Raw genomic sequence first — 57671 nt, 5'->3', positions numbered from 1 at the left:
CCCCCCGCAACAGCGGCCTCAAAGCGCAGCACCTTACCGCCGCTTTCAGCTTTTTCGGCCAGCTTTTGTCCGTGATGCGCCAACAGGGCTTTATTCGCCGTGACCACATCTTTGCCTGCGTGCAAGGCGGCCTCTGTTGCCTCTTTGGCCGGCCCTTCATGGCCGCCCATCAATTCAATAAATATATCAATGTCAGAGCGCTTGGCCAAAGCAACTGGATCCGCCTCCCATGCATAGGGCGATAGATCAATTCCTCGGTCTTTCTGCGCGCTGCGTGCAGATACTGCCGTAATAACTATCTCGCGCCCCGTGCGCTGGCGCAACAAGGCGGTTTTTTCTGTGACTATTTTTACAACACCGACACCCACGGTGCCCAATCCGGCAATTCCCAGTCGTAATGGAGCGCTCATCTACAATCCGATTTTCTACATAAAAACGATTCCTGATCTAGCGGTTTCACCGCAGCGCTGCAATCACTCTGTGCTTTATTCGGCAAAAGACTGACAGAATTTCATCTGGTGCTTTTATCTGAACAAGTGTTCATATATTGTTATGTTATGGCTCGAACCTCTGGATCTCATGCGTTAAAAACTGGCCCAAAAGTCCGACAAGCCGCTTTAAAGCTGTTTGCGCTTTACGGATATGCGGCTGTCTCTATGCGCCAGATTGCGGCAGAGGTGGGCGTGCAAGTGGGCGCGCTGTATAATTATACACCGGATAAACAATCCTTACTCTATGATTTAATGCACGCGCATCTCACCGATTTATTGCAGGCTTGGCGGTCGCAAAAAACGGATATCGCCCCCGAGACACTGGTGTTGCAATTCGTGACTTGCCATTTGAATTATCATCTGGACAAATCAGAGGCTGTTTTTATCGCCTATATGGAGTTGCGCAATCTCTCGGAGCTTAATTTTGTTAAAATTGAAACCCTGCGCAAGAGCTATGAATTGGAGCTGGAATCCATCATCACTGCAGGACAAAGGACGCGTGTTTTTTCGGTTGAAGATCCAAAAATTACAAGTTTTGCTATTTTGGGCATGCTGAAAGAGGTGAGCACTTGGTTTGACGGCGAGGGCCGCTTAACAAAGGATGAAATTATTGCGCTTTATTGTGATCTTGTGCTTCGCATGTTGGGCGTACCCGCCAGCAAATCCTAATCTGCTTTTCATGACTTAAACCAGTGATCGCGTCGAAAGGCGTGGCCTGCTGCCGAGCGGTGTTTGATTTTTTCAGGCTTGCCTAAGTAAACTGACCGCGCCCCGTGGACAGATCCGCGTGTTTAAGAGTTAATATGCCGCAAAAACCGGATTTACAGACAAGCTGGTTGTTTAGAAATTGGAAAATGGCTTTTTTGAACTGAGCGCTGGAATTCTTAATTTTTCTTAAAAATAAAAGCGTTTGAAATTGGGCAAGCTGCGGAGCTGGGAAATATTCGACTCTGCAAGGTCGGAAATAGACGGAACAATGGGTTGGAAAGCCCTAAGTTTTAGAAAAAACCAGGAGAAATAAGATGCAGGTCGGATTTATTGGATTGGGAAATGTTGGAGGCAAATTATCAGGCAGTTTGCTGCGTAATGGCGTGTCTTTACAGGTTCATGATTTGGACGAGGCTTTGGTGGAAGCGTTCGTGGTAAAGGGCGCTAAGAACGGAGTAAGCCCAGCTGAAATGATGCAAAGCTGTGATATAGTGATCACTTGTTTGCCAAATCCAGCCGCTTCTGCCGCGGTGGTTCAAGCGATGCTTGCGCATGTAAAGCCCGGTAAAATCTGGTTGGAAATGTCAACCACAGATGAAGCGGAAGTCAAACGTCTTGGTGCCTTGGTGCAGGCCAAGGGCGGGCAAGCCGTGGATTGTCCTGTTTCAGGCGGGTGTCATCGCGCAGATACGGGCAATATAAGCATTTTCGCCGGCTGTGACCGGCAGAGTTTTGAAGCGGTTTTGCCATTTCTTGCAAAAATGGGGCGGCGCATTTTGCATACCGGAGATCTGGGGTCTGCCAGTATTCTTAAAGTGATCACAAATTATATGGCCACGGCCAATCTGGTGTCTTGCGCGGAAGCCTTAACCGTCGCCAAAGGGGCGGGCATGGATCTTAAAGTGGCCTTTGAAGCTTTGAAAATATCTTCGGGCACGTCATTTGTACATGAAACAGAAAGCCAGCTGATCTTAAATGGCAGCCGTGATGTATCGTTCACGATGGATCTGGTTGCAAAAGATATTGGCTTGTTTCAAGAGGTTGCAGATCGGGCTTCGATACCGCTCGAGTTGAGTCCATTGTTAATCTCTATCTTTCAGGATGGGATTAAACGCTTTGGAGCGCGTGAGTTATCCCCGAATATTATCAAGCGCTTAGAAGAGGCGACAGGGTTAGATGTACGGGCAGATGGTTTTCCGGCCGAATTGATTGATGACGAGCCGGAACAGCCCGGCTATGAGGTGCGCGTTTAGTTTAAAGAGCTTTCGCGTTTTAACCATTAAAATTGTTCTTAGGGTTGTTGGAAATGTGATATGCGAGGGGAGTAACGAGCTTTTATTTTCATATTTATGGTTTAGGGAGATTGCAGGATGAAAACGGAAATTAGCTTTCGCGAAAGCGTTGAAAGAATGTTTGACCGGGCAGTTCTCTTGATTGATTTGCCGGACGGGTTGGAAGAAAAAATCCGGATTTGTAATGCCACTTATACAGTGCGGTTTGGCGTGCGTTTGCGCGGTGAAATAAAATCTTTCACGGGATATCGCTCGGTACATTCTGAACATATGGAACCTGTAAAAGGGGGCATTCGGTATTCGTTAGGGGTGAACCAAGACGAAGTGGAAGCTTTGGCGGCGCTGATGACCTTTAAATGCGCTTTGGTCGATACGCCGTTTGGCGGCTCTAAAGGTGGGCTTTGCATTGACCCAACGCTCTATGAAGAGCATGAACTTGAGTTGATTACCCGCAGGTTTGCCTATGAGCTGATAAAGCGTGATTTGATCCATCCCAGCCAAAACGTACCCGCGCCGGATATGGGCACGGGGCAACGTGAAATGGCATGGATTGCAGATCAATATGCCCGCATGAACACAACCGATATCAATGCCAAAGCCTGCGTCACTGGCAAGCCGATGAACGCGGGTGGAATCGCGGGGCGGGTTGAGGCCACGGGGCGCGGTGTTCAATATGCGTTGCAAGAATTTTTTCGCGAGCAATTAGACCTTCAGCGCGCAGGGTTAAGCGGGTATTTAGAAGGAAAGCGCGTGATCGTTCAGGGGCTTGGCAATGTCGGGTTTCATGCCGCAAAGTTTTTATCCCAGGAAGATGGCGCCAAAATTATCGCCGTGATCGAACGCGATGGTGCGCTCATAAACGAAACCGGGCTGAATGTTGAAGGTGTTGCAGATTGGAGAAATACAACAGGGGGTCTTAAAGATTACCCGGATGCTGTCTTTGTGCCAGAGGGCACAAAGCTGCTTGAGCATGATTGCGATATATTGATCCCGGCGGCTTTGGAAGGTGTGATCAATTTAGATAATGCAGCGCGCATCAAAGCGCCGTTGATCATCGAAGCAGCAAATGGGCCCGTCACGGCGGGCGCTGATGAAATATTGCGCGAAAAAGGCTGCGTGATCATTCCGGATATGTATGCAAATGCGGGGGGCGTAACCGTCTCTTATTTTGAATGGGTAAAGAATCTCAGCCATATCAGATTTGGCCGGATGCAGCGCCGTCAGGAAGAGGCACGCAGCCTCATGTTATTGGCCGAATTGGAGCGCCTCTCAACCCAAATGGGCGCTGATTGGAGTATGAGTGCAGATTTTAAAAAACGCTTTGTTCAAGGCGCGGGTGAGTTAGAGCTGGTGCGCTCGGGTTTGGATGACACGATGCGCGCTGCGATGCAGGCAATGCGGGCGCTTTGGCATAGCGATGAAAACGTCACCGATCTGCGCATCGCAGCTTATTTGGTAGCCATTCGTAAAGTCGCAGAGAGTTATCAAACAAAAGGGCTTTAAAGCCGGATCGTGCTTTCCTGAATTTCGCGGAGGCGTAAAAAGCCGGTTTCTTTTTGCTCAGTACTAGACTTCGCCTTAGGAAGCTCCGATATTCAGCCCATGAGCCTGCCAGTTGGATTTTTGGATGAGTTGCGAAGCCGCGTCAGCATAAGTGCTGTTGTGGGCAAGAAGGTCACATGGGATCTGCGTAAATCCAATCAGGGCCGCGGTGATATGTGGGCGCCATGCCCATTTCATCAAGAAAAAACGGCCTCGTTCCACGTGGAAGACACCAAAGGTTATTTTTATTGCTTTGGCTGTCAGGCCAAGGGCGATATTATTACATTCGTAAAAGATACAGAAAATGTGAGCTTCATAGAGGCGGTAGAGATTTTGGCCGCAGAGGCTGGTCTGAGCATGCCGGCTCGCGATCCGCAGGCAAAAGAGAAAGCGGATCAAAAAGGTGCGCTTGTCGATGTCATGGAGCAAGCGGTTCGCTTTTTTCGCTTAAGCCTGAAAACAAACGCCGCTGCTGATGCGCGGCGCTATTTGTCTGGGCGTGGGCTATCTGAAGAGGCGCAAGCGCGCTTTGGCATTGGCTTTGCGCCAGAAGATCGTACTGCGCTTATAAATCATTTTAAAGATGCCGGTGTTGCCCCTGAAAAGCTTATTGAAACTGGCCTTTGTATCCAGCCCGAAGAGGGCAGAGCCCCGTATGACCGGTTTCGTGGACGGATCATGTTTCCTATTCATGATGCCCGTGGGCAGTGCATTGCTTTTGGCGGGCGCGCGCTTGATCCGGCTGCCAAGGCCAAATACCTCAATTCTCCTGAAACTGTTTTGTTCGATAAAGGGCGCACGCTTTACAATATGGGCCCTGCCAGAAAGGCCGTTGGACCGGATCAGCCATTGATTGTAGCCGAAGGGTATATGGATGTAATCGCATTGGTTGAAGCGGGCTTTGAGGCCGCAGTTGCGCCGCTGGGCACAGCCATCACTGAAACCCAGCTTTCGCTGTTATGGCGCATGACCCCCGAGCCTATTGTGGCACTTGATGGCGATAAAGCGGGCTTGAGAGCAGCCTATCGATTGATCGATTTGGCGTTGCCGGCGTTGGAAGCCGGCCGTGCTTTGCGGTTTGCCTTGATGCCCGAAGGCCAAGACCCAGACGATCTCATTCGCCAATCTGGGGCTGGCGCCTTGCGCAAATTGCTACAAAAAGCGATGCCAATGGTTGAGCTGCTCTGGCAGCGCGAAATGGCTGCTGGACCGTTTGATAGCCCGGAGCGCAAAGCCGGCTTGGATAAAGCGTTGGCAACTAAAACTAAGTTGATCAAGGATCACGGCCTGCGGTTGCATTATGAAACGGCGCTGAAAGATTTGCGCTGGGCCTTGTTTCGAAACCATGGCAAGCGGGGCGGCAAGCGTGGTCAAGCGGCAAGCCTGCCGGGAAAACCTCAGCAAAGCACCAAGGCCTCAGCGCTCGCCTCAGGTAATGACAGGGTTGCCCAATATATCCATGAGGCGGTGATCGTTGCGGCCCTGCTGGTCTGCCCAGCTGTGTTGAAGGATGTGCGCAGCTTACTCGAAGGTGTTGATTTTGATGATCAAAATTTAGATGCAATGCTCCGCATCATGGTGCAAAGCAAAAATCAAACGCGCTCTGAGTTAGAGGCGCAGATTGCCGCTGCGCTAGGGCCTCAGGTGATCGAAAAACTGTTTTCTGCTGGACATGTGCGCATGGCCGCCGGTTTGCTGAATTCGGATCAAACACAGAATGCGCGCGCTACAATTTTGGAGGCTTTGGGGAAACTTTCCAGCCAGAAAGGTCTGGCCGCAGAATTAAAAGAGCTGCAAGAGGCCGGAGAGGAGGCCTTGGATGAAACCGCTGTTTGGCGTCTGAAGGAAGCTGCTAGGGCGGGGCATAATGCTTTAAAAACAGTCCAAGAAGATAAGGTTCAATATCAGATGGCGCGGAACGGTGCCCGAATCAACCGCAGCGAAAAAGACCGATTCGATGAAATTTTGGGGGGGATTTCGTTTCATAAGCCAAAAAACTGACTAAATAGAGAGATATCGGTAAATAAAGTGCTGTAAACGGGGTAGCCGAATCATCTGATTCCGTTATCTCTTGTCAGAAACGAATCACCCGCGTTAAATTAGGAGTGCTGAATGGCCGCTAAAGACACCGACGATCGCAAGACAGATGATCAGGACGCCGAGATCTCCCTTGATATGAGTCAAGCCGCGGTCAAGAAAATGATTGGTGAAGCGCGTGAACGTGGTTATATAACATATGATCAACTTAATCAGGTATTGCCACCTGATCAGGTTTCTTCCGAACAAATTGAAGATGTGATGTCGATGCTGTCTGAAATGGGCATCAATATCATTGAAGATGAAGAGATCGAAGAAGAAGAAAAAGGAGCCACGGATCTGGTCGCGGTGACAGGCGGTAAAGATGTGGCGCTATCCTCGGGAGAAACCGAAAAGCTTGATCGCACCGATGATCCCGTGCGCATGTATCTTCGTGAAATGGGCTCGGTTGAGCTGCTCAGCCGCGAAGGTGAAATTGCGATTGCCAAACGGATCGAGGCAGGGCGCAACACGATGATCCTTGGGCTATGCGAAAGCCCTTTGACGTTTCAGGCGATCACAATTTGGCGCGATGAATTGCTGAGCGAAGAGATTCTGCTGCGCGAAGTGATCGATTTGGAAACCACCTTCGGCAATCAAATGGAAGAAGATGGTGAAGGCGAAAATGTTCTGGCAACCGGCAATGTCGCGGTTGGGCAGCAAAAGGAGGCCCAATCCGAAGAGTTGGATGCAGATGGCAATCCAATACTGAGCGATGACGATGATGATGACGATGAAGACGATCAGTCCAACCTGTCTTTGGCAGCGATGGAAGCGGCGTTGAAACTTCAGGTGCTTGAAACGCTTGATCGTATTGCATCCGACTATATAAAATTATCCGATATGCAGGATTCGCGGATTTCTGCAACTTTGAATGAAGATAGCAGCTTTACTGAGACAGAAGAGGCAACATATCAGGCATTGCGCGCTGAAATTGTCGAGCTGGTCAACGGGCTTCATTTGCACAATAACCGGATTGAGGCACTGATTGATCAGCTGTATGGGATCAACCGGCGCATCATGCAGATTGATAGTTCCATGGTTAAATTGGCGGATCAAGCGCGGATCAACCGCCGCGAGTTCATCGATGAATATCGGGGCCATGAACTCGATCCCAATTGGATAGAACGCATGGCTGAGAAACCCGGCCGGGGATGGCAAATGTTCATCGAACGCTCCACCGATAAAGTGGAAGGGTTGCGCAATGATATGGCGCAGGTTGGTCAATATATCGGTTTGGATATAAGCGAATTCAGACGCATAGTGGCGCAGGTTCAAAAAGGCGAGAAAGAAGCCCGCCAAGCCAAGAAAGAAATGGTTGAAGCAAACCTGCGTTTGGTGATTTCAATTGCTAAAAAATACACGAACCGCGGCTTGCAATTTCTTGATTTAATTCAAGAAGGTAATATCGGCCTGATGAAGGCTGTGGATAAGTTTGAATATCGGCGTGGGTATAAGTTTTCAACCTATGCGACATGGTGGATTCGCCAAGCGATCACCCGTTCGATCGCTGATCAGGCGCGAACCATTCGTATTCCTGTTCATATGATTGAAACCATAAACAAGCTGGTGCGCACCGGCCGGCAGATGCTGCATGAGATTGGGCGCGAACCAACGCCCGAGGAATTGGCTGCTAAACTCCAAATGCCGTTGGAAAAAGTGCGCAAAGTGATGAAAATCGCCAAAGAGCCGATTTCACTGGAAACCCCGATCGGCGATGAAGAAGATTCGCAACTGGGTGATTTTATCCCAGATTCTAACGCAGTCTTGCCATTGGACAGCGCAATTCAAGAGAATCTGAAGGAAACCACCACGCGCGTGCTGTCATCACTCACGCCGCGGGAAGAGCGGGTTTTGCGCATGCGCTTCGGGATTGGCATGAATACGGATCACACGCTTGAAGAAGTGGGGCAGCAATTCAGCGTGACGCGCGAGCGGATCCGGCAGATCGAAGCCAAGGCTTTGCGCAAATTAAAGCACCCGTCACGCTCGCGCAAATTGCGTAGTTTCTTGGATCAATAAACACGCTACTTGGCCGGTTTACAGTCAAGATGCATTCAATGCATCTGGTGAAGTTAGGGCGGTTTGATAAGCGCAAGCCAAATGTGAGAAACCAGTTGAGCGGGTATGATGCAAAAGACTTTCATTGTACAAACAGATGGTCCGCGGCTGTATGAGCTTACCGATCGGATCGCTCGGTGGGTGCAAGGTAACGGTCTGGTAAATTTATTCGTTCAGCACAGTTCGGCAAGTTTGTTGATTCAAGAAAACGCTGACCAGGATGTGCGCTCTGATTTAATGGCGTTTTTTGATCGTTTGGTGCCGCCGGCAACCCATCCTTCCATGTCATATTTGACTCATCTTTATGAAGGTGCGGATGATATGCCGGCGCATATAAAAGCCGCGCTTTTACCGACATTTCTAACTATTCCACTGCATGAGGGCCAATTGGCATTGGGGACGTGGCAGGGGATTTACCTGGTCGAACATCGCGTGGCGCCGCATCAGCGTCGGATCATTGCCTCTGTCTTGCGCGATCAGCTGCCCGCGCCCATGTAAATGCGCTGCGCCCTGTTAACCATTTTTTGAACGCGTCTTCTGTTTCTGTACAGGTATAGTGGCGCTATAGGTGTCTGGGCAGGCCTTATGAATTTGATCAAAATCTATCTGTAGTGATCAAAAAAGCAGACTACACAAAGCGTTGCGGTTGCCCTATAGTGCTCGTGTAAAACAGTCTTTGGCCCGCAAATTCGGGCCAGTCTTATGCCAAAGGATATGCCAATGCGTTGCCCGTTCTGTGGGAATATTGATACTCAAGTGAAAGATTCCCGCCCCGCTGAAGACCATGTTGCAATTCGACGCCGTCGGTTTTGTGCAGCTTGCGTGGGGCGCTTTACCACTTATGAGCGGGTGCAATTGCGCGATCTTGTGGTGATAAAGTCGAATGGACGACGCGAAGATTTTGATCGCGACAAGCTCGAGCGCTCCATTCGTATTGCGCTGCAAAAACGGCCAATTGAAAACGAGCGGATGGAGCAAATGATTTCGGGGATCGTACGGCGTCTGGAAAGCCTTGGCGAAACCGATATTAATTCAAAGAAAATCGGTGAGATCGTTATGGAGGCGCTGGCGCGCATCGATACGGTGGCCTATGTGCGCTTTGCGAGCGTTTATAAAAACTTTCAGGCTGCCGATGATTTCGATAAATTTGTCAGTGAATTGAGGCCCAATATACCCACTGAAGAATAGGCCAGGTCAGTGCAAGATCACCAGTTCATGACGCATGCGCTGGCTTTAGGGCGGCGCAATCAAGGCCAATGCTGGCCCAATCCGGCAGTGGGCTGCGTGATCGTAAAAAAGGGACGCGTTGTTGGCCGCGGTTGGACCGCGATAGGGGGGCGTCCGCATGCAGAAGCACAGGCGTTGAAACGCGCGGGCGCGTTGGCAGCGGGCGCCACTGCCTTTGTCACGTTAGAGCCCTGTGCGCATCAAGGGCAGACCAGTCCTTGTTGTGATGCGCTGATTGCGGCCAAAGTTGCGCGGGTTGTGATTGGTGCGGCAGATCCAGATCCCCGGGTTGCGGGGCGCGGGGTGGCAGCATTAAAAGCTGCTGGCATTGAGGTTGTTGAAGGAGTAGAGGCAGAGGCTGCTGCCTGGGATCACGCGGGCTTTTTTAATCGGATTCTGCGTGGCAGGCCGCATATAGCGTTGAAAATGGCGGCCAGCTTTGATGGCAAATCGGCGATGGAAAATGGCGAAAGCCAATGGATTACCGGGCCTTTGGCGCGGCGATGGGTGCATGGGATGCGGGCGCGCTATGATGCCGTTTTGGTTGGGGGGGGGACGGTGCGCCGTGACAATCCCAATCTGACCGTTCGGGATATCGGCATTGAGCGGCAGCCGGTACGTGTGGTGGTTAGCAATGGCGCTGATCTTCCCGAGACCCATCACTTGGCGCAAACGGCGAAAAGCGTGCCTGTCTGGATCTGCCATGGCCCTCAGGCCGATAAAGCGCGCTTACGGGCATGGCAAAAGCTTGGGGCGGTGTTGATCGAATGTGCGGCGGATAAAAACAATCTTGACCTTAAAGATGTTGCGCAGCGTTTGGCGCAAAAGGGCCTGACACGGGTCTTTTGCGAAGGCGGAGGGGCACTGGCAGCGGCTCTGCTGAAAGAAGACCTTGTCGATGAGCTGATGGGAGTCACTGCGGGGCTTGTGCTGGGCGCGCGCGCCGAGCCGGTGATCGGGGATTTGCCCATCAATCACTTGAAAGAGGCAAAGCGCTTCGTTGCGCATAAGGCGCAGGCCATTGGCCCCGATCTGTTGCAAATTTGGCGGCGCTGCTAGGTTTGTTTCGTACAAATTCTGGCTTAACGCCAAAACGGATCGGGCTTGGCAAACCAACCCTGCAGTTTGGCGAGCGCTCTGTTCGCCTGGCTTGGGCGATGCGCACTGGGGTCCAGCAATCGATCTACCACCACTTCAACGGGGCAAGCCCTGCGCGTGACTGGATCAAAGTAGCGCGGGTATATTATCAGGCATCCGTATAAAAATTCCTGCAAGGTTAGGCCGAGTTTGCGCCGTGCGATTTTAGGCCCTAGATCATTGGTGAATCCCCAGCCTGCATAAAATGGTTGCCCATATGTTGTAACGGAAATACCGCGTAGCAGCGCTTCAAACCCCATCAGTGATGTGCCAGTGTGCACCTCATCACAGCTCTCAAGGGCCTGCGCTGCGCCACAATTTTCGAGGCAATCATCGGCATAGCGCAGAACAGTTTTTTTAGGTAAGGCGCAAAGCCTTAAATTGCTTTCCACATCCGGGTGCGGCTTATAAAGAATAAAGGCGTTTAGATTGGCGCGCCTAACGCGCTTTAAAAGCGATAGATTGTCACCCTTTGGGCCACCGCCGCACAGCACAGAGGCATCATCGGCAACTTGTCCCGGCACCAGGATGCAGCTTTTTTCTTGCTGCAGGTTATAGGCTCTATGAAGATTGTATTTTGTCAGATTATGGTCAATCAACCGCCTTTGCAGCGTTTTGATGCGCCGCGTCTGATCCGCGCGAAGCGGCGGCATTTTTAACAATATGCGCTCAAGCCGACTTTCTTGGGAAGGGTCGTAATAAATGCCAAGATCGTCACAAATTAGGGAAAGCGGCGGCACCAAATTAGCCCCCAAACCCTGCGAGCGCAGGAACCCGTCTTCGATGCGCGTGACAGATGTGCCGGCCGATGGTTGTGCGCTGGCCCAAACCATCCTTTTGCGCGAGTTCCCTTTTAGGCCTTCGCTGGGTGTGTTTTGAAATTTCACGGATTTGTATCGGCCAAAAAAAGCCCGAAAATGCCGCCGTTTCCACCGGCTAATGCCCGAAGCAGACCAGCCTTGATGATCTTCGCGCCACGTGCGGGTTTTGGCTTCCAAATTGTCTAATATGGTTTCTAAACTGCATAAGCGGTCCCGATAGGCATCATACCAAATTGGATATTTAATCATTGCCGCCAAAAACAATTGGCTAGAGCTAAGCTTTCGGCTTCGCCAAGGCATAGGCTTGTGATCCACTGTTAAGCCCCAGCCTGCATAAAAAGGTTGCCCAAATATATGGGGGCGGTGCCCCGCTAAAATCGCCTCAAAACCTAGCTGTGACGAAAAGCTATACACTGCTTTGGCGCGTTCCAAGAGATGCCAGGGCGAAGTTGCGCGATTGAAAAGCGTGATCTGTGGGCTATCGCAATGCCGCGCTGAAAAATAACCTTCGCGCAGATTGAACCGCGTTTCTGGGTGGGTTCTGATAATGATTTTATGATCGGGGAAATGGGCTTTTGCGTGGGCAAGCATTGCGTCGAAGTCTATTTGCCCGCCGCCAGACGCGCGTACAGCACCATCGCCGCGGGTTTGATCGATCAGCAAAATGAACCCGGGTTCGGGAAGCGGCATGCGCGGATCAAAGGCTGAATATTTGGAAAGGTGCTGGTCTTGAAGCCGAGATATTGCGTCTTCTGCGCGCTGCAACTCGTGTGGATCGTTTAGCGGTTCATGCTGCAGAATCTGTTCCAGATCGCTGGGTTGCGCCGGGTCGTAATGGAAGCCCCCTTTGTCGAGCATTATGCCGATCGGGGGCTCCTTACCTAACCGAGCGGGAAAAAGAGATCGTAAAAATGCATCTTCGCAATAAAGAAGTGGTGCGTTGAAAAGCTTAGCTATCTTTTGGCCACGCCGCGCGGCTGCCGATTTTCCCCAGATCAGAACTTCAGCTTGCGCAAATGGAAGGCCCAGCGTCAGCTGATATCCTGATAGTGCCAGAATACGTGCTACGCAGCGCTTGTGTAAAAGGCCTAAACTATACCAAAAAACAGGCTTTTGGTGCAGTGATTGAACCACGCGGCGTTTTTTATGAGCGAGAGGCGCTTGCATCGCTTAGCGTTTTAACGAGAGCGTATTCGCGGATTGGTTGATCGTGTTTACAGCGTCTAAAGATCCGGTAACGGCGGCAATAAGCTTGTTCCATTGGGTAAAGGCGGCCTCGGTAACGTAAACGGTATCTTGATCACGGATGGTGAAATCGCGGGCGATAAAGATGCCTGTTGGCTTTGTTAAATCCAAAATATAAACAATTTTAACCTCGCCAGTTAGATCCGAGCGGCCCAAGACATGATTGGCGGTTTTGGCGGCCTCATTGCGAAACACGAAAATGCCCTGTGGGTCAGAGGTAACGGGCGATAAGCCCCCCACCAAGGCCAAGGCTTCGATTGCCGAGATCGTTTGCGTGGGAAACCCGATGCGCGCTTGTGTGCCCGTGGATCCTAAAGAGGTGAAGGCGCGTGTGTCGGTCTCGACAAGAACTCTATCTCCTGCACGCAGCGAAATATCGGTGTTCGGGTGGTTATAAAGGTCTTGAAACCAGACCTTTTCCAAAAGACTTCCGCGTAAGATGGTGATTTGCGCCACCTCGGGTTCGATGGTCACGCCGCCTGCTCGGGCCAGCATGGCACCCAGCGTTCGCGTTGGGCGTTCTATAGGATAGATGCCCTGTTGCACCACGGCGCCAATCACCGATACGGTCGCGCCATCTCCCGAGCTGCGGCGCACTTGCACCTGCGGGTCAGGGGTTTGCACCTGCAAGATTTCCGTTAAATGCTGGCGGATCGAGTCAGGTGTATGCCCAGCTGCTTTGATCCGCCCAGCATAGGGAATGAAAATATACCCCTCGCCATCCACTTGTACTTCGTCAAGGATCGTTGAATTGCTGTTTTGAGCCGCCAAAAGACTGCTTTCCACGCTTTCCCAAATCGTCAGGCCTAATGTATCACCGGGCTGTATCGTATCAGAGCCCAGGATGGCGGCTGATTTGAATTTATTGGAAAAGCCCAAGGCAGGGATACTAGCGGTTTTTCGTGCAACGGCGGCGTCAACTTCGACAATAAGATTTTTTTCAGTGGTGTTTAAATCGGCAATAATCTCTGCTCGCGTCGGGCCAACTCTGGGCAATTCGCACGCCATAACGCTGCTTAAACAGATAAGCCCCGCGATCTGGCGAGCCAGCCATCTGCGCGATGCCGGTTGAAAGCGATACGACCGTATAAAACCGATAGGTAAGGGGATCATTCGGCTGCCACCAATGCAGCTGCGGAGGGTAGGGATGCTAAACCATCCTGCTTATTATGGGTGGTCTCACCCTTTAAATAGGCGGTATAGGGGTCTAGTGGATGAAACATTTTCTTTGCAAGGCGGGCAATTGCTTGCTGCCGCCCGGCTTTTGAATAAAACCCGCCAGGTATTTGCGATGTCAGTAATAAAAAGTTTCGAAACGCCCGATAGGCTGGAAGATTTGGAGCTTTTGGGTCTGCAAAAAACGCATCAAGCGATTGCTCGGAGACAAATTTATTTTGATTGTAAATCGCCTTTCCCAGCGTTTTAACTGGAATACCTCGCCATAAGGCTTGTTGCCCGGCGGTTGAATTGACGGTCACAACGCTGAGTGCGGGATCTAAGACATGCGCGAGCTTGCCGCCGGGAAGATAGTGAATACGCCTGTTAATATCGAATTTTGCACCTAGTCTTCGCAAATGATACGCGATCTCTGAACGACCGTCTTCCAAAGGGTGCGCTTTGATCACAAGATGATGATGCGGCGCGGCGTTATTTGCAAAACTTCGAAGAACGAATTCAAGAAAACTGGCGTTCGTTTTGAAGGGAGAGTGGTTTTGAATTGCGCTGTCATGCTGCAATTGCATCAAAATCAAATGATAGGGATAGGTCCGAAACTTTAAGGTTAAATTTGCCCAGAAACGTGCCGCCATTCGCGCTGGCGTAAAAATCAATTGCTTCAGATGAAGCCGAAATTCCTTCCTAATGCTGATCTCTCGATGCGAGGTAAAATTGGGAAATTGACGATTGGCGCACAGAATGCACCAATGATAGACGGCGCCATAGAAAATATGCTCGCGCATATCCCCCCAATGACAGGGAGCAGGCACGGTATCTGGATTGAGGATCAAGTGATCTGGAACAACGGCGCTCTGCGCTAAGGACATTAATTTTGAATTTCCATTGCTGCCGTTGCGCTCATAGGTGATCCAATAGGGTCTTAAATAGCCTTCTTCAAAGATATGAACGTTTATACCTTTGGCATGCGCGGCTTGAATGGCAGTTTTATGGAAGGGGCGCGTGTCGTTATAGATCACAAGATCTGTGATCTGCTTTTCTCGAAATTCTCGTTGCAAAAACCCGCTCCACGCATCGATTGGTAGAGTGAAAGGAATAAAACTTCGCTTATTTGCCCAAAAGGTTTTATCGCCCTGATTAAAGCCAATTTGGCTGGTGGCGTGGCCATAGCTTTCAAGCGCACATGCCAGCTGTGAAAAAAAAGGTCCATGCGGCCCTTGTAGAAAAAGAAACATACGTTTTTTCTGCAGGTCATTGTTCATAAGCGTGAAATGTTCCATATCTATACAGGCCAAGGGCTGTCGCTCGAATGCGCTAAATTTTTGGCATAATTGCGGCGAAGATAAGAAAATTTGGAGTCACCGAACAATGTTTACTGGGATCATCACCGATATTGGGCAGATTGAACGCGTTGAGCTTCGTGGCGATATCAGAGCCAGGTTAAAAACCAGCTATGACCATGAGACGATCGTCCTCGGTGCATCGATCGCGTGCAATGGTGTGTGTCTGACTGTTGTTGATTTTGGCGTTGGTTGGTTTGATGTTGATATTAGTGCAGAAACGGTTTCAAAAACCAATATTGGGCCGGCTGATACGGCGGCAAACAGTAGATCGGCTTGGGTTGAAGGGGGGCGGGTAAATCTCGAGCGTGCGCTCAAATTGGGCGATGAACTTGGCGGGCATATCGTGTCGGGCCATGTTGATGGTATTGCTGAAATCACGGCCATCACCGAGGAGGGCGACAGCACGCGGGTTGAATTTAAAGTGGCGAAAGATCTTGCGCGTTTTATAGCCCCAAAAGGGTCGGTGGCTTTGAACGGCACCTCGCTGACGGTGAATGAGGTTGGCGATGAAAGCTTCGGCGTCAATTTTATTCCCCATACCAAAACCGTCACAACATGGGGCGATATGGCGGTAGGGGATTTGGTTAACCTAGAAATAGACACGCTGGCCCGATATGTCGCCAGATTGACCGACACGCGTTAAATCATAGAGAGCGACGTTAAGATTTTCGGAATTTTTTCTCTGAATTTGAAGAAGCCTTTTGTGGCATAGGGCCAAGAAACAATGTCGTAGGCGCGCATCACTTGCGTCAGCTGAATGCCGTGATTGCCTAATAAGCTTTTCATTTTTTCAAGCATTTGTGACGTACTTCCTACCGGAGCATAGGGTGTGACTATCTGCTCTAATTTGTTTTCTAGCGCCCAAGATAAGATCGCTTCAAGGGTGTCCACGTCTGAGCAATTAAGCAGGTTGGGTTTCCAGTGCTTTGCCGCCGCATCCAAAGTTGCGTTGTTAAATTCAAGCAATTTCGGGTTCGAAACCAGCATAGTGTCCGTATCAATCGGGCGATAAACGGCCGATGCGATGCAATCGCTATGATGAGTGAGATGGGCAATATTTAGATCCTCTGAATGAAGCAAGAAGCCAGTTTTGTGCCCGTCTAGGTAACGATTGGGTGGGTCTATTGTTTTAGGGCGTGTCGTATGCGCGGTGTCGTTCAGCGGCGGCGCGACCTGGGCCAATCCTTTGGGGGCGAAGCGGCCATTGGTGAAGCGTTGAATATTTTCGGCGCGCGCCAGATAGGTTTTCCCAACAGAATGCAAGCCCACCACCCAGCGCCAGCTTAGCGTGTTTGAGGCAGCATCGCCATCCAGAAGGTGCCGCAAAAAAAAGTCAGCACCCAATTGCCAGGGCAACTGCAGCGTGTAAACCCAGATCGAGGCAAACCACATTCTTGCATGATTGTGCAGATATCCGGTTTCGGCCAGTTCTTTTGCCCAGGCATCAAAACAATCTATCCCGGTTTCGCCAAGGCAGGCTGCTGCCCAACGATCGCGCAGGCCCGATTGAGTTTGCAAATCATGAGTTAGGTGCTGCACATCGGTGCAGTATTGCGCCCAAATATGAGGTCTGCTTTCGAGCCATCCTTTGAAATATGTGCGCCAAAAAATCTCATCTATGAATTTTCCAGCCGCGTTGAGAGAATGCGCTGACAGCACTTTTCTTAAAACCTCTTCTTCCGTTATAACACGTCGTTTTATAAAAGCAGAGAGCTGTGACACATGTTTATGCTGGCCCGAGCCCAAATCAAAGTTTCGATTTTTTGCATAGGATTTTCCAGCTTTTGGTAAAAAAGAATTCAAGAGCACAAGGGCTTCTTTTCGCGATCCTGAACAAGCCTGCATTAAAAATTCCGTTATTACCGTTGCTTGAGAGATAATCCGAAAGCGGATGATTTCAAGGCGGTAAAAACAAACGGGTTTTGGCTTTTGTTTTAGAAGCATATGAAGCTTAAGAGCATCAAATGTTACTTAAAAGCGTGGGTTTTGTCTAAAACAAGCGAGTTGCCAGCTTTGCAAGCAGGTTTAATATGCGTGAGCTATTGCAGAGCGAGGGTTGCAGCACTAAGACTCTTATTACTTAGATATCCTTAGGAATAGGCAGGGCAGAATGAAAGATCCATTAGACACATATATGAACAGCTTGGTTCCGATGGTGGTTGAACAAACCAGCCGCGGCGAGCGCGCCTATGATATCTTCTCAAGGCTTTTAAAAGAGCGGATCATTTTTCTCAGCGGTCCCGTCCATGATGGGATGTCCAGCTTGATCGTTGCGCAGTTGCTACATCTTGAGGCGGAGAACCCCTCTAAAGAGATTAGCATGTATATCAACAGCCCGGGCGGTGTAGTGACCAGTGGATTGTCGATTTACGATACGATGCAATATATCAAACCCAAAGTTTCAACTCTTGTGATCGGGCAGGCGGCTTCAATGGGGTCCTTACTGCTTACGGCAGGTGAAAAAGGCATGCGCTTCTCGCTTCCAAATAGTCGGATTATGGTGCACCAACCCTCGGGTGGATATCAGGGGCAAGCCACTGATATCATGATACACGCTGAAGAAACATTAAAGCTCAAGAAACGCCTGAATGAAATCTATGTGACGCATACCGGCCAAGATCTTGATCAGGTTGAAACGGCTCTTGAGCGCGATAATTTTATGTCACCCGAAGATGCGAAAGACTGGGGATTGATTGATGAAATCGTGACCAATCGCGCGAAAGATGACGCGGAATAAAGTTCGTCTTGTGACAGCGCCCGCAAAGGCAGGAGGTTTGAAGCAAAATTTTGGCATTGTAGAGCCGCCACGCCTAGCTTAAGCTAGCAGGCACTATATGCAGACGCGTAAAGTTTTTTTAGGATTTCTAAAATCCAAAAGGGTAGTACATGGCATCAAATTCCGGTGGTGAAAACAAAAATACTCTTTATTGCAGCTTCTGCGGTAAAAGCCAGCATGAGGTGCGAAAGCTGATCGCTGGTCCGACGGTGTTCATCTGTGACGAATGCGTCGAGCTCTGCATGGATATTATCCGCGAGGAAACCAAAAGCTCGGGTTTGAAATCCTCAGAAGGGGTTCCAACGCCGCGCGAAATTTGCGGCGTCCTTGACGATTATGTGATTGGTCAAAGCGTTGCCAAACGTGTCTTATCGGTGGCGGTTCACAACCATTATAAACGTTTGAATCACGCTGCTAAATCGGGCGATATCGAATTGTCAAAATCCAACATTTTGCTGATCGGTCCAACTGGCTGCGGCAAAACCTTGCTTGCCCAGACCTTGGCACGGATTCTAGAAGTGCCCTTCACAATGGCGGATGCAACCACTCTGACTGAAGCCGGCTATGTGGGGGAGGATGTCGAAAATATTATTTTGAAGCTTCTGCAAGCGTCTGAATATAATGTTGAACGTGCCCAGCGCGGCATCGTTTACATCGATGAAGTTGATAAAATCACCCGGAAATCTGAAAATCCATCGATCACCCGGGATGTGTCGGGTGAGGGGGTTCAACAAGCTTTGCTGAAGCTTATGGAGGGTACTGTTGCAAGTGTGCCTCCGCAAGGGGGCCGAAAGCATCCGCAGCAAGAGTTTTTACAAGTGGATACGACCAATATTTTATTCATTTGCGGTGGCGCTTTCGCTGGGTTGGATAAGATTATTGCGCAGCGTGGCAAAGGCAGCGCGATGGGGTTTGGCGCCGATGTGCGCGATAATGATGAGCGCGGTGTGGGTGAGGTCTTTCAAGATTTAGAACCCGAAGATCTTCTGAAATTTGGTCTTATTCCCGAATTTGTGGGGCGTTTGCCCGTTTTGGCGACGCTAGAAGACCTGGATCAAGACGCGCTAGTCACGATTTTGACTCAGCCTAAAAATGCGTTGGTGAAGCAATATCAGCGCTTGTTTGAGCTGGAGGAAACAAACCTGACATTCACCGATGAAGCGCTCGATGCAATCGCACAACGGGCGATCAAGCGTAAAACTGGCGCCCGCGGATTGCGCTCAATCCTAGAAGATATCTTGCTGGATACGATGTTTGATTTGCCAGGTATGGACGAGGTTCAAGAGGTTGTTGTGAATGAAGATTCGGTTAATTCCGATGTGGCGCCTTTGATGATTTATTCTGATGCTAAAAAAGAATCGGCAACTGCTGGGTAGGGTTAGAGTTATGGGGCGCGCGAATTCGGTTATTTACCTTTAGGGTGCAACCTTATAGAGCGTTCGGGTAAATGAGATTATTTGCGATTTGGAGAGTGTCATGGGTGTTTTGAAAAGCCTGCTAAGGGCGATTACGTGGTGGCATGGTCAAACCTTAAACACGCAGCTGTTTACATGGCGCAAGGGGCTTAAAGTGGGCATGGATGGGCAGGGCAATACCTATTACCAAAATGCTGATGATAGCCGCCGGTGGGTTATTTTTAACGGAGAAATCGAAGCCAGTCGGGTTAGCCCTGATTGGCATGGATGGCTTCATCATACTTGGAACGATCCTCCCAATGTTGCGCCGTTAAAGCGTAAAACTTGGGAAAAGGCGCATCAAGAAAATTTAACGGGCACGCAATCTGCCTATGCCCCGGCAGGATCCTTACGCCTCCAGTCCCCCAAGCCCGCACAAGATTATGAAGCGTGGCAACCAGAAGGGTAACGGAGAGCTCTAGCATGTCTGAGAACCGTCTTGAAATTGCCGTTGGCGGGGTGGTTTTAGCCCTCGCGGTGGGGTTTGCGGTATTCCTAGCGCAATCAACCGGATTGTCCGGATCATCTTCTTCATACCCGATATCGGCCTCTTTCCGCTCGGCAGAGGGGATCAGTGTTGGCACTGACATTCGCCTAGCGGGTGTGAAAATTGGAACGATTAGCGATTTGAAATTGAATTCCGAAACTTACCGCGCTGAATCTATCCTGTCGGTTAGAAATGACGTTCGAATTCCAGATGACAGTGCTTTGGCTGTGGCTTCAGAAGGCCTTTTGGGCGGCAGTTTTATCGAAGTGATCCCTGGTGCCTCGTTGGATTATTTAGAGGCTGGCGATGAGATTATTGACACGCAAGGCTCGGTTAGCTTGATTCAATTGTTGTTGAAGTTCGTGTCTAGCGGCCAAAACTGATGCGGTTTGGCTTTTTTGGCTTTTTGATCGGGTTCGCTATTTTTCCCCAGGATGGGCAGGCGCAATCCGCCGTGCAAACGGCAGATGGGGCGGTACTTCGCGGATTAGACAAAGTCAGCGGCGACATACAAGATTTTCCGCTACGCGCCGGGTCTTCTTTTGATCTTGGCGCCTTGAATGTGGCACTCTCCGAATGTCGCTATCCAGTCGATAATCCGATGGGCGATGCATTTGCTTATATCACAATTTCTGAGGATCCGCTTCAACCGCCAGTATTTATGGGGTGGATGGTGGCCTCGTCACCGGCCTTAAATCCACTGGATCACCGACGTTATGATGTTTGGGTTTTGCGCTGCGCAATGTCTGAAGCATCTACAGAATAATGTCTGTTTAAAAAATCGCCATTTTCCTGCAGGGCATGGCGCAACTTTTGATGATAATCGGCGCGGCTGATTTCGATGGCTCCCAGAGATTGCAAATGCGGCGTTATAAATTGAGTGTCAAAAAGCTTAAATCCTGTGTGCTTCAATCGATGGATAAGATAAGCCAGCGCGATTTTTGATCCATCCGTCTGCCTAGAAAACATGCTTTCACCAAAAAAGGCAGCTCCGATCGTTAGCCCATAAACACCTCCGGCCATCCTACCCTTTTGCCAGACTTCCAAGGAATGGGCATGGCCCAATCTGGCCAATTCGCAGTAGAGGTTAAAAATCCGCGTGTTGATCCAAGTTTCGCTGCGCTCAGCGCAGGCTTGCATAACGTCTGGAAAGGCTGAATTGATCCGAATTTCGTAATTTTCCTGACGGATCCTGCGGCCTAAACTACGCGAGATATGATAATTATCCAACGGAAATATGCCACGAAACTTTGGATCAACCCAGAATATATCTGGATCATTCCGTCCCTCCGACATTGGAAAAACGCCTTGTCGATAAGCTTGTAGCAAAAATTCAGGGGCAAAAGCGTCATCTGCCATTACGCGTATCGCCCCTTATTTCAGCGCTCCAAGCCGCGTGCCTATGCGGTCACTTCTTGTCAAAATGAAGGGCTTTGCTGTGCCGAATATTCCTAACATTGTTAACGCTGGTCAAAATCCTGCGATTCCAACCAATCCTCCAGCCAGTGAATATTGTAATCTCCACTCAAAACCTCTTGCGCGTTCAGAAGTGCTTCAAAAAGTGGAATGGTTGAGTCAACACCATCAACGATCAACTCAGCCAAGGCGCGGCTTAGACGCGCCAATGCTTCCGGGCGGTCGCGCCCATGCACGATGAGTTTTCCAATCAGACTGTCGTAATAGGGCGGAATGGAATAGCCAGCGTAAAGCGCGCTATCCATGCGCACACCCAATCCGCCAGGGGCATGATAGGCTGTGATTTTACCGGGGCAGGGTGAAAAGTTGGGCAGTTTTTCTGCGTTGATCCGCACTTCTATAGCGTGCCCATCAATATTTAAGTCTGATTGCGAAAAGCTCATCTCAAGCCCGCTAGCAACGCGAATTTGTTCGCGCACCAGATCCACGCCAAAAATGGCCTCCGTCACCGGATGTTCAACTTGCAAACGCGTGTTCATTTCGATGAAGTAAAAGGCGCCATTTTCGTATAAAAATTCAATGGTTCCAGCGCCAATATAATTTATCTTAGCAACGGCGTCGGCGCATACTTTTCCGATCGCGGCGCGTTCTTCAGCTGAGATAGAGGGGCCGGGGGCCTCTTCGAATACTTTTTGGTGCCGCCGCTGTAACGAGCAATCTCTTTCACCAAGATGAACCGCTTTGCCTTTTCCATCGCCAAATACTTGAATTTCAATATGGCGCGGAGTCGTAAGATATTTTTCTATGTAAACCTCATCATTGCCAAAAGCCGCTTTGCCTTCTGCGCGAGCGGTCATAAATGCTTGTTCCATCCCGGCTTCGTTTTGGGCAACTTTCATGCCGCGCCCTCCGCCCCCGCGGTGGCTTTGATAATTACTGGATAGCCAAACTCTGCGCCAATGCGATAGGCCTCTTGCAAGGTTGCAACGCCGCCATCTGAACCAGGTACGCAGGGCACGCCGAGGGCTTTCATCGTGTCTTTGGCTGAAATCTTATCCCCCATGATGCGAATATGCTCTGCGGTTGGGCCAATAAAAGTTAAATCATGATCCTCTACGATTTGAACGAATTGCGCATTCTCCGAAAGAAAGCCGTAGCCGGGGTGAATGGCCTGGGCGCCAGTGATCTCACAGGCTGAGATAATCGCTGGTACGGATAAATAACTCGCGCCACTGCTGGGTGGCCCAATACAAACCGATTCATCCGCCATTCGCACATGCATCGCATCGCTATCCGCAGTGGAATGCACAGCCACTGATTTTATACCCATTTCACGGCAGGCTCTGATGATCCGCAGCGCGATTTCGCCCCGATTTGCAATAAGTACTTTTTCAAACATCAAACCGCCTTACTCGATAATGACCAGCGGCGTTCCAAATTCGACGGCGGCGCCATCCTCAACGAAAATGCGCTTGATTGTTCCAGATTTTGGGGCTGGAATATGGTTCATGGTTTTCATGGCCTCGACGATCATCAATGTGTCGCCTTCGTTAATTTGAGCGCCGGTTGAAATGAAGGCCGGCGCGCCAGGCTCTGCTTGCATATAAATCGTACCCACCATTGGACAGGTTACCGCTCCGGGATGGCTTGCAGGATCTGATGCGTCTGTGGTGTTATTTGACTCCGTTGCGGCAGCAGCAGCGGCAGGGGCGTGTGGCGTAGGCGCGGCAACCTGTTGCATGATCGGTGCCGCCGGGACCATCGCAGCCGATGCGGTTCGCGATACGCGCACGTTCAAGCTATCATCGGCGCCATATTCTCGTAAAACCTCAATCTCGCTAAGGTCTTGGCGCTCTAAAAGGTCGGCGAGACCTTCTATAAAAGCAATATCATCCTTGCGTTTTTGCGTTGTCATGTTTCCCTCATTCTTTGTTTTTAGCCTGCTCTTGGCCTCGTTTCTATGACTATACGTCATGCGGTGCTGGGTGAAAAGAAATGGATTTACGATTGTTGTCAGGAAAATGCAGTTTTGTACTATTTTTCGCAGATTTTGAGGGGATGAAAGTGCGTTGAAGAGACAAAAGCCGTTGAACGCGTCGAATTTTGCGCCAATTTGAGGCTAGAAACGCATCAGTTGATTGGTTAAAGGGAAGAAAAGGAAAACCCATGAATTTGGCAGTTTGGTTAGACCGGCAGGCCCGCGCTGCCCCCGAGCGGCCAGCCTTATTTTGGGGCAAAGATACCGTTGCAACTTACAGCCAGTTTGCAGGCTCCTGCGGTCGCATCGCTGATTGGCTGCGCGTAAATGCCGTTCTACCAGGGGATCGGGTTGCAGTATTTATGAAAAACCAACCTGATTACTTGCGTTTGATTTATGGCATCTGGCAGGCTGGGGCGGTTGTTGTGCCAATCAATGCAAAGCTGCACCCCAAAGAATTGATTTGGATATTGGAACATTCTGAGGCACTGGTGCTGTTCTGTGAGCCTGAAATCGTCGCAACATTGCAACAGGACAGCGCGGCAGAATCGCTTGCAATTACCTATGTTGCTGTCGCGCCAAATATGCTTGATGAAGCTTTGAAACAGCTGGCGCCTGATATGGGCATCAGGCAAGCCACTGAAATGGGGTTATTTCAAAACATCACCGCCCGTAGCAGCTGCGATCTGGCGTGGCTTTTTTACACCTCTGGAACAACGGGAAAGCCCAAAGGCGTGATGATTACGCATGGGATGCTACAGGCGATGGCGCTGGGTTATTTTGCCGATGTGGATGCTGTGAGCGTACAAGATTCAGCGATTTATGCAGCGCCTCTTTCCCATGGGGCGGGGCTTTATAATGTAATGCATGTCTTGAAGGGCGCGCAGCATGTCTTTCCACGTTCCGGTGGGTTTGATCCGCTTGAAATTTTTGAATTGGCTAATTTTTTTCAACGGGCCCATCTGTTCGCTGCGCCGACAATGGTCAAACGCATGACCAAGGCCGCGCAACACACGCCTGGCAAAGTTTCGGGTTTGCGCAGCGTTATTTATGGCGGCGGTCCCATGTATTTGAGCGATATCGTGGATGCCACTGCCTGTTTTGGCCCAATTTTCATTCAAATTTATGGTCAGGGAGAATGCCCAATGGCTATAACCGCGCTGTCTCGCGCGGATATTTCCGATCGTGAAACAGCGGGATGGCAAGCGCGTCTATCGTCCGTAGGGCGGGCGCAATCGGTTGTTGAGCTACAACTTTTTGATCGTGAGGGAGAGGTTGCATCGCTAGGGCAGGTTGGCGAGATCGCCGTGAAGGGCGCTCCGGTGATGTCTGGATATTGGAAAGATCCACAAGCCACGCAAGCGGCGTTCAAGAATGGGTGGCTTTTGACCGGTGATATGGGGAAATTGGATAAGGCGGGCTACTTAACATTGATAGATCGGTCCAAAGACGTGATTATTTCGGGGGGTAGCAATATCTACCCCCGAGAGGTTGAAGAGGTTTTGCTGCATCATCCCAGCATTTGCGAAGTATCCGTTATTGGCCGCAGGCATTCTGATTGGGGGGAAGAGGTGATTGCCTTTGTGGTGCCTTGGCCATCACATAGCGTTTCGAAAAGCGCGTTGGATCAATTCTGCCTTGACCGGATTGCGCGTTTTAAACGTCCAAAAGAGTATATCTTTGTATCCGAGTTACCCAAGAATAATTATGGGAAAGTTTTGAAAACAGCGTTGAGATCTTTAATAAATGATTAAAAAATACTTATTTATATGTACTTACTGGTCTTTTTTTATGTAACTTTTTCGAGCGACTGAAGCTAAAACTGTTCCGGTGCGGCAAACCCCACCCGATCCCGGTCTGAAGGGTGCTCAACAGTTGCAATCAATCACAGGCGCAGGGCCATTGCACCCGAGAGGGGCTCCGCAAAGCGCTTTTCGGGCACAAAAAACGCAGGTAATGATTTGCCTAAGCCCCTTTGCAATTTTTTTATCCGCGATTCATCCGGTTTTCGATCAGTTCATCAACAACCGCTGGCTCTGCCAAGGTTGAGGTATCTCCCAAACTGCCATAGTCATTCTCGGCGATTTTGCGCAAAATCCGGCGCATAATTTTTCCTGAACGGGTTTTTGGCAGACCCGGGGCCCATTGCACTAAATCAGGCGAAGCGATGGGGCCGATTTCTTTACGCACCCATTGGCGCAATTCGCTGCGCAATTCCTCGTTTGGCGCTTCCCCACTCATCAGCGTGACGTAACAATAAATGCCTTGGCCTTTGATATCATGCGGATAGCCGACAACAGCAGCTTCCGACACTTTTGGGTGGGCAACCAATGCGCTTTCCACCTCAGCTGTACCCATACGGTGACCTGAGACATTGATCACATCGTCAACGCGCCCTGTGATCCAGTAATAGCCATCGGCATCGCGCCGGCAGCCATCTCCTGAAAAGTAATAGCCTTTAAAATCGCTGAAATAGGTTTTCACGAAGCGGTCATGGTCTCCAAAAACGCTGCGCATTTGGCCGGGCCAACTGTCTTTGATGCACAAAACGCCCTCGGCTTCGGTTGAGGTGATTTCTTCGCCTGTTGTCGGGTCTAAAATGACGGGTTGCACCCCAAAGAAGGGCAGGGTCGCAGAACCCGGTTTTGTGGTGGTTGCTCCGGGCAGAGGGGTTAGCAAATGCCCGCCCGTTTCGGTTTGCCACCATGTATCAACAATTGGGCAATTGCCTTTTCCAACCACATCATTATACCAATTCCAAGCTTCCGGGTTGATGGGCTCTCCAACGGTGCCTAACACTTTTAAGGAGCTTAAATCACATTTGCTTACAAACTCATCACCTTGGCCCATCAGCGCCCGGATCGCGGTTGGGGCCGTGTAGAATTGGTTTACTCTGTGTTTCTCACAGACTTGCCAAAACCGGCTTGCATCGGGATAAGTGGGCACACCTTCAAACATTAGCGTGGTGGCGCCATTGGCCAGGGGGCCATAAACGATATAGCTGTGCCCGGTCACCCAGCCCACATCCGCCGTACACCAGAAAATATCGCCCTGATGATAATCAAATACATATTCATGGGTCATTGATGCCCAAACAAGATAGCCGCCTGAACTGTGCAAAACGCCTTTGGGCTTGCCGGTCGAGCCCGAGGTATACAGCACGAATAAGGGATCTTCGGCGTTCATCTCTGTTGGTGGGCAATGCGAATCCGCCTTGTCCATCATCGCTGCAAACGCGAAATCGCGCCCTTCCTTTAGGCCAACATCGCTTCCTGTGCGTTCAACCACAAGCGTTTTGACATCACCGCAGATCGCCAAAGCTTTGTCTACATTGGCTTTCAGGGGGGTGTTCTTGCCCCCGCGCGGCGCTTCATCTGCTGTGACCAGCAGCACAGCACCGCAATCTTCTACACGGCTTGCCAAAGCCTCTGGCGAAAATCCGGCAAACACAATCGAATGGATCGCCCCAATCCGCGTGCAGGCCAACATTGCATAAGCCGCTTCTGGGATCATCGGCATATATAGCACCACCCGATCCCCTTTTTTTACGCCAAGGCTCTTGTAAACATTCGATAATTTGCTCACTTGCTGATGCAATTCATCATAGGTGATATGTTTGCTTTCAGCGGGGTTATCGCCTTCCCAGATAATAGCGGTTTGGCTGCCACGGCTTTCAAGATGGCGGTCAATGCAGTTTGCCGAGACGTTCAGCGTGCCATCTTCGAACCATTTAATGGACACGTCAGGATGTTCGTAAGAGACGTTTTTAACCGTTTCAAATGGTTTTATCCAATCAACCCGCTTCCCATGTTCGGCCCAAAAGCTGATTGGATCTTCAATCGACTGGGCATAAAGCGCTTCGTAGCTGGCTTTGTCGATATGCGCGTTTTCAGCGAATTTAGCCGTAGGTGCATAGGATGTCTGACTCATAACTCTGGTCCCTAATGTCAGAAAATCTTAATTTTCTGTTGGTGGTCTTGAAGGCGGATAAAAACCGCCCTCAGCGTTTGCGTTTAGATGGCAAGATATTCGGCACGCAAGTCGGGGTTGTCCAGCACTTCTTTGGCGCTGCCATCAAAAATCACGCTTCCCGTGTCTAAGATAACGGAGCGATCTGCCAGTTCAAGCGCGCGCACTGCGTTTTGCTCAACGATAATGGTTGTCATGCCCTGATCTTTGATGACTTGCAAAGTTTTTTCAATTTCATCAACGATCACTGGGGCCAAACCTTCGTAAGGTTCATCCAGTAACAGCAGCTTGATGTCTCGTGCTAGCGCGCGGGCAATTGACAACATTTGCTGCTCACCCCCCGATAATGTTGTCCCGTCTTGCTTTCGTCTTTCGCCTAGGCGCGGGAACAGGTTATAAATACGATCAAGTCCCCAACCGACAGGTTCCGCTATCTGGGCCAATTGCAGATTTTCTTCAACGGTAAGGCCGGAAATGATCCGCCGGTCTTCCGGTACCAAAGAAACACCAGATGTTGCGGCTTGATAGCTGGTCATTTTGTGCAGGGCCTTGTGATCTAACCAAATTTCTCCACGCTGTACCACCGGGCTGTCAAGACGCGCGATACTACGAAGTGTAGATGTTTTTCCAGCCCCGTTGCGCCCTAAAAGCGCCAAAATCTCTCCTTCATGCACATTGAAGCTGACACCCTGAACAATATAGCTTTCATCATAATATGAATGAATGTCATGCACAGAAAAATAAGACGGTGCATGGGGATCGATAGCCAGATTTCCAGACATTATCTGCTCCTCAATGAGTTTCGCCGAGATAGGCTTCTTTGACTTTTGGATGCCCTTTGATTTTGTCTGGAACGTCTTCCACTAGTGGAGTGCCTTGCGCCAGAACTGTTATGCGATCAGCTAGGGAGAAAACAACATGCATGTCATGTTCTATGATTGCTATGGTGATATCTCGCTTCTGTTTGATTTCATTTAGTAAATCGATTGTATTGTTAGTATCGGCACGCGCCATGCCGGCTGTGGGTTCGTCTAACAAAAGCAAGCGCGGGTTTTGACTCAGGCACATGCCTATTTCTAAGCGGCGCTTGTCACCGCGTGACAACGATGCGGCTTGCATTTCACGTTTGTCCAACATGTTCATTTCTTCGAGCATCTTATAAGCAGCGTTTAACACCGTTTTATCAGCCATCACATTAGACATAGCATCTATGGAAAAAGAGCCATCGCGCGCCGCAAATATAGGTATCATCATATTTTCCAAAACAGTCAGATCCCCGAAAATTTCAGGTGTTTGGAACACGCGAGAAATACCTAATTGGTTGATTTCATGTGCAGATCGGCCCAAAACAGACTTACCATCAAACATTACGGAACCGCTATCGGGAATCAATTTACCGATCAGGCAGTTTAGTAGCGTTGACTTGCCCGCCCCGTTTGGTCCGATTATCGCATGGCAGGTGTTTTCCTTAACGCTCAGATTGACTTCCGATAAGGCTTGAAGCCCACCAAAGCGTTTGCCGATGTCTTTTATTTCAAGAATACCCATCAGTTCCTCTTACTCGGCTGGTTCTTTTTGGGGGTTGGTTTCACCCTCTGGTCGTTTTTTCAGTAACTTAGCGACCCGCTGGCCCAGTTCCACCAAGCCGCCCGGTAAAAAGATGATGACGGCCATAAACATCAATCCCAATGTAAGGTGCCAGCCTTTACCAATAAACGGGTGGATAATGGATACAATGAAGTCTTCCATGCCCTGAGGCAAAAATGAAAACCACTGATGCAGCAAGTTGTCGTTAATTTTTGAAAAAATATTTTCAAAATACTTGATCAATCCAGCGCCGAGAACAGGCCCGATCAAGGTGCCCACACCACCTAGAATGGTCATAAGCACCACTTCTCCAGAGGCGGTCCACTGCATCCTCTCAGCTCCTGCAAGCGGATCCATTGAAACCATCAGGCCACCGGCTAGACCTGCGTACATTCCCGAGACGACAAAACAGGCCAACATATAAGGCCGAGTGTTAAGGCCTGTGTAGTTTAAACGCTGTTGGTTTGACTTTATCGCCCGCAACATCATCCCGAACGGTGAGCGGAAAATGCGTATCGCAATAAAAAAAGAAAGAAGCATCACCAAACCCGAAACGTAGTAGCCTACATTGAACGTCCAAAGCCAATTTCCTACAGCCAACTGAAAACTGTCATTCATCTCTAGCCCCAGTAAACTTGGTGCAGGAATATTTCCGCTTTCGTTCGCTCGATCAAGAATACGGGGATCATTAAGACTCGTTTGAAGCCCGGTTTCTCCTCCAGTGATTGGAGTTAGAACCGATGCTGCCAAGGCAAAAGACATCTGCGCAAAAGCGAGCGTGAGAATGGAAAAATAAATTCCTGACCGGCGCAGCGAGATAAAACCGATTATAAGTGCGAAGATACCTGCAACGATCGTTGATACTATAATTGCGGGGATCACATTGATTGTCAGCAATTTCAGCATCCAGACACCCGCGTAAGATCCCGCGCCGAGAAAAGCCGCATGTCCGAAAGACAAGTACCCGGTTAAGCCAAAAAGAATATTGAAGCCAATCGCAAAGATTCCAAAAATGACAAATCGCTGCATTAAGTCCGGATAGCCAGCATTGAATTGGGCTAATGCAGAGCCTTCGGGGAACGGATTAAGAAATATAGGTGCTAAAACGACCAAAATTGCCACCGTTAGCAGAAGTTGTGCGTCTTTCTTTTCGAGCCCAAACATTGATTAGTCCTCCATCACGCCTTTGCGTCCCATGAGCCCACGAGGGCGCGTGAGTAGAATTACGATTGCTGCAAGGTAAATTACGACCTGATTGATCCCGGGCAGAAATTCGATTACTTCGCGCATCGATGCAAAACTTTCAAGAATACCCAAGAGCAGACCAGCCAAGACAGCGCCCGGCAGCGATCCCATGCCGCCGACTACAACCACTACGAATGAGATCACAAGAAAGTCCATACCCATGTGATAGTTTGGAGGGTTGATCGGAGTATACATCACCCCTGCAAGCCCAGCCACCGCAGCGGCTACGCCAAACATAACCGTAAAGCGCCTGTCAATATTAATGCCCAGCATGCCAACAGTTTCACGGTCTGCCATACCGGCACGTACAACCATTCCGAAGGTGGTGAATTGCAAAAACGCAAACACAAGCGCAATCAAAATCATCGCAAAACAGAAATATAAAATGCGCCAATAAGGATAGATGATTTTACCAGCATCCAAACCGATCAGAGCGCCGAAATCAAAAGATCCCACAAATGCCTCGGGCGCTGGCGTAGGAATTTGGTTGGCGCCGAAGTAATATTTGACTATTTCTTGAAGTACGATCGCTAAGCCAAAAGTCACCAAAATCTGGTCCGCATGCGGACGTTTGTAAAAATATTTAATTAAGCCCCGTTCCATGATGACGCCAATCAGTATCATTACTGGGATGGCAAATAGAATTGAAAGAGGAACGGCCCAGTCGATCAACGTCCCGCCGGTTTCGGGACCAAACCAGTCATTTACATAGGGAACTTCTACCTTCAGCGGTTTGCCCAAAAAATCCTTTTTTGTTTCGTCAATTATCGTGTGCGATGTTGTAAGAATTCGGCTGAGCGTGACTGCACAGAATGCCCCCATCATAAATAGGGCGCCATGCGCGAAATTTACCACGCCCAAGGTGCCAAAGATCAGCGTCAGGCCAAGCGCAATCAGGGCGTAGGCACTGCCTTTATCGAGCCCGTTGAGGATTTGTAGAATAATTTGATCCATTGTCTCTAAAAACTTTTGCCAGACCGGTTTTTTTAAACCAAATAATTACAATATGCACCGACCCCGCATATCTCAAGGTCGGTGCAATTTATTGTTTCGCTTATGCGCCTGGGTTGCAAGAACCTAGATCGCCGCCAAATATAGAAGCATCATAGCTCACTGCCGATGCAGGTGTCACGTCAACGATTTCAAGCAAGTCAAAGTCGTTTTCAGGGTTTTCTTTCCCTTTAACAACCAGAACGTCTTTAAAGCACTGGTGATCTTCTGCGCGATAAAGCGTTGGGCCGTTGCCCAAGCCGTCAAATTCGAAGCCTTCAAGCGCTTCGGCTACGGCACATGGGTTGAATGAGCCCGCACGTTGCACTGCGTCTGCATATAACAATGTTTGACAGTAAACTGTGTGTGCAGCTTGAGAGGGTGGGAAGCCATATTTGGTTCCGAAAGATTGCACGAAAGCGTTCGTTCCGGCGTATCTTGCACCTGCAACATTTTCAAGCGACCAGTGCCAGTTTGTTGAACCAAAAATTCCAGCCACGTTTTTACCAGCACCTTTTGCCATCAACCGTGAGTACAGCGGAACGATGATCTCAAAGTTCTTACCATTGGCCTGTGCGGCGCGCAAACCAAATTGTACGGCAGACGTCAGTGAGTTAACCATGTTTCCACCATAATGGTTCAGAACCAAAACATCGGCGCCTGACCCCAGAACAGGAGCTACATAGGATGAGAAATCAGTTTGCGCCAAAGGCGTTTTAACTGCTGCAACAGTTTCCCAGCCCATAGCTTCGGTTGAGGTACGTACCGCTTCTTCCGTTGTATAGCCCCAGTTGTAGTCGGCGGTCAGGTGATAGGCTTTGCGATCCTTGCCATAATTTGAAGCCAATATCGGGGCCAAAGCGGCGCCAGACATATATGAATTAAAGAAATGGCGGAAACCATTTGCTTTCTTATCTTTACCGGTGGTGTCGTTCGAATGCGTTAGGCCTGCCATAAAGATAATGCCTGCTTCCTGGCACAAAGATTGTACAGCCACAGCAACACCAGAAGAAGAACCGCCTGTGATCATAATGGCGCCGTCTTTTTCGATCATGGAGCGCGCAGAGGCTCGTGCTGCATCAGGTTTAGTTTGCGTATCTCCTGTTACATATTCGACTTTTTTGCCCAAAATGCCCGTACCGTCGAGAGCTTTAGAGCTGAATGTGGACATCATGCCACCGTCACCACCGCCATTTAAGTGCTCTACAGCCAATTTGTATGCGCGCAGCTCATCTGCGCCCTCATCTGCATATGGCCCAGTTTGAGGCACGTTGAACCCAAGCGTTACGGTGCCGCCCGTAGGGGCATTGGTATACCCTGCATGGCTGCCTGCTGAAAGAATTGTCGGCAGAGCCAAGCCTGCACCGGCAATTGCGCCGGTTTTTAAAACGCCGCGGCGTGTAAAATTAGATTTTGACATAAAAACCTCCCATGTCGCGTTTCAAGCCCAGTCTCCTCCGATCGGGCGTACATCACTAGAATGTAAGGTATTTATCTTCAGAATTGGAAAATTTCGCAATAAACATCATCAAATCAAAGAAAATTTTGTAAATTAATGTAAATAGAATAGACAATTTTTGTAAATTTATTTATGTTGCAGTGCGGCATACCGCTGAAATTAAGGTGTAAAATATGGTGTCAGAAAACACACCGGGCGCACGGATTCGGCAAGCCCGGCTTGCGGCGGGCCTGAAACAAGCCGAATTGGCGGCGAGGGCTGGGATATCGGCGCCCTATTTAAATTTGATTGAGCATGATCGTCGGAAAATCGCTGGTAAATTGTTGATTGATCTTGCAAAGCTGCTCGACGTGGAGGCCTCGCTTTTAAGCCAAGGGGCAGAGGCGGCGTTGATTGCGGGATTGAATGATATCGCGGCGCTATTGGATACGGAGGCGGCGGTTTTACCTAAAGACACCGCCGATTTTGCTGCACGGTTTTTACCTTGGGCAAACCGCTTGGTGGCGCTGCATGGAAAATACCGCGAACTTGAACATATGGTGAATGCGATGGCCGATCGTTTGTCGCATGATCCGCGCTTGGCGGATTCCTTGTTTGAAGTGCTTAGCGCAGCAACCGCAATCCGCTCTACCAGCGCTATTTTGGCCGAAACGACTAATATCGAGCCCGAGTGGCAAAACCGGTTTCATCGCAATTTAAACGAGGATAGCAGCCGGTTGGCAGCGGGAGCCCAAGCTTTGGTGGGGTTTCTAGATCCTGAGGAGGCAAATCAAAACAATATCTTATCGCCGCGCGAAGAGTTTGATGGGTTTTTGGCCGCGCAGCGATATTACTTTGAAGAATTTGAAGAAAGTGGTGGCGATGTGACGCGCTATGTTGAAGCTTGTTCTCAATTGTCAGCCCAAGCGCAACAGTTATTGTGGAATTACCTTGAGCAGTATCAAAAAGATGCTCTTGCGTTGCCACAAACCACGTTGTCGCGAATTTTGAATGAGTTTGGCAGTGATCCTGTTGAGGCTGCGCGCCGCTCAGGCCAAGCCTTGCCAGTGGTTATGCGGCGCATGGCAACGCTGAGCACCCAGATTTTAAACGTTGAGGTGGGCCTGTTGATTTGTGATGCGTCAGGAAGCGTGCTCTTCAACAAACCCGTTCCAGGGTTTAAATTGCCCATATCTGCGGGGTTTTGTGCCATCTGGCCAGTTTTTGAAGCACTGCAACTTCCGATGCGTCCGATCCGCCTCAAGCTTCAACAAAATGGGCGTGAAGGCGGGCTGTTTCAAAGCTTTTCATTTGCCCAGCTTCCGGAAATTCCAATGAGTGCTGATCCTGTGTTACCCTTGGGCTATATGCTGCTTCAGCCTCACGAAAGCTTACCTCAGGGGTCATTTGCAGAAATGGCACACGCGCAGCTGCCGCGTGAAGTAGGCTTAACCTGTCGGCTTTGCACGCGCATAGATTGTTCTGCTCGCCGTGAAATTTCCGTGTTTGCCGAAGAGTTTTGACATCGGTGGAAGAAATATTGTTTAGTATCGCTTAAGCCGTGCTGTTCACAGCAGTCAGTTTTGGGAGGAACGATGGCGAAGACGGTTCTGCTTATCGAGGATGAGCCAAATATCATTGAGGCAGTGCAATATATCCTGTCGCGCAATGGATGGCAGGTAAAAACGCATGCGAATGGGCATGATGCCAATGCTGTGATTCAAAGCAGCCTACCTGATTTGATTATTTTGGATGTGATGCTTCCGGGAAAAAGCGGCTATGATATTTTAAGAGAAATCCGGCTTACCCCTGAATGTTTGGATATTCCAGTATTGATATTGACAGCGCGGGGCCAGACGAAAGACCGCCAAATGGCCGAGGCTTTAGGCGCAAGCCGGTTCATGACAAAACCGTTTTCCAATCAAGAGATGTTAGACGCTGTTCGCGAATTGGCTGGGGTGTAAGCATGCCACAGGGACCCGTTTTTTTAGAACGGCGCAATTACAAGGCGCGCAGAGTGATTGACGCGGCGCATATTCTGCCACTGCTGGGCATTTTTTTGTGGAGTGTGCCATTCCTGTGGCAGTCTATCGAAGAGCCGTCGATCTTAATTTCTAGCGCGGGTCTTTATGTGTTTGGCGTCTGGCTCCTCTTGATTATTAGTCAGTTTGTTTTGTCTTGGAAGTTGCGGCATTTGCCTGAGGATGTTCAGCGCTCGATAGATGTATCGGGTTCCGATAAGGCCGAACTCTAATGTTGAACCTCCTCATTTTCGTGTGCTTACTTTATGTTGGGTTGTTGTTTGCAGTAGCGTTTATTGCGGAAAAAGCCGCGATGCGCGGCCGCGGTAGATGGTTGCGCAGCGCCTGGATTTATACTTTATCCATTTCAATATATTGTACAGCCTGGACCTTTTACGGCGCCGTTGGCTATGCTGCGCGCTCAGGCTTGGAGTTTCTGACAATTTATATTGGACCGTCATTGGTTATGTTTGGCTGGTGGTGGGTTTTACGCAAGCTGGTGCGTATCGGTCGCAGCCAGAGGGTCACTTCGATCGCAGATTTATTGTCGTCTCGATTTGGAAAATCAAACAGTTTGGCGGCTTTGATCACATTTTTGGCTGTGGTCGGCACAACCCCATACATCGCGCTGCAACTGCAATCTGTTACCCTTTCCTTTGAAGTGTTCGCAGCGTCTGGACAGGTTGGACAAAGCGCAACATTGGGGGGTAATACGGCGTTTTGGGTTGCCGTTGGTTTGGCTTTATTCACCATCGTTTTTGGAACCCGAAACCTGGATGTAAATGAACGACATCACGGTGTGGTGATTGCGATCGCGGTTGAGGCGATTGTGAAGCTGTTTGCGCTTTTGGCGGTTGGTGTTTTTGTTGTCTGGGGGCTTATGGGAGGAATCGGGCAGACATTTGCAAAAATTGATCAGTCGTCCCTGGCGCATTGGAGCGTTGATAACAGCCGCTGGGCCAGCCTGACATTCTTGTCCGCGGCGGCATTTTTGTGCCTGCCTCGGATGTTTCAGGTTCTAGTGGTTGAAAATGAAGATGAGGCATTTTTGGAAACTGCCTCATGGGCCTTTCCGCTTTATTTGCTGTTAATGTCGCTTTTCGTGGTGCCAATCGCGGTTGTTGGGCTTGATATCTTGCCATCTGACGCCAACCCGGATTTGTTCGTTTTGACCTTGCCGTTGTCTCAGGGGCAAGACAGTCTAGCTATTCTGGCCTTTTTAGGTGGGTTCTCATCGGCCACCTCGATGGTGATTGTGGCCTCAATCGCCCTGTCAACGATGGTTTCGAACCACGTGGTGATGCCGCTTTTTTTGCGGGTCAGCGGCAATAGGCTGAGCATGTCGGGCGATGTGCGCAAAGTGATTTTGACGGCCCGGCGTTTGTCAATCGCGGTGATCTTGCTCTTGGGGTATCTGTATTATTCGCTGTCCGGCGGGGGCGCTGCGCTGGCCGCTATCGGCTTGGTGTCATTTACTGGTGTAGTACAAGTATTGCCGGCTCTGATCGGTGGTATTTTTTGGCGCGGGGCAACCCGTCTGGGGGCGTTATGGGGGTAGGCACGGGCTTTGGTATTTGGCTTTATACCTTATTTATACCAAGTTTGGGTTTGGATCTTGGTTTCTTGATGCAGCTGATGCAGCTGGGTCCGTTTGAAATTTCTTGGCTGCGCCCACAGGCTTTATTTGGAATTTCGGGTTTAGATCCCTTGGTACATGCGGTGTTCTGGAGCATCTCTTTGAACAGTTTGGTATTTGTTTTTGTATCATTAATAAGTTTTCCATCACCCTTGGAACGGTTGCAGGCGGTACAATTCGTGAATACCTTTGATCACGCTCCTAGCCCGCATAGTTGGAATGGCCGGGTGGGGCAAAGCGAAGAGCTGATGGTGATGGCGCAACGGATCTTGGGATCCCTCGAAGCGCAGGCTTTGTTTCAAAGCGAAGTTGTGAAGCAGGGTGGGGCTGGATATCTTCCTGAACCCACACCAGAGTTTTTACAGAAACTAGAGCGGGCGCTTGCAGGGTCGGTCGGGGCGGCGACGGCGCATGCGATGATGGGAAAAATAATGGGCGGTCTTGCCGTCTCTGTTCAAGATCTGATGGCGGTGGCCGATGAAACCGCCCAAATGCTTGAATATTCAAGTCGGCTTGAAATGAAATCAAATGAATTGGTGCGCACGGCGGGCCAATTGCGGCGCGCAAACGATAAACTGACCAGGCTATCCGTGCAAAAAGATGCCTTTCTATCCCAGATCAGCCATGAGCTGCGCACCCCAATGACTTCTATATTGGCTTTTGCCGAAATTTTGCGCGATGGCCCTGATTTATCCACGGATGATTTGAACAAATATGCGGGGATCATTCACGAAGAATCGCTCAGGCTAACCCAGCTTTTGGACGATCTGCTTGATTTGAGCGTGCTAGAGAATGGACAAGTCACGTTAAAAATTAGCAGCACCGCGATCGAGCCCTTGCTGCAACGCGCGGCGCTGACAGTCGGTGGTGGGGCCGAGCTTGATAAATTGGCTTTGCGGGTAAAGCTGCCCGAAAACTGCCCTGAGATAAAAACCGATGATACAAGGCTTGGCCAAGTGTTCATCAATTTAATCGCCAATGCGGTTAAATATTGTGAAGCGGCGGCGCCATCCCTGACCGTAACAGGGTTTCAAAGAGGTCGTCAGTTGGTTTTGGATTTCGTAGATAATGGCCGCGGTATCCCAAAGGATCAGCAAGATCTGATTTTTGAGAAATTTTCACGGGCTGGGGATCAAAAGGCCGGCGGTGCGGGATTGGGATTGGCGATCTGCAAAGAAATAATGCAGCGCTTGGGCGGAGATATTTCATATTTGCCGGGCCAAGGTGGCGCAGGGTTTCGGGTTTTATTGCCTTTAGATGACGGCCGCTCCTCAAAACGCGTTTAAAGGAAATTTTAAGCATCAATAGGCTAAAGCTTTCTCACAGGGTCGGAAACGGCATCTTGCTTAGGAAAAGCGCGATCGAGAGAGCCGCTAATATATTGCGCCAAAAAGCCAGCTTAGCGCGTCCACAAGGAAAGCAGGTCCACCGGATCATCAGTGAAGGTTTGCAAATCTCTTTCGCCAAATCAGCACTCGGGCAGATGAACTTAGCGCTGCGTCCAGCGCATCACGACTCGCAGCTGCTTTTAGCGCAGGATATCGCTATAGCTTTAAAGGATTTTGTTCTAATTACAGCTTTAAAAGGCGACGATGAGACGTTAGGTTTTGCGGCCTTGAATGGTACTGCGCTCAGATGTTTGATCGAAATCCAAACATTGGGGCGCGTTTTGGGGCATGCTTTGGCACGCGGACGCACCTCAACGCGCACTGATTTTGCGTTGGTTGCCCCCTTCATAGATGAGGTTTTGCGATCAATGTCGCTGAAAGGGCTTTCTGTGCGCTTGCAAGAAGCTTTGAAAGGATTGCGCGTGAGGTTTCCCGCACAGGATCCAGACGCTTTGTGTTTGTGGTTAAGCAGTTCTCATTTCACGACATTTCAAATCAGTTTTTCGGTTGAAAATGTCGCCGATAATTTAGTGATTATGGTTGCGGTTCCCTGCGAAATAATGAGCTTGGGTTCGGTGATGCAAAAGGGCGAAGGTTTAAAGCTGGGCGTGCAAACCGATTTGATGTCGCTACAGGCAAATTTACGCGCAGAGCTACACCGCTTTTTAATACCTTGGAATGCGCTTGAAAAATGGCAGAAAGGCACGATCTTACCCCTTCCTCAAACGGTTTTTGACAATGCCTTGCTTCGGCCCGAGGGGGGCGCTGCGCCTCTGCCGGTAAAGTTAGGGAAAATAGGGCTGCGGCGGGCAGTCGTTTTAAATACCCTCGAAACTGAGCTTACTGGGCCTGCATCGCCTCCTGAGCAGGTTGAGTCGCTGAAGGGGGCGCAGCCAAGTGGCAATGAAACGCAGGACGGGGAAAATGAAGGCAAAGTTTGAGCGGGTTTTGTATTTGCCTTCGGTTTTGAAACGCAAGCAAAAGGCCATCTAACCTGCTGTTGGAGCAAAACCCAGCGTGGCTTTATGGCTATGCGCTTTTGCTAAGATAAGGCCGTAGCCCGTCCAATGGATAGCCCGCTTGTGCGGTTAATGATAAAATTTCGTCTGCGTCGCGCTGACCCGCTTGTGATAAGGCCCAGATGATCGTGCACCGTGTTCCAGAGGCACAATAGGCCAGAACGGGCCCTTGTGATTGCTCTATCAATTCAACTTGATGGGCAATGGTTTCCTGGTCCATGCTGTGGCTGCTCAGCGGTAGCACTTCAAACCGCATTCCGGCCGCTTCAACTGCGACTTTTATAACTTCGGATTGCACTTCTAGAGGAACTTCAAAATCTGGTCGGTTGCAGATTATCGTCGTGAAACCGGCCTTTTTTAAATCATCAACATCCGCAATATCGATTTGTGGAGAAACGTGGTAACGGCCATATATGTGTTGTGCAGTCATGAGAATCCGGTAGCTTTTGTGGTTGATATTGTCATATTCATCCGCCACAGCCTAGGCTGTATTCTAATCATTTCATATTGAAAAATATGCATAATGATCAGATGTTTTACGGCAAAAAATACAACCAGCCCCAGACGGTAATGATAGAGGCTGAGGTACTGAATAAGACCGCCGAGGCTGCCACGCGTCGGGCAGCCCCATACATATTGGCAAAGACATAGCTGTTGATGCCAGGAGCCATCGCGCTGGTTAACACAGCCGAGCGCAGCCCCGCTTGATCAAGTGACAGGGCTTGCCCGCTTATCCAAACCAAAGAGGGATGCAGCAGCAAGGCCACCGCCAAAACCCATAAAATTGGCCCTGTATCGCCTTCAGGCCGGTATTGGTACAAAACGCCTCCCATCCCGAACAGCGCTGCCGGTAGCGCGGCTTGAACCAACATATCAACGGCCTCGGTGACAGGGCTGGGAAGCGGAACCTTTAGAAAATTGACGGCAAAGCCGACCAAAATGCCCAGAAAAAGGGCGTTTTTGAACATGGCGATAAAAACGCTTTTTACAACGGGCAAGACCGATTTCTGCCGGTTGCGTACAATTTCCATAGTTAAGATGCCAAGGCAGTAACAAAAAGGGGCGTGCAAGGCGACGATCGCGTAATTTGAGGTCAATGCAGCCGTGCCATAGGCGCGTTCGGTAATCGCCAAGCCAAGCATGAGAGAATTGGAAAACAGACAGCAAAAGCCAATGGCAACGCAATCTTCCCAGGGCCGCTGGAACAAAAGCCTTGCTCCAAATAATCCAGCCAGAAAACAAACCGTTGCGCCACTGTAAAAGCTAAACAGAAGCGCAAAATCAAAAACTTGACTCAAATCAAGCGAGGCGATCGCACCAAATAAAAGGCATGGGATTGCAAAATTCTGCGTGAAACGCATCAATCCATCAACAGACTCTGTAGAAAAAAAGCCTGCCCAGACGGCGGCATAGCCGAACCCAATGACCAAAAAAACTGGAAAAATAACTTCTATTAACGCGTGCATGGCTGGGGCTTAACGAGATCAAAGATCATAGGAAAGAACCATCCCGTCAAAGGCGGGCAGAATATGTTTGGGAAGCTCAGCCTGCAAGGTGGCATAATCTAAATCATTGTGCATATTGGTTAAAACGGCGCGGGCAACGCCTGATTGATTGATCCACTCAACACTTTGGGCCAAGTGGGAATGTGAGGGGTGCGGATCGCGGCGCAACGCGTCCAGGATCCAGCAGTCAATGCCGGCCAGAGCCTCCCACGCGGCAGGTGGCATGGTTGAAACATCGGGCAGATAAGCCACGGGACCGATCCGAAACCCCAATGCAGTGATTTGCCCATGCGCAACTTCAAACGGCGTGAATTCAATCTGACCGCCTGCGCCATCAACTTGCACAGGCCCTTCGATGTGATTGAGCTGCAAAATGGGAGGGTAGGCAGAGCCCTCAGGTTGTTTGAACGCATAGGAAAAGCGACTGAGCAGGCCGGCACTTGTGACTTTGTTGGCCCAAACGGGTAGGCGGCTGCGCCGGTTAAACACAATCATACGCAAATCATCCAGCCCGTGCACATGATCGGCGTGGTCATGCGTATAGAGCACCGCATCCAAACGGCCCACTTGCGCCTGTAAAAGCTGCGCGCGCATATCCGGTGAGGTGTCAATCAGCACTTGTGTTCGGCCATTTTCACCTTGGCGCTCAACCAAAAGCGAGCAGCGCGTTCGGATATTTTTGGGATTATTGGGATCGCAAGCCCCCCAATTCCCGCCAAGCCGCGGCACCCCGCCCGAGGACCCGCATCCCAAAATTCGAAACCGTAACTGTTCTGTCATTGCTTGGCCTCATAGGCGGCAGCTTTTGCAAAAAGTTGGTTGAAATTTTTCTCAACCTGCGAGGCAAATGCAGCATAGTCTTGTCCAAAAAAATCCGCCGCCGCGCGGGCGGTAAGCGCCACATATGCAGGTTCATTGCGCCTGCCACGATGGGGTGGCGGCGCCAAATAGGGGCTGTCGGTTTCCACCAAAAGCCGCTCTTGCGGCGCCAATTTAAAAATTGCCCGCAATTGATCGCTTTTGGGGAAGGCTGTGATTCCAGAAAGTGACAGGTAAAACCCCAAATCCAAACATCTGCGCGCCAAGGTTTCGCCAGAGGAAAAACAATGCATTACACAAGAATAGGGCGCATTTTTATACTCAGCGCTCAAAATGTCAGCGATCTCTTCATCCGCTGCACGGGCGTGGATAATCAAGGGCAATCCGCTTTGTTGCGCTGCGCGTATATGCACCAAAAGCGAGGCTTTTTGAATCTTTGCGCTGTCGCTTGAATAATAATAATCAAGCCCTGTTTCCCCGATCCCTATCATTTTTTTGTGCTCACAAAGCGCGAGCAGTTCATTAAGCGTGACCAAAGGTTCATCTGCTGCGCTCATCGGATGAATGCCCGCCGCATAAAAAACGGGCGCATATCGCTCTGCGATAGCGCGCACAGAAGGTTCATTCTGCAACTTCGTGCAAATCGTGACGATGCGATGCACGCCCGCGGCCTGCGCTCGGCTTATTATAGAATCAAGCTCATCGGCGAAATCTGGAAAATCCAGATGGCAATGGCTATCAGTGATCGCGGGGGGTATGTTCATTCACGGCCTTTGGCTCTTACAATGCTGCAGCACATTTTTCTATCTTGAAGAACATATCTAGGATCAATGTCACCGGGTCAAGGTTGACCGCCTTTCCATGCAGCATTCGTTGCGAAATATCTTGTTGCACGAGGGCCCATTTACGGGCGCTTATTGATCCTTTATTAAGTTTTGTGAACAGCTTTTGATCAAGAGCTGTAGGATCGGCATCGGGATCCGGCGGGATAAGCGAGGTTTTCGCAGTTTGCCCTAAAATATAGTCGATAAGGTCGATCAACAAATCAAAACGCTCTGAATTTGCTTGCCCTGCAAAGCTTTCAGCTAATTTTAAAGCGGTGCTTTGGTTCAGATTAGGTAAAGTGTGCAGAGTGGAAATTAGAGCGCTGTAAAGCGCATCTCCGTCAAGCTGTGCCAAACGGATTGCTTGACCGGCTGACCCTGCAGAGAGGCGGGTGATGAGTGGGCTTTGTTCTTCAGAAAGGTGGATTTTTGCCTGGGTCAGAGCTTGCTGCACCATATCTTGGGATAAGGCAAAGAGGCGCAGCTCTCGGCAGCGCGAGCGCAGGGTTGGTAAGAGGGCGGCCGGTTGATGGCTGATCAAAAACAAAAAGGCGTTTTTGGGTGGCTCTTCCAGCATTTTTAACAGCGCATTGGCGGCGCTGCCCGTCATATCATCGGCGGCATCAATTATAACCACGCGTGCGCCACCATCGGCCGCTGACAGGCCAAAAAAGCTTTTTAGGCTGCGCACATCATCAACCGTAATATTTTGTTTAAAGCGTTTGCGCTTTTCATCATAGCTGCGTCTAAGCACGTAAAGCGTCGGCTCTGAACCGGCCATTATACGGGGCAGGGCTGGGTGATCTGGTGGTGTTTCCAATTTAGATACGTTTTGGCACATCGCGCCAAACAGGCCGTCATGGGCGAGCGGATCTGGCGTTGTGAGCAGGAATTTGGCAATTTTCCAAACAAGCGTTGCTTTGCCAATGCCGCGTGGGCCGCTTAACAACCACGCGTGATGCAAACGGCCTCTGTCAAAAGCCTCTAAAAATTGTTGTTGAGCGCTATCCTGACCAAAAATTTCTATGGCTTCAGAAGGATGCGGCGCCCCTGAAATTTGATCCGACAGAGGCAGGGGCTCAAGATCCTTCATGAGAAGGCCAATTTAACGCGTTGATATATGGTTTCTGCCAGTTCTGGGATATCGCGATTGCCGTTCACAACTGCGATACGCGTGTCAAATTCACGCGCTAACTCTAAAAATCCGCTGCGCATGCGTTTTTGCAGATCAAGACCAAAATCTTCAAAGCGTTCCTCTGATGTTGCGCGCGCTTTCGCCCGTTTCAATCCGATTTCCGGATCCATATCGATTAAAATCGTAATATCGGGATCATAAGGGATCATAAGATGGTGCAACTGATCCACGAGCGCCCGCAGATTTCCCCGGCTTATACCTTGATACATGCGGGTTGAATCTGCAAAGCGATCGCAGATGACAATTTTGCCTTGGGCTAGCGCGGGTAAAATCGTTCGTTCGATGTGATCGCGCCGGGCCGCGGTAAATAATAGTATTTCGGTTTCAGCTGACCATCTGTCGGTTGCCCCTTGCAGAACCAGATCGCGAATTTCTTCGGCACCTTCTGAGCCACCGGGTTCTCGGGTTAAAATGATGTCAAATCCTTCGTCTTGCAAGCGCGCCGCCAAAAGCTTGGTTTGCGTTGATTTGCCAGACCCGTCTATGCCCTCAAACGTGATGAAACGGCCGGGATAGTTCAAAATGCCGCCTCTGGACCGTCGATCAGCATATTTTTCAGCGTAATCGCCGCAGTCCTCAGCCGTGCAGAAAACCCACCAACTGGTATTGAAGTTACCGCGAAAAGATCGTAGCGGCTATCGAGTAAACCGTCAGATGAAACGATCAGATCCGCTATTTTATCGCCCTGTTTAATGGGGGCGGGGATAGGTCCATTATACTCAATCCGCAACGCCAAGCTGTCTTTGCTCATAATGGGCACCAAAACTTGAAGGTCTTTGTTTAAAGCCAAAGCAACTGATTTTTCGCTGCCATTCCAAACTGGCGCCGATGCCAGCGGGGTACCTTTCGAGCTTAGGGGGCGCAGCGAGAATTGCCGGAAGGCCCAATTCACCATCGCTTCTGCTTCCTCCGCACGCTCGCGCGCCGACCCCAAGCCTGAAAGCGCAAACACAATACGGCGTTCGCCCTGTATGGCCGATCCTACAAGCCCATATCCGGCTTCTTCTGTATGACCCGTTTTTAACCCGTCAGCTCCGATCTGCAATTTCAACAAAGGGTTCCGGTTTTGCGTATTGGCAGGGGCTCTTCCATCAAATTCAAAGCGTTGTTCGGCGAAAAGCGGATAGAATTCTGGAAAATCTTTGATCAGAGTAGCTGCTAAAAGGACTAGATCATGTGCGCTCATCGCGTGTCCGATCTGTGGCCACCCATTGGAATTTGTAAAAGTTGACTGTTTCATTCCAAGTTGTTTCGCGCGCTGCGTCATCATAGTGGCAAAGCCCGCTTCGGTTCCATCGGGCGATAGGGCTTCGGCGATGACCGCGCAGGCATCATTTCCAGATAACACAATAATCCCGCGCAAGAGATCTTCCACCGTGACGCGATCGGATGTATCCAGAAACATTGTTGAGCCACCATAGCCAGCCGCATGTTCAGAAACGGGGAGCTTTTCATCAAGGCTTAAACGGCCCGCCCGAATAAACTCGAATGCCATATAAAGCGTCATCAGTTTTGACATAGAAGCCGGCGGCAAGGGCGTTTCTGAGTTTTTTGACAGCAGCACCGAGCCGCTGGTTAAATCAATCGCGTAGGCGGCTTTGGCTTTGGTATCAAATGACCAGGCTACCTGCCCTATTAACGCGCAGATGCAGAACATAAAACATGTAATTACCCCTCTCCTTTTACGTTGATCTGCCGAAAACCGCCAAAACATCATTCTGCCCATACTGATATGCGTTATTTACAGTTTATCGGTTAATGTTGAAGTTTCAATGCCGGTTGGTAGCTCATTGGGTTAATCTTTTAGAAGAATTGGTTGTTTTTGAGTCGCGCAAATATATACGTCGCATGGCAATGAAGGTTTTGGGGTCAGATGACGCCATGATATTAATTTTGAGCCAATTCGGCTAGGAAAGTCGGTTTTATTTCAGATTGGCTCTTTTAGAATCAATCTTGTCCAGCTATTCGGGTTTGGTCGGAGGAGTGGCAGAGTGGTTGAATGCACCGGTCTTGAAAACCGACGTAGGTGAAAGTCTACCGTGGGTTCGAATCCCACCTCCTCCGCCACGTTTTCTTTAAATAACAATATATTTCAATTATTTAGTGATAATGTGTTTTTTTAGCCCCCACATTCGCCCCCACAAATCTTGATTATTGTTTGAAACTTTGGCACGCGTGCGCGCCTGTGCGTCGGCGCGTTATTATCTGCTGTGGGGGCTGATGTACTTACTTTCTGACGATTAAATTCATTCGGCTGAGAAATCCCATCGTTAGATCTTTAGGCTTTGAGGGTAGTTCAGATTTTATATCGGTAGGCTTTATTTTTTGAGGCTTATCTTTAAATCCATACTGAAACTCTTGATCAAAAAGCTCACGTTCTTGTGCTGTCATCTCGGACACTTTTTTGCCGGCGATTGAATTCCTGAGCGCCTGCTTTTCATCATCAGTCATGCAAATAACCTCCCACATACAAAATCGTATAGTTAGCAACTCAGCATAGCAACGAATTGTATGCTGGCCCCGCTGTCACTCAGGCGCGATCCAATCGGAAGTGGTGTTGGGATATGACACGACTATTGGAGCCGATGATCGGCTTAGAGATCCAAATTATCCGAGCGTCGATTAAATTTATCTGCTGTCAGGCGCTAGCTTGTAAATTTTATGGTGCATACCCATTTTTGAAGCCATTTCTCTAACAAACTTCATATGTTCTGTAAGTTTTTCTTCATCACTTACTTGAGCCAGCACAACGACGCTGCTTGGGCCGCTTTTCCCAATGTGTTCTGGCCCCCACCAACCTGCGCGCTTTTGAGCACTCTCGGGCTTGGTGTACATCTCGTACCAAGTTTCATAGGCCATATCGCCCAAGTCTATATGAAATGCATAATTCATCAGTATCATCCTCTTAATGTAGGCCATTTAAAAGGTGATCTGATGCTGGAGTTAGGTCAAACTAAACGTAGGGTCACTACGTTGCACTCGTAGCGGATGGGTGGCCTAGCGATCCAAAGTATTCGAGCTTTTAGTCAGTTATGCGGCTTTGCAATCATCAAATAAAAACTCTGCCATACGGCTTCCAGTCGCTGTTAATTTATTAGCGTTGGTAAAGAAACCGCTTAGCCGACCATAGTGCATTGCTTGGTCATAGTTATCACTACGCGTTTTGGTGAAGCAGTAAGAAAGGACAGTTTCAAACTGAAGGAAGTCACGATGTGCAGACATAGCTTATCTCCTAACTATACAACAACTACGCTAAAAATCGTGACTTGGATCACAAACGGCGGGGGCTGGTCAGATCTCAAAAAGCCATAATCAAGAAACCGGCGTCCACATCAAAACGTCTTTGCGTTTACAGAAATTCACATGAAAAAAAGATCAGACAAAAATAGCGCGACCTCTGCGGTGGCGGAATTTGTTGGTGCCATCAATGATCGCATCCCATTGCCTGCTGGCGTGAAGCTAGGCAGCGAGGCTGAGCTGATAATTTGGCACCAGTTCACCCGCGTCCGCGCGAGGTCAGACTGGCGGCACTTATTTTCGCTTACGCGCTCCAAATTCACACTTAGATGAATCGACGCCGTATGCTCCTTTGAAATTCTTGTTCACGCTTCCAGTTGCTGTAAGCCTCCCATTTTCGCCAAACAGGCTTGCTTCAAATCGATCCTTATAGTGCATCAAAGTGCCGTTGTAGGAATTCCCGTTTACCATGTAGATTGCGTCATAGCTATATGATGACGACGACTTGTATGGCCCAACGAAAAATAAAGACAGGACGCCTTTTACCCTTCTTCCACGACATGTGGAATCGGTGTCCCAGATGCCAGCCAGCACTCTAGGCGGGAGGTTGCTTTTTGGTGGTGTGGCTTTTTTTGGTACAGGACAAAATTTTGCTGGTGCGCTTGCAAGCTTACTAAGAAAGTTTTCCGAATAAATGAGGTCATCAGTGTAATTGAGATTGGCAGTTTTTGCAAAAAGCTTTACGGCACGCTCGGTTCTACGACCAAAAATTCCATCAACGACCCCAGCTGAGCATCCTGCTTCATTAAGGCGCTTCTGTAACATTGAAAAGAAGTCTTTTTCTGTAATTTCAGGTTCAGATTTCTCTTTCTGCGTTTTCTTCTCTTGGTTGTCCAGATATTTGCCAAAATCCTCAAGAAAACTTTCGATTTGAGCTACTTCGATTTCACTTTCATTGGCATTTAGCTGCGCCAGTTCATCATCGGAAAAATAATACATTTCCGATTGCTGAAACATTTTTTCAAACACAAATCTTGGGGTCTCAAATTCATTTAGAAAGCCAATTATTTCTGAAACATAAAATTGGGTTCCCTCTTGAACTTGACCAATTTTAGCCTCTCCGTCCTTACTAGACTTAAATTGGTGGACACCTAGACGACCATTTGCGAGGCGGCTTTTTCCGCCAAAGAACATAAATGCGCAGGCTGAGGCACAGTCTCCTGTAACCGGAACAACGGTGGTCAATTCCTTATCGAATATAATGCCCGCCATTTGCAGCCCTTCATCTACATCGCCTCCTGGGCTGGCCAAAACTATGGTTTTTACATCATGATTTCGGAGCGCTTTTCTTAAGTTAAAGCTGTCATTTTTCTTTATTTCATCAATAAAAAAAAGCGCATTAGGAACGTTTTTTGTGTGCCAATATGATCCGTAGAAAGTTATGCCGAACGGATTGTCTTCCGCTTTTGCGCTTATGGTAAGCGTACAAAGAATTATAGAAAACAGATAAAAAATTCGCATTAAGGATCCGTAGTTTAGGCGGCAACGATACCAATAGAAAACAGAATTTCAAACGAAATTTTCTTTAAATCTGTCGGTAGGTACCCCCGTCATACCTATCATTCGCGTCATATTTGGACACAAAAAATGACAGGCATGACAAACATGATAGCTACTGCGCCATGAGCCTACCCTCTTTTTTGACGACCAAACCGACCTCAATAAGCCGATCTATAGCCCTTGAAACTTGGCCCTGATCCTTACCGATCGTGTCCACGATATGCTTTTGCATGCAGCGCGGGCTTTCCCTGATCAGCTCAAGCACGAGTTTCTGCGTTGCGCCGAGCTGAGCTTCACGAACGTCATCGCCAATATCAAAGCCATGCCCATTCCAGCTTAAATACTTCTCGCACTGCTCGACGTCTTTGCCGGTCACATACAGCTTGCAGTCTTTGGTGCCAGTCTGTTGCTCCATAACAAGGATCGTTTCTGCTGTGCCGGTTATTCCAATGCTGCCGATAACCTTTTCCAACGGCGCGCTGGACACGTCTGACGTCTTTTTGCAGTGATGCACAACGACAATCGCTATTCCGAGCTTATGTGCGAGTTTGCGCAGGCCGTCATATTCTTCGACGGTCTGGTCGTAATTTTTATTATTGGCGCTGGGCATCAGAATGCTCTGCACCGTATCGATGACTACGCACTGTGCCTTTGTTCCCTTGGCGACCAGTTCAATGTGGGAAAGAGCTGCTGCACCGCGTGGTAGCTTTTCCTCTGTCGACATTACGGCATGGTAAGTAAGGTGCTGAACGTAACCTCCGAATACTGCTAGAACACGATCTTTCAGGCGTCGCTCATTATCTTCGGCAGCTAGGTAATGAACGGGAATGCCATCAGCGTCTATGTGCTTTGCCAAGTTCAATACAAACCATGATTTACCAACCTTGGGCAGCGCAGCCAAAAGCGTAAGGCCTACAGCTGGTATCAGGCCATCATAGAGAAAGCGCAGAGGCTCAAAATGCATATTGAACAGCGCGCTCGCTGGTTTGATGCCGAACTTTTCTAAATAAACTTGTTCTGGCGGCTGCCTGTTGGCTAGGTCCGCCTCGGCAAGCGAGATGAACTTTTCAATCGTATTGCCCTCAAGTTCTAGCCAATCAGAGAAATCGCCTTTGTCTTTGAGGCCGTCAAGGTAAGATGTGAGCATAAAAGCTTCGATCCCATCTTTGTCGAAGCCATGAAGCAGCTTTGTTGCATGCTCAAACCCTGCGCTGTCATTGTCAGGTACAACACAGATTACGCGCTCCTTAACAAATTGATTGAGCGCGGGCTTCCAGTTTCCAGCACCGCCAGCGTTACATGTCGCCAGCAGGCCAAGTGTAATTGCTCTATCAACATCTTTTTCACCCTCGAAGACAAAAAGCATTCCGTCAGACGTGTCCGCCGCCAACTGGTCCAGTTGATAGGGTATATCTCGAAGCCCCTTAACTTTTGGCCTCCATTGCCCCTCATACCAACCCATCTGCCGCCAAGAGCCATCCATAAATTTGATGCTCTTCTTGATAGGTGTGCCGCTTTCATCGCGATAAATGTGTGCGCGCTCAATTGGCTTAGGATTTTGTGCCGGTCCAGAAGGCGCAATCAGTCCATTTTCCTTCAGCCACTGTGCTGCGGATGCTCTGTCTTTGGCTTGGCCATGATGGACGATAAAGTCCAGCATCCCACCCCCTATCTGGTGTTCAAAATCATACCAGCTGTTTTGAGCGAGGTTGACGCTTAGTGAACCTTTTTTGCCAAACCTTAATTCGTGTGCTGACTTGAAAGTTGGCTCCAAATTCAGCAATCCGATAATCTGCTCCATCGTACAATCTATTGTCATATTTCTGCCTTTAGCTTGAGGCGCATGACCTGTGCAGTTATAGTGATGCAGTAAGTCCTACGTTACGCATCAATGCCCACGGTCACCGCGCCGTGGGTTTTCTATTTCTGGTGATACTCGGAGATGAACTCAGGCAAGGCTTCCAATACTACAGTTGCAGCAGCGTCTGTGAGCAATCCTAAGCTTGAACAAGTCGCAATTAACGCTTTTTGGGTGGTGCAGTACCACTTGCCCAACCACTTGCCTTTATTCAAGTGTTTTGATGATCGCTTTTGTACAATCCATTGAATGCGATCCCTGCAAGCAATTACCCTCCATCTCGGAGCCAGATGCACTATGATATCATCGTAGTGGTCGCTTGTTTCATGGTGTGTGCGGTTCGCTGTGACAGCTATTCCGGTGCTATTTCGGAGGCGGGGGGGGCTTGAGACGTCATTCATCTGAAGATGCCTCCTGCAATTTGTCTAGCCAATTCGCAACTTCGTCAGCGCGCCATCCAACGGCACGCCGCCCGAGCTTTATTGGCCTCGGAAACTCGCCGTTCTCCATCATCTTATAGATCGAGCTGCGTGTAAGGCCTAACTGCTCTTCGAGTTGTCGCCTGCGAAATATCTGTGGAACCATTTTGGAAACCCTCCGTCTATGTTGGTACATAGCGGAAGGCTAAATTGGCTTATTCAGCTTGTCGTTTGCGATAAAGTGGACATGAGTTTTTCGCAAACTTTACTATTCCAACCGGCACTTATTTCCAATTTAGATTTACCGCGCGAGATTGATGATTCAATGGCCGCTTCACCAATTGGAAATAGCTTTCGATCATGTTCAAGCATATGTTGTTCAAGGGCGTTTTGAATGCTTTGCATTGTCCCGATAAGGTTTCGGTTTGTAAGTCCTGCGCGCAACTCTTCTGGAATGTTACTTTGCACAAAGTGCCAAGTTGCAAAAGCTCGCCGACAATCAATATCTTCATACTGACCTTTACGCGGTCGGCCTGTTTTTTGCGGAGAAATGGCTCTGAACGCATGCGCATGTTCAAGCAGATAGCCCTTGTAAGCCCACCGCGTGGCTTCCTTCGTGGCTCCAGTACCCATGCCGGCCACAAAGTCTTCAGATGGAGGCTCCCATTCCCATTCTTCTCCTTCATTTAATGCCATATAATCCAGCAAGCCGCGCACGCGCTTTTTCGTCATGAGCTACCCTCCAAAAATGCGTACCATTTGTTCATCAACTCAGCGCGGGCATCGATTAGATCGGTTCGATAGTATGCATGCTCGACTTCGCTTCCAAACTTATGCGCGAGCTGAAATTCCGCGGCTTCTCGCGAATGTCCGCCTTCTGCAACCCAATCGCGGAACGTGGACCTTATGCCGTGAGGAACCGCTGGCCGCCCACTTGTTTTATCCACATAGCCGGTTTCATCTGCTCGATGCATTCTTCGCATCAGCGCAGAAAGCGTCATGTCGGAAAGGGCTTTGCCTGACTTGGACGCGAATATAAGACCGGTTTGATTGTTTTCCTGAGGCAGAAGGTCGAGCATTGCAGAGGTTATTGGTACTCGATGCGCGACCTTTGCCTTCATTCTCGCGGCTGGCCTTGTCCAGATGCCGACATATCTTTTTTCCGAAGACACATCTCTGGCAAACAGTGTAATCTCATCCCAGCGAATGCCCCTGATTTCACCAGATCGCGCGGCCGTGAGCGTTAGAAGCATTAAGGCCTTGGCGCCAGCACCATCGCGGCGTTTTAGCTCCCTCCACCAACGGGGCGCATCTTCCAGCGCTAGGGCGGGCTGGTTCAATCGAGATTTGGGCTTTGATGGCAGTAAGACTGAAAGATTGCCCTCCCAAACAGCCGGATTTGGTGCAGGCCTGTATTTCTTGACTATCGCATAATCTAAGACAGCCTGAATGCGGCCTCGTACCCTGCTGGCAGTTTCCGTTTTATCTTTCCAGATGGGTTCTAAAACCTGCTGAATATCATCAATGGCAATCTCATTCACCGGTAGCTGGCCAAGCTTAGGGAATGCATAGGTTTCTAATGTTGAACGCCATTGGGCCTTGTGCTTTTCGTTTGACAATTCAGCCTTTTTAATTCGGATCACTACGTCGGCAATTTCCGCGAACGTTGGGGTGGTGACTGCTTCTTGTCGTGGAACTTTTGGATTAATTCCCTCTGACGCCAGAACTTTGTTTTCAGCCGCTTTACGGCGAGCCTCAGACAGTGTCACTGCGGGATAGCTGCCTAAGCCAAGCTCGATTTGCTTGCCTCTGAAGCGCAGCTTTTGCGACCAGCTTTTCGAGCCACTTTTCCGGACATAGATGTGAAGACCTGTACCGGCGTCATCGTAGTAACGACCGGCTTCCAACGATGAATTGAGATACTGTGCGCTAAGTCGTTTGCCCATTCGCCCCCACAGTCGCCCCCACAAATTTACTGGAACACAATCATATTCTATGGAACAGTTAGGGTATTGTTAATAGCATATATTCAATAAAATAACGTTTATTGAAGTTTTTTGTAATTCTTTGGAACATAACTTATACGGACACCTCCTCCGCCACCACATTCTGCTCATTCCTGTTGTTGTTATTTTTGGCACTATTCCTGCGCAAGATCAGGGATTTACAACAGCGCTTTGCGACTGATGCCCCACATCACCTCTTATATCAGCGATAATTTTCACTAAACCTCAGCCTGTGATTTTGCGAGGGTGGGTTTTTCCCTGTTTTTCGGTATTAACAGGGAATTTAACAGGGAATTTAACAGGGAATTTTACTTTTTTTGATGTTTTGAAACGCGAAAATGTAATGAAAAACCCAATGTTTATTGGGATATTATAAAACTGACCTCAAAAAATAACAGGGAAATTAATTGTCAGTAACAGGGAATTCAGCTCAAAAACAGGGCCTGTTGTTTAGACCAATCAAGGGGCAGATCATGCCGGGTGAGCATCTTGATTGTAAGGTCTCGATTGCTTGTACCGTCTACAATGACTTGGAGAACCTCAGGAGATAAAAAGGCAAGGCGTATGCGCTTCCAGATCATGCCCTCAGGAATATTATGGGCTTGCATAATATCGGACATGGACCGACCTGCCTTGATTTCTTCCACCCAAGCCTGAGCTGTTACAATAGCTCTTATAAGGGCATGATTGGGCTCTCCCTTATAGCCAACCCAGGTGAGCTTGGTCCCATTCGTGCGCTTTCTTAGGATCACGGGTTCCTCAACACGCAAGAACTCCAAATCTAGTTTATTTGGATCGACTTGAATGAGCGCAGCTACTTTCTCAACATCAAGCTGGATACTTGCCTTCGTCTCACAGAGATCAATCCGCGTTATCAGATCCAGCGTGCCTTTGATATCCAACTGCTCTAACCGCTCTTTAGCCCCAACCAACGCATGGGGCTTGATCTGCGGCGCCAACCTGAACTGATTGAGTGCTTCTGTTAACCTCGTTACTACTATCTCACTCAGCAGCCCCTCCAACATATCTGCCCGCAGGCGCCACCCGGTCGGATCAGCGCCGCCTGATATGAGACGGTTTGAGTAATAGTACCTGATAACTCTCCCAGATGATTTCTTGGACCGGGACGGTGTTAATCTGTCTCCTGTCTCATCATAGACTTTTCCAACCAGAAAGGCAGAGGGCCCCCGAGAGGGATGCTTGCCCCGCTTGATGACTGACCTCCTTTGCAGCTGGTCCTGAACCCGATCAAATTGGCCTTGGTCTATAATAGCTGCGTGGAGGCCTTCATAGACATCCCGTTTGTGTCTGATCTTTCCTATATAGATGGGATTGATCAGAATGTTGTGTATGCGCCCACGGCTCCAGTTTCTCTCAGGCCAGAGTGTATCTACAGAACGCTTTACTTTGCTCAGACATCCAAGCTGCTCATAGAGATCATAGACATGCCGGATATCAGAGGATCGCACCTCACATATTTCTAAAGACTGTATCTTTGGATCAGAGTGCACTTTATAGCCCCAGGGCACCATGCCGCCCATCCACATGCCTTTCTTCTTGGAGGCTGCGATCTTATCGCGAATACGCTCTGCTGTGACCTCTCGCTCAAACTGGGCAAAAGATAAGAGAACATTAAGCGTCAGCCGTCCCATGGATGAGGAGGTATTAAAGGATTGCGTCACAGAGACAAAAGAACAGCCCTTCGCGTCCAAACAATCAATCAGCTTTGCAAAGTCAGACAAAGACCGTGTGAGCCTATCTATCTTATAGACCACAATCATATCTATCAGACCACTTTCTACGTCAGAGAGCAAAGCCTTAAGGGCAGGGCGCTCTAGTGTACCTCCTGAGATACCCCCATCATCATATCGCTTTTTTATCAGCTTCCAGCCTTCATGGCGCTGTGAGGCAATATAGGCACTGCAGGCTTCATGCTGTGCATCCAGAGAGTTGAACTCTTGATCAAGACCTTCATCAGAGCTTTTGCGTGTATAGACAGCTGCGCGCACTACGGGCTTTCCAAGGACGCTCATGGGCGTACCCCAAAGAACTGATAGCCCGAGACATTATAGCCAGTAATAGCGCGTGCTGTATGAGAGAGGGACTTAAAGCTCTGCTCGCTCCACATAAAGCGCCCGTCATCACCAACCTCAACCACATGGGTGATCCCATGATACTCGCGCACAAAGCGGCTTCCGGGTTTAAAGGCAGGGCGCACAACATCGCGCCTCGCTGCACTCTTGAGGCGACTATCCAAACGCTTTGTATATCCGCCCATAGTATCCAGCTGATAGGTATGACTGAGGATCTGCACCATCAGGGGCCGACTTAAGTGCTTCGGAGGAGGGCGACCAACCAACTTTCGCCATTCTGACATTAACGCCTCGCGCGAGGCATCAGCCAAACCATCTAAATCGAGTCTCATGTTCTACTCCGTACAATCATCTCGTACTGAGCAGAGCCCGACGGTATTCGGGCGCAGCTACACACAGGCTTGCAGAGCAAGAAAAGTCCAGTGGAAAGATCAAAGATGGCTGGATGTTAAGACTAGTTGGGCTGAAAGACCCGCCACTTAATCTGAATTAATAACTTTATATCAATTATTTACATGAAATTATATTTTCTGGCCCCCCATTTGGCAGGGAAAATAACTTGCCTCAAGACAACACAAGGGGGTGGGGGGCAAAAACTCCCGCGCTTTAGTTGCTAGTTATCCTGCTCTTGCATTTTTTCTGAAAAAGGTTAAATCGACGCTACGATTTTTTCACAGGACATAATTTTTTGTTAATACTTTTTTTAGCCAACTAAAAGGAGAACAAAATGATCGAGCAATTTGGCGGCACTTTAAACTTCATTGCAGTCTTAATACCCTGCTTAATGGGACTGTTTTACGGTTATCGATGCTTATTCGCTACCGATGCTTTTATTGAGCAGTATGGTCTTGGAGCAGCTTCAGAGTTCATGATCAAAGCAACGGGTTGTTGCGTGGGCGCTCAAGGTATTGTCTATGCCATGTTAATAATTACGTCACCAGTCGGAGCATGGGCTGTCTTTGCATATGGCACCATACACGCCGCGCTGTTCCTCATTTTTGGTTGGATGACGGTCAATGGCAAATGGGCTGAAGTTGAGGGGGTCAAAGCGTCCGCAGAGGGGTATATAGTACCTGCTATACTACTCGTTTTTCATCTCATAATTATGTTCAACATGAGTGACATAATCTATGGAGCTGCAGTCGTAGCGAGTTAATGAGCCGGTTGGGCTGTAGGCCCAACCTAAATTAAAATGAAGAGGTAACAATGAGCGATCCCTTTCACGATGTTGACAGCGCGGGTATCGAATTTGCTGAAGCTACAGCAAAAACCATGGAGATACGGCAATCCGAACCTGTAATGGAAAAGATTGTAAATGATTACCTAATTGAACTTGAGTTTACGACTGATAGACCAACTGTTGAGATTGGTTGTGGACCAGGAGCTATTACCCGGCGCATCGCAAAGCATGCTAAGGGAACTCAAGTGATAGGCTTCGATCCGTCATCCAATTACATCGATATAGCTCGTAACCAATCTGGCGACCTTAACAATCTTGAGTTTCAGGTTTTTGATGGTGACAGGATTCCTCTAAACGACGGAGGAGCAGAGAGCGTAATTATGCATACTGTGCTTTCGCATGTGATTGATCCAAGTAAATTAATTGCAGAAGCATATCGGGTCTTAGGAAATGGTGGTAAACTAGTGATATGTGACGCTGATTTTTCAAAGGCCACTTTATCGTCTTCGTTGGAAGACCCACTCGCATTAGCATCTTCGTATTTTGTCAGAAGCCATGTTACTGACCCAAATTTATTGAAAAAAATAGGGCCTTTGTGTTCTTCAGCAGGTTTTGCAGTTGATAAATTTGATATGGCAAGCAGAGTGGTCATGGGCGATGGGATGCGGATGTGGGTGGAAGTTGCAGCTAAGGCAATGACTGATGGCCAAGATATAAGCCCTCAGCTGGGGGAAGCGCTCGTGGCTGAATATGATCATCGGGTCAAAGAAAAGAAACTGTATGGTTTTTTACCATTTTTTACATTTATTGCCTTAAAGCTCTGACGCAATAATATCTTTGAATCAGCTAAACAGAACCTGAAGGTTGTCTATCCTCGCGATTGGAATGCTGTAGTTAAGTCAAAAAATCGTCAGACACTTTAACTCATTTTACTCGATAGTATTTATGCTACTACGTTAGCAAATTGTCTGATCCACGTGAACACTTTTGTGGTGACTGGTGTCCGTCGTCATATAAAATGGGACATCAGAGTGGTTTGAGCTTAGGAGGCTCTGGCTCATCTTTAGGGTTAATTATGCAGCCTGCCTTTGATGTTGCAAGCGGCGATATTGGATTGTCTGTTTCTTGATTTTTTCCCTTTCTCTGAGAATGTCTTTGTCACGTCCGAAGTAGACGTCTGCCGGAGTGACGTTGTTCAGGCTCTCGTGATAATGGTGGTTGTTGTAGTGATCGACAAAGACACCGATCTGCTGCTCCAGATCACCTGGCAGGTAGTAGTTTTCCAAGAGAATGCGGTTCTTCATGGTCTGGTGCCAGCGTTCGATCTTGCCTTGCGTTTGCGGATGGAAAGGAGCGCCACGAATGTGCTCCATCTCCTGCTTTTGCATCCATTCAGCCAGTTCACCCGAGATGTAACATGATCCGTTGTCACTGAGCAGGCGTGTCTTAGCCCCCTAGAACTGTGCCAGTATATTTTGGCAAAGGGAGTAAGGAAACATGGCTCGAAAGCGTTATTCTGATGAAGATGTGTTGAAGTTATTGCGCGAGATTGATGTTCATTTGCACGATGGTTTGGACGTTGTGAGTGCGTGTCGCAAAGCTGGGATTTCAGATAAGAGTTATTATTACTGGCGTAAGAAGTTTGGAGGCCTTTCTCGTTCGCAGGTTTCGGAGATGAAATTGCTCAAGAAAGAAAACGAGCGCTTGAAGAAGATCGTCGCTGACTTGCAGTTAGACAAATTGATCCTGAAGGAGAGCCTTGATCATCTAAAGCCGCGGGCCTGACGCGGGCTCAGCTTCGTCAGGCTGTTATTCATACGCGTCAAAAGCTGGATATTTCTGAGCGGCGTGCTTGCGCTGTTCTGGATGTAGCCCGCTCAAGTCTGCGCTATCAAGCCAAACCAGTAGATGATACCGAACTACGCTTGGCGATGATCCGGCTGGCCAAGCAATATGGGTGGTATGGCTATAGGAAAGTCACCGCCCTGCTGCGCATGGAAGGCTGGCGTGTTAACCACAAGAGGATCGAGCGCTTATGGAACGAAGAAGGTTTGCAGCTGCCGCGCCGGCACAAGAAGCGCAAACGGCTTTATCATAAAGACAGCTCCATCATCAGGTTGCGGCCCACACATCCCAACCATATTTGGGCGATCGACTTTGTGCACGATAAGCTTAGCAATGGGCACAGCTATAAAATGTTCACGGTTCTAGATGAATATACCCGTGAAGCGCTCTGCGTGGCAGTGCGGTCCAAAATGAATGCGAACGACGTTTTGGAGACATTGCACCCGCTGCTGATTAAACATGGTAAGCCAGAGTTTATTCGCTCTGACAACGGACCCGAGTTTATTGCCACGCATCTACAGGACTGGCTGAAGAAGGTTGGGATCAAACCAATGCAAATCTATCCGGGCAGCCCTTGGGAAAATGGGCTAGAATTTTGGTGCCCAGGAGA

General features: G+C 49.2%; 52 protein-coding genes, 1 tRNA gene and 4 pseudogenes (2 of these 57 running past the window's edge). 25 read left to right on the top strand and 32 right to left on the bottom strand.

From position 1 onward, the window contains the following. Positions 1-410: the start of a homoserine dehydrogenase gene (locus GN241_10155; GenBank protein XAT57692.1), read on the bottom strand. It extends 877 nt beyond the left edge of the window; 410 of the gene's 1287 nt are visible here — the first part of the coding sequence; its start codon is at positions 408-410; the stop codon falls past the left edge of the window. A gap of 147 nt (positions 411-557) precedes the next feature. On the opposite strand from GN241_10155, the gene GN241_10150 reads away from it, so the two are divergent. From GN241_10150 to ribD, 8 genes are all read left to right on the top strand, one after another. Further along, positions 558-1160 carry a TetR family transcriptional regulator gene (locus GN241_10150; GenBank protein ID XAT57691.1) on the top strand — a complete coding sequence of 201 codons (603 nt, stop codon included), beginning with the start codon at positions 558-560 and terminating at the stop codon, positions 1158-1160. A gap of 353 nt (positions 1161-1513) precedes the next feature. Continuing rightward, positions 1514-2452, top strand: coding sequence for an NAD-binding protein (locus GN241_10145; GenBank protein ID XAT57690.1), 939 nt, complete (start codon positions 1514-1516; stop codon positions 2450-2452). Between the two features lie 117 nt (positions 2453-2569). Beyond that, complete coding sequence (locus GN241_10140) at positions 2570-3994, top strand: glutamate dehydrogenase (GenBank protein XAT57689.1); 1425 nt, start codon at positions 2570-2572, stop codon at positions 3992-3994. A 99-nt stretch (positions 3995-4093) separates the two neighbouring features. Beyond that, on the top strand, positions 4094-6034 hold the full coding sequence (locus GN241_10135) for a DNA primase (protein ID XAT57688.1): 1941 nt from the start codon (positions 4094-4096) through the stop codon (positions 6032-6034). Between the two features lie 111 nt (positions 6035-6145). Continuing rightward, positions 6146-8131, top strand: coding sequence for an RNA polymerase sigma factor RpoD (rpoD, locus tag GN241_10130; GenBank protein ID XAT57687.1), 1986 nt, complete (start codon positions 6146-6148; stop codon positions 8129-8131). Between the two features lie 108 nt (positions 8132-8239). Then, positions 8240-8668: a YjbQ family protein gene (locus GN241_10125; GenBank protein XAT57686.1), complete on the top strand. Its 429-nt coding sequence runs from the start codon at positions 8240-8242 to the stop codon at positions 8666-8668. Positions 8669-8890: 222 nt separating this feature from the next. After that, a complete protein-coding gene (gene nrdR, locus GN241_10120; GenBank protein XAT57685.1) occupies positions 8891-9358 on the top strand; it encodes a transcriptional repressor NrdR in 468 nt (155 codons plus the stop codon). Between the two features lie 27 nt (positions 9359-9385). Then, positions 9386-10456 carry a bifunctional diaminohydroxyphosphoribosylaminopyrimidine deaminase/5-amino-6-(5-phosphoribosylamino)uracil reductase RibD gene (gene ribD, locus GN241_10115; GenBank protein XAT59248.1) on the top strand — a complete coding sequence of 357 codons (1071 nt, stop codon included), beginning with the start codon at positions 9386-9388 and terminating at the stop codon, positions 10454-10456. Positions 10457-10479: 23 nt separating this feature from the next. Here the strand turns inward: ribD and GN241_10110 are convergent, their stop codons facing one another. From GN241_10110 to GN241_10100, 3 genes are read right to left on the bottom strand one after another with little or no spacing between them, the layout of a single operon-like run. Further along, entirely contained in the window at positions 10480-12522 is a 2043-nt protein-coding gene (locus GN241_10110) for a capsular polysaccharide biosynthesis protein (GenBank protein ID XAT57684.1), read from the bottom strand. A gap of 3 nt (positions 12523-12525) precedes the next feature. Next, the gene (locus GN241_10105) at positions 12526-13713 is read right to left on the bottom strand and encodes a polysaccharide export protein (protein ID XAT57683.1); all 1188 of its coding nucleotides are present in this window, start codon (positions 13711-13713) and stop codon (positions 12526-12528) included. Continuing rightward, positions 13710-15035 carry a capsule biosynthesis protein CapA gene (locus tag GN241_10100; GenBank protein ID XAT57682.1) on the bottom strand — a complete coding sequence of 442 codons (1326 nt, stop codon included), beginning with the start codon at positions 15033-15035 and terminating at the stop codon, positions 13710-13712. The genes GN241_10105 and GN241_10100 overlap by 4 nt, the downstream gene beginning before the upstream one ends. 106 nt (positions 15036-15141) lie before the next feature. On the opposite strand from GN241_10100, the gene GN241_10095 reads away from it, so the two are divergent. Continuing rightward, positions 15142-15759 (top strand): riboflavin synthase, encoded by a 618-nt coding sequence (locus tag GN241_10095; GenBank protein XAT57681.1) that lies wholly within the window; start codon positions 15142-15144, stop codon positions 15757-15759. On the opposite strand, the gene GN241_10090 is transcribed toward GN241_10095, so the two are convergent. Further along, entirely contained in the window at positions 15756-16961 is a 1206-nt protein-coding gene (locus GN241_10090) for a DNA photolyase (protein ID XAT57680.1), read from the bottom strand. The genes GN241_10095 and GN241_10090 overlap by 4 nt on opposite strands. Positions 16962-17226: 265 nt before the next feature. Between GN241_10090 and GN241_10085 the strand changes: the two genes are divergently transcribed. The 5 genes from GN241_10085 (at position 17227) to GN241_10065 (ending at position 20599) form a co-directional block, all read left to right on the top strand. Beyond that, positions 17227-17853 (top strand): ATP-dependent Clp protease proteolytic subunit, encoded by a 627-nt coding sequence (locus tag GN241_10085; GenBank protein ID XAT57679.1) that lies wholly within the window; start codon positions 17227-17229, stop codon positions 17851-17853. Positions 17854-18002: 149 nt separating this feature from the next. Next, entirely contained in the window at positions 18003-19268 is a 1266-nt protein-coding gene (gene clpX, locus GN241_10080; GenBank protein ID XAT57678.1) for an ATP-dependent Clp protease ATP-binding subunit ClpX, read from the top strand. A 100-nt stretch (positions 19269-19368) separates the two neighbouring features. After that, complete coding sequence (locus GN241_10075) at positions 19369-19755, top strand: NADH:ubiquinone oxidoreductase subunit NDUFA12 (protein XAT57677.1); 387 nt, start codon at positions 19369-19371, stop codon at positions 19753-19755. Between the two features lie 14 nt (positions 19756-19769). After that, on the top strand, positions 19770-20216 hold the full coding sequence (mlaD, locus tag GN241_10070; protein ID XAT57676.1) for an outer membrane lipid asymmetry maintenance protein MlaD: 447 nt from the start codon (positions 19770-19772) through the stop codon (positions 20214-20216). Beyond that, a complete protein-coding gene (locus tag GN241_10065) occupies positions 20216-20599 on the top strand; it encodes a DUF2155 domain-containing protein (protein XAT57675.1) in 384 nt (127 codons plus the stop codon). Before mlaD ends, GN241_10065 begins: the two co-directional genes overlap by 1 nt. Here the strand turns inward: GN241_10065 and GN241_10060 are convergent. The 3 genes and pseudogenes from GN241_10060 to accB all read right to left on the bottom strand — a co-directional run bounded on the left by GN241_10060 (position 20548) and on the right by accB (position 23164). Next, positions 20548-21192, bottom strand: a complete 645-nt coding sequence (locus GN241_10060; GenBank protein XAT57674.1) for a leucyl/phenylalanyl-tRNA--protein transferase — start codon at positions 21190-21192, stop codon at positions 20548-20550. The genes GN241_10065 and GN241_10060 overlap by 52 nt on opposite strands. A gap of 101 nt (positions 21193-21293) precedes the next feature. Next, positions 21294-22648: pseudogene (gene accC / locus GN241_10055) on the bottom strand (acetyl-CoA carboxylase biotin carboxylase subunit). 9 nt (positions 22649-22657) lie between these two features. After that, positions 22658-23164 (bottom strand): acetyl-CoA carboxylase biotin carboxyl carrier protein, encoded by a 507-nt coding sequence (accB, locus tag GN241_10050; protein ID XAT57673.1) that lies wholly within the window; start codon positions 23162-23164, stop codon positions 22658-22660. A 251-nt stretch (positions 23165-23415) separates the two neighbouring features. Between accB and GN241_10045 the strand changes: the two genes are divergently transcribed. Then, positions 23416-24981, top strand: a complete 1566-nt coding sequence (locus GN241_10045; protein ID XAT57672.1) for an AMP-binding protein — start codon at positions 23416-23418, stop codon at positions 24979-24981. Between the two features lie 232 nt (positions 24982-25213). On the opposite strand, the gene acs is transcribed toward GN241_10045, so the two are convergent. The 6 genes from acs to GN241_10015 all read right to left on the bottom strand — a co-directional run bounded on the left by acs (position 25214) and on the right by GN241_10015 (position 32438). Continuing rightward, positions 25214-27157, bottom strand: coding sequence for an acetate--CoA ligase (gene acs, locus GN241_10040; protein XAT57671.1), 1944 nt, complete (start codon positions 27155-27157; stop codon positions 25214-25216). Positions 27158-27240: 83 nt separating this feature from the next. After that, entirely contained in the window at positions 27241-27978 is a 738-nt protein-coding gene (locus GN241_10035; protein ID XAT57670.1) for an ATP-binding cassette domain-containing protein, read from the bottom strand. Positions 27979-27988: 10 nt separating this feature from the next. After that, complete coding sequence (locus GN241_10030; GenBank protein ID XAT57669.1) at positions 27989-28744, bottom strand: ATP-binding cassette domain-containing protein; 756 nt, start codon at positions 28742-28744, stop codon at positions 27989-27991. Positions 28745-28753: 9 nt separating this feature from the next. Further along, a complete protein-coding gene (locus GN241_10025) occupies positions 28754-29947 on the bottom strand; it encodes a branched-chain amino acid ABC transporter permease (protein ID XAT57668.1) in 1194 nt (397 codons plus the stop codon). Between the two features lie 3 nt (positions 29948-29950). After that, positions 29951-30982, bottom strand: a complete 1032-nt coding sequence (locus tag GN241_10020) for a branched-chain amino acid ABC transporter permease (GenBank protein XAT57667.1) — start codon at positions 30980-30982, stop codon at positions 29951-29953. Positions 30983-31082: 100 nt separating this feature from the next. Then, positions 31083-32438 carry an ABC transporter substrate-binding protein gene (locus tag GN241_10015; protein XAT57666.1) on the bottom strand — a complete coding sequence of 452 codons (1356 nt, stop codon included), beginning with the start codon at positions 32436-32438 and terminating at the stop codon, positions 31083-31085. Between the two features lie 212 nt (positions 32439-32650). On the opposite strand from GN241_10015, the gene GN241_10010 reads away from it, so the two are divergent. From GN241_10010 to GN241_09990, 5 genes and pseudogenes are all read left to right on the top strand, one after another. After that, positions 32651-33979 carry a helix-turn-helix domain-containing protein gene (locus GN241_10010; protein XAT57665.1) on the top strand — a complete coding sequence of 443 codons (1329 nt, stop codon included), beginning with the start codon at positions 32651-32653 and terminating at the stop codon, positions 33977-33979. 72 nt (positions 33980-34051) lie between these two features. After that, positions 34052-34420 (top strand): response regulator, encoded by a 369-nt coding sequence (locus GN241_10005; GenBank protein XAT57664.1) that lies wholly within the window; start codon positions 34052-34054, stop codon positions 34418-34420. A 2-nt stretch (positions 34421-34422) separates the two neighbouring features. Continuing rightward, positions 34423-34644, top strand: a pseudogene (locus GN241_10000) (hypothetical protein). A 65-nt stretch (positions 34645-34709) separates the two neighbouring features. Further along, a pseudogene (locus tag GN241_09995) lies at positions 34710-37399 on the top strand (sodium:solute symporter). A 56-nt stretch (positions 37400-37455) separates the two neighbouring features. After that, positions 37456-38442, top strand: a complete 987-nt coding sequence (locus GN241_09990) for a hypothetical protein (GenBank protein ID XAT57663.1) — start codon at positions 37456-37458, stop codon at positions 38440-38442. Between the two features lie 88 nt (positions 38443-38530). Here the strand turns inward: GN241_09990 and GN241_09985 are convergent, their stop codons facing one another. The 7 genes from GN241_09985 to GN241_09955 all read right to left on the bottom strand — a co-directional run bounded on the left by GN241_09985 (position 38531) and on the right by GN241_09955 (position 44520). Beyond that, positions 38531-38950, bottom strand: a complete 420-nt coding sequence (locus tag GN241_09985) for a TIGR01244 family phosphatase (GenBank protein ID XAT57662.1) — start codon at positions 38948-38950, stop codon at positions 38531-38533. A 106-nt stretch (positions 38951-39056) separates the two neighbouring features. Further along, positions 39057-39986, bottom strand: coding sequence for an AEC family transporter (locus GN241_09980; GenBank protein ID XAT57661.1), 930 nt, complete (start codon positions 39984-39986; stop codon positions 39057-39059). An 18-nt stretch (positions 39987-40004) separates the two neighbouring features. Then, the gene (locus tag GN241_09975) at positions 40005-40805 is read right to left on the bottom strand and encodes an MBL fold metallo-hydrolase (GenBank protein ID XAT57660.1); all 801 of its coding nucleotides are present in this window, start codon (positions 40803-40805) and stop codon (positions 40005-40007) included. Next, on the bottom strand, positions 40802-41608 hold the full coding sequence (locus GN241_09970) for a YchF/TatD family DNA exonuclease (protein XAT57659.1): 807 nt from the start codon (positions 41606-41608) through the stop codon (positions 40802-40804). Before GN241_09970 ends, GN241_09975 begins: the two co-directional genes overlap by 4 nt. A 16-nt stretch (positions 41609-41624) precedes the next feature. Beyond that, positions 41625-42761: a DNA polymerase III subunit delta' gene (locus GN241_09965; GenBank protein XAT57658.1), complete on the bottom strand. Its 1137-nt coding sequence runs from the start codon at positions 42759-42761 to the stop codon at positions 41625-41627. Continuing rightward, on the bottom strand, positions 42758-43384 hold the full coding sequence (gene tmk / locus GN241_09960; GenBank protein XAT57657.1) for a dTMP kinase: 627 nt from the start codon (positions 43382-43384) through the stop codon (positions 42758-42760). The genes GN241_09965 and tmk overlap by 4 nt, the downstream gene beginning before the upstream one ends. After that, complete coding sequence (locus tag GN241_09955) at positions 43381-44520, bottom strand: D-alanyl-D-alanine carboxypeptidase (GenBank protein ID XAT57656.1); 1140 nt, start codon at positions 44518-44520, stop codon at positions 43381-43383. Before GN241_09955 ends, tmk begins: the two co-directional genes overlap by 4 nt. 320 nt (positions 44521-44840) lie before the next feature. Between GN241_09955 and GN241_09950 the strand changes: the two genes are divergently transcribed. Then, a tRNA-Ser gene (locus GN241_09950) sits at positions 44841-44930 on the top strand. 159 nt (positions 44931-45089) lie between these two features. Here GN241_09950 and GN241_09945 read toward each other — a convergent pair. The 10 genes from GN241_09945 to GN241_09900 all read right to left on the bottom strand — a co-directional run bounded on the left by GN241_09945 (position 45090) and on the right by GN241_09900 (position 54368). Next, entirely contained in the window at positions 45090-45314 is a 225-nt protein-coding gene (locus GN241_09945; GenBank protein ID XAT57655.1) for a hypothetical protein, read from the bottom strand. A gap of 177 nt (positions 45315-45491) precedes the next feature. Continuing rightward, a complete protein-coding gene (locus tag GN241_09940) occupies positions 45492-45755 on the bottom strand; it encodes a hypothetical protein (protein ID XAT57654.1) in 264 nt (87 codons plus the stop codon). 138 nt (positions 45756-45893) lie between these two features. Continuing rightward, the gene (locus GN241_09935) at positions 45894-46085 is read right to left on the bottom strand and encodes a hypothetical protein (protein ID XAT57653.1); all 192 of its coding nucleotides are present in this window, start codon (positions 46083-46085) and stop codon (positions 45894-45896) included. A 309-nt stretch (positions 46086-46394) separates the two neighbouring features. Then, entirely contained in the window at positions 46395-47621 is a 1227-nt protein-coding gene (locus GN241_09930) for a hypothetical protein (GenBank protein XAT57652.1), read from the bottom strand. Positions 47622-47772: 151 nt separating this feature from the next. Further along, positions 47773-49479 carry an AAA family ATPase gene (locus GN241_09925; GenBank protein ID XAT57651.1) on the bottom strand — a complete coding sequence of 569 codons (1707 nt, stop codon included), beginning with the start codon at positions 49477-49479 and terminating at the stop codon, positions 47773-47775. Positions 49480-49911: 432 nt separating this feature from the next. Further along, positions 49912-50103 carry an AlpA family phage regulatory protein gene (locus GN241_09920; GenBank protein XAT57650.1) on the bottom strand — a complete coding sequence of 64 codons (192 nt, stop codon included), beginning with the start codon at positions 50101-50103 and terminating at the stop codon, positions 49912-49914. A gap of 53 nt (positions 50104-50156) precedes the next feature. Then, on the bottom strand, positions 50157-50633 hold the full coding sequence (locus GN241_09915; GenBank protein ID XAT57649.1) for a hypothetical protein: 477 nt from the start codon (positions 50631-50633) through the stop codon (positions 50157-50159). Positions 50634-50665: 32 nt separating this feature from the next. Then, the gene (locus GN241_09910; GenBank protein ID XAT57648.1) at positions 50666-51883 is read right to left on the bottom strand and encodes a DUF4102 domain-containing protein; all 1218 of its coding nucleotides are present in this window, start codon (positions 51881-51883) and stop codon (positions 50666-50668) included. A 485-nt stretch (positions 51884-52368) separates the two neighbouring features. Then, positions 52369-53976 (bottom strand): recombinase family protein, encoded by a 1608-nt coding sequence (locus GN241_09905; GenBank protein XAT57647.1) that lies wholly within the window; start codon positions 53974-53976, stop codon positions 52369-52371. Then, a complete protein-coding gene (locus tag GN241_09900) occupies positions 53973-54368 on the bottom strand; it encodes a DUF2924 domain-containing protein (GenBank protein XAT57646.1) in 396 nt (131 codons plus the stop codon). Before GN241_09900 ends, GN241_09905 begins: the two co-directional genes overlap by 4 nt. A gap of 395 nt (positions 54369-54763) precedes the next feature. Here GN241_09900 and GN241_09895 point away from each other — a divergent pair, with 395 nt between their 5' ends. After that, on the top strand, positions 54764-55192 hold the full coding sequence (locus GN241_09895; GenBank protein XAT57645.1) for a hypothetical protein: 429 nt from the start codon (positions 54764-54766) through the stop codon (positions 55190-55192). Between the two features lie 50 nt (positions 55193-55242). Further along, on the top strand, positions 55243-56040 hold the full coding sequence (locus GN241_09890; GenBank protein XAT57644.1) for a methyltransferase domain-containing protein: 798 nt from the start codon (positions 55243-55245) through the stop codon (positions 56038-56040). A gap of 249 nt (positions 56041-56289) precedes the next feature. On the opposite strand, the pseudogene GN241_09885 reads toward GN241_09890, so the two are convergent. Further along, positions 56290-56658 (bottom strand): annotated as a pseudogene (locus GN241_09885) (transposase). A 55-nt stretch (positions 56659-56713) separates the two neighbouring features. Here GN241_09885 and GN241_09880 point away from each other — a divergent pair. Both GN241_09880 and GN241_09875 read left to right on the top strand, forming a co-directional pair. Next, entirely contained in the window at positions 56714-57001 is a 288-nt protein-coding gene (locus tag GN241_09880; GenBank protein ID XAT57643.1) for a transposase, read from the top strand. Beyond that, positions 56998-57671, top strand: partial view of an IS3 family transposase gene (locus GN241_09875; protein ID XAT57642.1) — the 5' portion only. It continues 40 nt past the right edge of the window; 674 of the gene's 714 nt are visible here — the first part of the coding sequence; it begins with the start codon at positions 56998-57000; its stop codon lies off the right edge, out of view. The genes GN241_09880 and GN241_09875 overlap by 4 nt, the downstream gene beginning before the upstream one ends.

The organism is Rhodobacteraceae bacterium IMCC1335, from assembly GCA_039640495.1.
Classification (GTDB): domain Bacteria; phylum Pseudomonadota; class Alphaproteobacteria; order Rhodobacterales; family Rhodobacteraceae; genus Thalassovivens.
The sequence above is the reverse complement of the archived record's forward strand: the minus strand, read 5'-3'. Positions and strand labels throughout refer to the sequence as shown.

What these genes read in the sequence shown, in the direction of transcription:
- GN241_09895 (XAT57645.1), top strand. Translation starts at nt 54,764, where the DNA reads ATGATCGAGCAATTTGGCGGCACTTTAAACTTCATTGCAGTCTTAATA.
- mlaD (XAT57676.1), top strand. Translation starts at nt 19,770, where the DNA reads ATGTCTGAGAACCGTCTTGAAATTGCCGTTGGCGGGGTGGTTTTAGCC.
- GN241_10090 (XAT57680.1), bottom strand. Translation starts at nt 16,961, where the DNA reads ATGCAGGCTTGTTCAGGATCGCGAAAAGAAGCCCTTGTGCTCTTGAAT.
- acs (XAT57671.1), bottom strand. Translation starts at nt 27,157, where the DNA reads ATGAGTCAGACATCCTATGCACCTACGGCTAAATTCGCTGAAAACGCG.
- GN241_10100 (XAT57682.1), bottom strand. Translation starts at nt 15,035, where the DNA reads ATGAACAATGACCTGCAGAAAAAACGTATGTTTCTTTTTCTACAAGGG.
- GN241_09970 (XAT57659.1), bottom strand. Translation starts at nt 41,608, where the DNA reads ATGAACATACCCCCCGCGATCACTGATAGCCATTGCCATCTGGATTTT.
- GN241_10085 (XAT57679.1), top strand. Translation starts at nt 17,227, where the DNA reads ATGAAAGATCCATTAGACACATATATGAACAGCTTGGTTCCGATGGTG.
- rpoD (XAT57687.1), top strand. Translation starts at nt 6,146, where the DNA reads ATGGCCGCTAAAGACACCGACGATCGCAAGACAGATGATCAGGACGCC.
- GN241_09985 (XAT57662.1), bottom strand. Translation starts at nt 38,950, where the DNA reads ATGACTGCACAACACATATATGGCCGTTACCACGTTTCTCCACAAATC.
- GN241_09980 (XAT57661.1), bottom strand. Translation starts at nt 39,986, where the DNA reads ATGCACGCGTTAATAGAAGTTATTTTTCCAGTTTTTTTGGTCATTGGG.
- GN241_09900 (XAT57646.1), bottom strand. Translation starts at nt 54,368, where the DNA reads ATGAGACTCGATTTAGATGGTTTGGCTGATGCCTCGCGCGAGGCGTTA.
- GN241_10005 (XAT57664.1), top strand. Translation starts at nt 34,052, where the DNA reads ATGGCGAAGACGGTTCTGCTTATCGAGGATGAGCCAAATATCATTGAG.
- GN241_10125 (XAT57686.1), top strand. Translation starts at nt 8,240, where the DNA reads ATGCAAAAGACTTTCATTGTACAAACAGATGGTCCGCGGCTGTATGAG.
- accB (XAT57673.1), bottom strand. Translation starts at nt 23,164, where the DNA reads ATGACAACGCAAAAACGCAAGGATGATATTGCTTTTATAGAAGGTCTC.
- ribD (XAT59248.1), top strand. Translation starts at nt 9,386, where the DNA reads ATGACGCATGCGCTGGCTTTAGGGCGGCGCAATCAAGGCCAATGCTGG.
- GN241_10110 (XAT57684.1), bottom strand. Translation starts at nt 12,522, where the DNA reads ATGCAAGCGCCTCTCGCTCATAAAAAACGCCGCGTGGTTCAATCACTG.
- GN241_10060 (XAT57674.1), bottom strand. Translation starts at nt 21,192, where the DNA reads ATGGCAGATGACGCTTTTGCCCCTGAATTTTTGCTACAAGCTTATCGA.
- GN241_09890 (XAT57644.1), top strand. Translation starts at nt 55,243, where the DNA reads ATGAGCGATCCCTTTCACGATGTTGACAGCGCGGGTATCGAATTTGCT.
- GN241_09955 (XAT57656.1), bottom strand. Translation starts at nt 44,520, where the DNA reads ATGTTCTGCATCTGCGCGTTAATAGGGCAGGTAGCCTGGTCATTTGAT.
- GN241_10015 (XAT57666.1), bottom strand. Translation starts at nt 32,438, where the DNA reads ATGTCAAAATCTAATTTTACACGCCGCGGCGTTTTAAAAACCGGCGCA.
- GN241_09905 (XAT57647.1), bottom strand. Translation starts at nt 53,976, where the DNA reads ATGAGCGTCCTTGGAAAGCCCGTAGTGCGCGCAGCTGTCTATACACGC.
- GN241_10035 (XAT57670.1), bottom strand. Translation starts at nt 27,978, where the DNA reads ATGTCTGGAAATCTGGCTATCGATCCCCATGCACCGTCTTATTTTTCT.
- GN241_10140 (XAT57689.1), top strand. Translation starts at nt 2,570, where the DNA reads ATGAAAACGGAAATTAGCTTTCGCGAAAGCGTTGAAAGAATGTTTGAC.
- GN241_09935 (XAT57653.1), bottom strand. Translation starts at nt 46,085, where the DNA reads ATGTCTGCACATCGTGACTTCCTTCAGTTTGAAACTGTCCTTTCTTAC.
- GN241_10075 (XAT57677.1), top strand. Translation starts at nt 19,369, where the DNA reads ATGGGTGTTTTGAAAAGCCTGCTAAGGGCGATTACGTGGTGGCATGGT.
- GN241_10030 (XAT57669.1), bottom strand. Translation starts at nt 28,744, where the DNA reads ATGGGTATTCTTGAAATAAAAGACATCGGCAAACGCTTTGGTGGGCTT.
- clpX (XAT57678.1), top strand. Translation starts at nt 18,003, where the DNA reads ATGGCATCAAATTCCGGTGGTGAAAACAAAAATACTCTTTATTGCAGC.
- GN241_09945 (XAT57655.1), bottom strand. Translation starts at nt 45,314, where the DNA reads ATGACTGATGATGAAAAGCAGGCGCTCAGGAATTCAATCGCCGGCAAA.
- GN241_10150 (XAT57691.1), top strand. Translation starts at nt 558, where the DNA reads ATGGCTCGAACCTCTGGATCTCATGCGTTAAAAACTGGCCCAAAAGTC.
- GN241_10065 (XAT57675.1), top strand. Translation starts at nt 20,216, where the DNA reads ATGCGGTTTGGCTTTTTTGGCTTTTTGATCGGGTTCGCTATTTTTCCC.
- GN241_10145 (XAT57690.1), top strand. Translation starts at nt 1,514, where the DNA reads ATGCAGGTCGGATTTATTGGATTGGGAAATGTTGGAGGCAAATTATCA.
- GN241_09925 (XAT57651.1), bottom strand. Translation starts at nt 49,479, where the DNA reads ATGACAATAGATTGTACGATGGAGCAGATTATCGGATTGCTGAATTTG.
- GN241_09915 (XAT57649.1), bottom strand. Translation starts at nt 50,633, where the DNA reads ATGGCATTAAATGAAGGAGAAGAATGGGAATGGGAGCCTCCATCTGAA.
- GN241_09965 (XAT57658.1), bottom strand. Translation starts at nt 42,761, where the DNA reads ATGAAGGATCTTGAGCCCCTGCCTCTGTCGGATCAAATTTCAGGGGCG.
- GN241_09975 (XAT57660.1), bottom strand. Translation starts at nt 40,805, where the DNA reads ATGACAGAACAGTTACGGTTTCGAATTTTGGGATGCGGGTCCTCGGGC.
- GN241_10105 (XAT57683.1), bottom strand. Translation starts at nt 13,713, where the DNA reads ATGATCCCCTTACCTATCGGTTTTATACGGTCGTATCGCTTTCAACCG.
- GN241_09910 (XAT57648.1), bottom strand. Translation starts at nt 51,883, where the DNA reads ATGGGCAAACGACTTAGCGCACAGTATCTCAATTCATCGTTGGAAGCC.
- GN241_10010 (XAT57665.1), top strand. Translation starts at nt 32,651, where the DNA reads ATGGTGTCAGAAAACACACCGGGCGCACGGATTCGGCAAGCCCGGCTT.
- GN241_10045 (XAT57672.1), top strand. Translation starts at nt 23,416, where the DNA reads ATGAATTTGGCAGTTTGGTTAGACCGGCAGGCCCGCGCTGCCCCCGAG.
- GN241_09930 (XAT57652.1), bottom strand. Translation starts at nt 47,621, where the DNA reads ATGCGAATTTTTTATCTGTTTTCTATAATTCTTTGTACGCTTACCATA.
- nrdR (XAT57685.1), top strand. Translation starts at nt 8,891, where the DNA reads ATGCGTTGCCCGTTCTGTGGGAATATTGATACTCAAGTGAAAGATTCC.
- GN241_10025 (XAT57668.1), bottom strand. Translation starts at nt 29,947, where the DNA reads ATGTTTGGGCTCGAAAAGAAAGACGCACAACTTCTGCTAACGGTGGCA.
- GN241_09940 (XAT57654.1), bottom strand. Translation starts at nt 45,755, where the DNA reads ATGAATTATGCATTTCATATAGACTTGGGCGATATGGCCTATGAAACT.
- GN241_09920 (XAT57650.1), bottom strand. Translation starts at nt 50,103, where the DNA reads ATGGTTCCACAGATATTTCGCAGGCGACAACTCGAAGAGCAGTTAGGC.
- GN241_09880 (XAT57643.1), top strand. Translation starts at nt 56,714, where the DNA reads ATGGCTCGAAAGCGTTATTCTGATGAAGATGTGTTGAAGTTATTGCGC.
- GN241_10095 (XAT57681.1), top strand. Translation starts at nt 15,142, where the DNA reads ATGTTTACTGGGATCATCACCGATATTGGGCAGATTGAACGCGTTGAG.
- GN241_10020 (XAT57667.1), bottom strand. Translation starts at nt 30,982, where the DNA reads ATGGATCAAATTATTCTACAAATCCTCAACGGGCTCGATAAAGGCAGT.
- GN241_10135 (XAT57688.1), top strand. Translation starts at nt 4,094, where the DNA reads ATGAGCCTGCCAGTTGGATTTTTGGATGAGTTGCGAAGCCGCGTCAGC.